We start from the raw sequence: 56,030 nt of genomic DNA, 5'->3' as shown, positions 1-56,030 counted from the left end.
TCACCCCGAAGGGGCAATCAGTCAAAGACAAAAGAGTCAAATCACTAGCATAAAAACTCAAACTAGCTCAAACACTGGACCACCGCAGACGGAAGAATGCGATGTCCAGCAACAACCACCGAACAAATTCGATGGTCGCACCAAATATTATTTGGCACTGACATTCATCGGCACACTGTTGAGTTCTCAAAGAACACGCGCACATCGTTACGTTACCGGACACCTGTCCGGCTCGCTCCGAGGCAACCGCTCCAAGCTATCACATCCGATTTCAGGGCCGCAAATCGCTGCTTTCCTGTTCTTTTCTGTGAGAGCCGATCGATGCGACATCGAACATGCCTGTTTCCGAACCTCTCGGTCCGGCGGGCTGTTCGGTGTCGCTCGAACGACGACTAAGTTACGCCGACGCTAACGCGCCGTCAAATCCGCTGGTCAGGGGCTCGCCAGCGTCGGCGAAGGCCTCAGTCGCGGACGACTCGCACGCCGGCGAAGTTCCGCTTACCTCGACGCAGGACGAGCCAGCGTCCGTGCAGCAGCTCTCCGTCGCGGGGGGTCCACTCCTCCGAGGAAATGCGGACGTTGTTGACCGACGCACCGCCTTCCTTGATGGTGCGACGCGCGGCTCCCTTGCTCTCGCACAGACCCGACGCGACGAGCAGGTCGATGATCGTGTCGGGCTCGCCGGCGCGGAGCTCCGTCACGGACGCCTCGGTCAGGGCGGCCGCGAGCGTTGGCTCGTCCAGCTCGCCCAGCTCGCCTCGCCCGAAGAGGGCGCGGCTGGCCAACTCGACCGCTGCGGTGTTGTGCGCTCCGTGCACGAGCGTGGTCATCTCGGCAGCGAGTCGCTTCTGGGCCTCCCGTGCGTGCGGACGCTCCGTGGTGGCGGTCTCGAGTTCGGCGAGTTCGTCCTTGTCGAGGAAGGTGAACCAGCGCAGGTACTTCATGACGTCGGCGTCGGCAGCGTTGACGAAGTACTGGTACCAGGCGTACGGGCTCGTCATCTCCGGGTCGAGCCACAAGCTGCCACCACCGGTGGACTTGCCGAACTTCTTGCCGTCGGACGAGGTCACGAGCGGGACGGTCAAGGCGTGCACACTCTCGCCGTCGGTACGGCGGTTGAGCTCGACGCCGGCGATGATGTTTCCCCACTGATCGGAACCGCCGACCTGCAGCGCACATCCGTACTCGCGGCGGAGCTGCACGTAGTCGTTGGCCTGCAGGAGCATGTAGCTGAACTCGGTGTACGAGATGCCGTCACCTTCGAGGCGGCGCTTGACGGTGTCGCGGGCGAGCATCACGTTGATCGAGAAGTGCTTCCCGATATCGCGCAGGAAGTCGATCGCGGACAGCTTGCCGGTCCAGTCGAGGTTGTTCACGACCACGGCTCCCGTCGGGGAGTTGTCGAAGTCGACGAACCGCTCGAGCTGCCCACGGATCCGCCCTGCCCAGCCGACGCTAACGCGCCGTCAAATCCGCTGGTCAGGGGCTCGCCAGCGTCGGCGAAGGCCTCAGTCGCGGACGACTCGCACGCCGGCGAAGTTCCGCTTACCTCGACGCAGGACGAGCCAGCGTCCGTGCAGCAGCTCTCCGTCGCGGGGGGTCCACTCCTCCGAGGAAATGCGGACGTTGTTGACCGACGCACCGCCTTCCTTGATGGTGCGACGCGCGGCTCCCTTGCTCTCGCACAGACCCGACGCGACGAGCAGGTCGATGATCGTGTCGGGCTCGCCGGCGCGGAGCTCCGTCACGGACGCCTCGGTCAGGGCGGCCGCGAGCGTTGGCTCGTCCAGCTCGCCCAGCTCGCCTCGCCCGAAGAGGGCGCGGCTGGCCAACTCGACCGCTGCGGTGTTGTGCGCTCCGTGCACGAGCGTGGTCATCTCGGCAGCGAGTCGCTTCTGGGCCTCCCGTGCGTGCGGACGCTCCGTGGTGGCGGTCTCGAGTTCGGCGAGTTCGTCCTTGTCGAGGAAGGTGAACCAGCGCAGGTACTTCATGACGTCGGCGTCGGCAGCGTTGACGAAGTACTGGTACCAGGCGTACGGGCTCGTCATCTCCGGGTCGAGCCACAAGCTGCCACCACCGGTGGACTTGCCGAACTTCTTGCCGTCGGACGAGGTCACGAGCGGGACGGTCAAGGCGTGCACACTCTCGCCGTCGGTACGGCGGTTGAGCTCGACGCCGGCGATGATGTTTCCCCACTGATCGGAACCGCCGACCTGCAGCGCACATCCGTACTCGCGGCGGAGCTGCACGTAGTCGTTGGCCTGCAGGAGCATGTAGCTGAACTCGGTGTACGAGATGCCGTCACCTTCGAGGCGGCGCTTGACGGTGTCGCGGGCGAGCATCACGTTGATCGAGAAGTGCTTCCCGATATCGCGCAGGAAGTCGATCGCGGACAGCTTGCCGGTCCAGTCGAGGTTGTTCACGACCACGGCTCCCGTCGGGGAGTTGTCGAAGTCGACGAACCGCTCGAGCTGCCCACGGATCCGCCCTGCCCATTCGGCGACGGTGTCGGCGGAGTTCATGGTGCGCTCCCCCACGTCCCGCGGGTCACCGATCATGCCGGTCGCGCCACCTGCGAGAACGATGGGTCGATGGCCGGCGCGCTGGAAACGCTTGAGTGCGAGGAGCGGAACGAGGTGACCGGCGTGCAGGCTCGGGCCGGTCGGATCGAAACCGGCATAGAGGGTGATCGGACCCTTGTCGAGTTCGCCTCGAAGTGCGTCGAGATCGGTCGATTGCGCGATGAGCCCGCGCCAGGTCAGTTCGTCGAGAATGTGCTCAGTCACCGTTCGATCATCCCATCACGCTCGAGGCGCAGCGGGCGCGCGTGGGCTGCGCCGGTACGCGGAGACCCCGATCGCCCCGCGAACCCACAACCGCCACGGCCTGTCGGCCGCCACGCTGATCCCCACCCGCGGCCCCCGCACGACCTCCCCGACCAGCGGTTCGGCCGGAAGTTCCACCCGCACCCGAGCGTCGGAAGCATCCACGTCGATTCCGTTGTCGGCCAGATCGAGGCCGAGCGCAGCAGCGAGATTGCCCGGACCGCGCGCAAGGTTCGCGAACGGCGTGCCGGACGTGCGTCGGGAACGGACGGCCTGCTCCCCCTCGATCACCTCACCACCGCGCAACAGCACTGCCGCGGCGGTGCCGTCGGGACCGAGGGAGATGTTCGCGCAGAAGTGCAGGCCGTAACTGCGGTAGACGTACAGGTGCCCCGCGGGCCCGAACATGACCGAATTGCGCGGGGTGGGTCCGCGGTACGAGTGCGCGGCCGGGTCCGGCCACGGTCCGTCCTCGGGGCCGCCGTAGGCCTCGACCTCCGTCAGCAGGACGGCGGTCTCCCCCACTCGGACGGTTGCTCCGAGCAGCGCTTCGGCAGCCTCGACCGGATCGAGTCCTTCGAGTTCGCCGCGGACGGATCGACGATTGCGGCTCAGTCGGTGCTCCATCCGGCGACACCGCGCGCGGTGAAGTCCTCGTGCTCGGCGTCGCTGACCTCGCGGGCCTCGTCGACGAGGAGGACGGGTATGCCGTTCTCGATCGGATACGCCCGCCGCAGTCGCGGGTTGTACAGGACGGCGTCGTCGACGAGAAGCAACGGCCCCTTGTCCTCCGGACAGGCCAGAATGCTCAGCAACGTGGGATCGACAGCCACGGATGTCCTTTCGAAGGGCGGAACCGAACCGGACCCAGGCTACCGCGCCCCGGCGGGCGAACCGGCCGTGCCCGCCTTCCACGCCGTGGCCACGGCCTTGGTGAACCGCTTGTACGTCCCGGTGTCGGGGTTCAGGTACCAGGTGCGGACGGTGGGCACGGGCAATCCCTGTGCGCGCAGACGATCGGCGGACGGGCGGTAGGACGGGCCCAACGGAATGTCGGGCACGACGTGCACGAGATCGGGTCGCTCGTCGGCCGGGACCGAGTCGAACGCCGCAGTGATCTCCGCGGCCGTCGGTGCACGGTTGCCCCGCAGCGAGCAGCCGGCCACTGCGATGTCGCGACCTCCCACCGAGATGCCATAGGCGACGGCGAGATCGACACGCGGGATCGCTTCGAGCACGTCCGCCACGCTCTGGGTGAAAACCGGGCCGTGGAAGGTGGGAATCACCGTCCCCCGACTGTCGAGCAACCAGTAGTCGCCGTCGTCGTCGCGTCGGAACAGGTTGTCGGTGGGCACCCACACGTCGCCCGGTTCGAACACGCCGCGCATCACACCGGTGATTGCCGAGGCTGCGGGACCGGGTCTGCCGAGCAGCAGTCCGACCTCGCCGACCTGCGCCTCCCGCACGAAGCCGCGTTCGTCCTCCACGAGTCGGCCGACGCCGGCGTCGTAGGCAGCGAGGCGCACATCGGCGCTACCGGGCAACGGCCGGCCCTTCGAGCCGATCTTCGAACCGGAGACGTTCGCAAGCACGACGTTGCCCTCGGTCGACGCGTAGAACTCGAGAACCCGGGCGGGCTCAAACCGGTCGAGGGTGCGGCGCCACAGGCCCGGTGGCATGCCGGAACCGATGAACAACCGGATGGGATGGATGGCGTCGATGTGCAGCGACGGGCTGTCGAGCACCTCACGCATCATCGACCAGGTATAGGTGACGACGGTGACGCCGTAGCGGTGCACTTCGTCGCTGAAGAGCGACGGATTCAACCCGCGCGACAGTGCGATACGCGCCCCGCCCGCGAGCGCCCCGCCGAAACTGACCAGCAGACCGGACGAATGATGCAGGGGCGCAAGGCAGTACATGGTGTCACCGCGGCCGAGCGAGGCGGCGGTGGCGGTACCGAAGGCCGACAGCGCCCACCGGTAGTTGGTGACCCGCCGCACCGCGAGCGTGTCGCCACCACCGGAGAACAGGATGAATGCGAGTTCGCGCGCGAGTCCGGGATCGGGGACGTACCAGCCCGGCAGTTGCACGGAGGAGATGTCGAGTCGTTCGAGATCGACGACGTCGGCGCCGGGCTCGACGTCGAGGTCGCGGACGTCGCCGCCGCCGAGGACCAGCACGGGAAGACCGGTCGCGACGGCCGCGTCGAGGTTCTCGGGATCGGCGACGATCTTTTCGACACCGCCCAGTCGCACGGCCTCGGCGATGTCCGGTCCCGGCGGGATGAGGGCGGAGACGGCGCCGAGGCGGGAGATCGCCGCGACCGCCGCCATTGCGCTGGGGCGCACGTCCATGAGGATGCCGACGTGCATCGCGGGACGGATGCCGTTGTCGGCGAGCCCGAGGACGACGTTGTCGATCCGCCGGTTGACGGCCTCGAAGGTGTAGACCCGGTCCTCGAAGATGAAGCACTCCCGCTTCGGCGACTTGCGGCCGATCTCGGCGAGCAGACCGCCGACGGAGATGCGGGTGCGCGGCTGGATCTGCCCGAGCCGCGCGAGGCGGGGAAGGGCGCGGGCGGCCTCCCCGGTGAGATCGCGTGCGCCGCGGACGGCACCGACCGCGATCCCCGCGAGCCCCTTGCCGAGATCGGTCCCGACGTCGGCGAGCGTTGCGGCCGTGTGCGTGATGCGGGATGCGACCGAGACGCCCGTGCCCTCGTCGGTGGGGTTCGGCACCGCCATCGGCGCGATGCCGACGGGCCGGTCCCCGACGCCCTCGCGCCACTGCACCCATTCCCCGACCGACGGCCACGTCTGCTGGCCGGCGACACTGCCCACGACGAGTCCGAAATGACCTGCGCGCAAGGTGTATTCGTAGACCTCCGCGCGGGGTGCGGCCTTGCGGATGCCGCGCACGGCGAGCGGTTGCCCGATGTCGTCGACCTCGCCGACGACTGCGAGGACGGGACAGGTGATCTCGGCGAGGCTCACGGCCCGGTCATTGATGACGAACCCACCGCTGACCATGCGGTTGTGGGCGATGAACTGGCGCAGTACCTCCGCGACGGCGGGACCGGACCACGCCACCCATCCCTCGGTGTCGAGGAATCGGCGCTGCGGCTCGCGCGGCAACAGCGCCTCCCGGTCGTGGAGCTGGAGCAGGAAGTCGATGCGCGATCGCAGCGTCTTGACCGGATCGAGCAGCTGGAAGCCGGTGCGCGCCATCCATCCGGTGATCGCGAGGCGGTTGAAGACGTGGTCGGCAAGGAAGTCGGCGGAGTGGGTCGCGACGATCTCCGGGATCCCGAACGGCAGGGCGGCGAGGGTGTCGACCGGGCTGCCGAAGGTGATCAGGCTCGCGATGCCGCGGCTGCGCCGATAGGCCGCGACCTGATAGCAGAACATGCCACCCTGCGAGTATCCGCCGAGATGCACGTCGCGACCGGTGTAGGCACGGACGCAGTCGACGACCTCGTCGAGGGCGAGGATGTGATCGGTGAGGGTGCGCTTCCAGCCGCCCTCCTCCTGGTCGGGCGATCCGAAGTCCACGACCCACGGATCGAGACCCGCTTCGTGGAGGCTGCCGACGGCGCCGGCGTCACGGGTGACGTCGTACACCTCGGCGGACACCATCATCGGTGGTACGAGAACGACGGGGATGCCCGTGGAGGCGGTGTCGGATTCGGGGAAGTACCGGCGGAGCCGGTACATGGAGGTGCGCTCGACGACCTGATAGGGCGACGACGACCGTCCGGGTTCGAGGCCACCGAAGCGCAGGACTTCGAGACCGTTCTGGGCAGTGGCGACGAGCCGTCGCACCGACTCGGTCACTACATCGGCGTCCAGTCCCACGGTCCGTTCCCCTTCTCGACGATGTATCCGCACCGGTCCCCGGCACCTGCGGTTCTACACCGGTACCCGCTGCATGCCGAGAGTATGTGCCAGCCTGCCACACGGCCCTCACCGTCCCGGGCAACTCGGGGTGTGCCCGGGACGGCAGGCGTGTCAGTCGCGAACCCGGTCGCGCAGTTGTGCCGCGGCGTCGCGCACGCGGCCGAGTTGCTCGGCCACCCGCACGCCCGCGGTGCCGCCGCGAGCGTCGCGCGAGGCGATGGAGCCTTCGACGGTGAGCACTTCCCGCACCTGCGGGGTCAGTGCCGGATCTACACCGGCCAACTCCTCGTCTGTGAGGTCCTCGAGGCCGGCTCCGCGGCCTTCGGCGACCCGCACGCACGCCCCGGCCGCCTCGTGGGCGACGCGGAACGGCACACCCTGGCGGACCATCCACTCGGCGATGTCGGTCGCGAGGGTGAATCCGGCGGGTGCGAGCTCGGCCATGCGCTCGGTGTGGAAGGTCAGCGTCGAGACGAGCCCTGCGATCGCCGGGAGCAGCAGCTCGAGCTGTGCGACGGAGTCGAAGACCGGCTCCTTGTCCTCCTGCAGGTCGCGGTTGTAGGCCAACGGCTGCGCTTTGAGCGTGGCCAGCAGACCGGTGAGGTTGCCGATGAGGCGACCGGCCTTACCGCGGGTGAGCTCGGAGACGTCCGGGTTCTTCTTCTGCGGCATGATCGACGACCCGGTCGACCATTCGTCCGCGAGGGTGACGTACCCGAACTCGGGGGTGCTCCACAGGATGATCTCCTCCGCCATGCGGGAGAGGTCGACGGCGATCTGCGCGAACACGAACGCCGCTTCTGCAGCGAAGTCGCGGGAGCTGGTGGCGTCGATCGAGTTGTCCGCCGCCGAGTCGAAGCCCAGGTCGGCCGCAATCGCGTCGGGGTCGAGACCGAGCGACGATCCGGCGAGCGCTCCCGACCCATACGGCGAGACCGCCGCGCGCTTGTCGAAGTCGCGTAACCGGTCGACGTCGCGCAGCAACGGATGCGCATGGGCGAGCAGGTGGTGCGCGAGCAGCACGGGCTGCGCCGCCTGCAGGTGCGTCTTGCCCGGCATGACGGCATCGGGGTGCGCCGCGGCCTGGTCGGCGATCGCATCGACCACATCGAGGACACCGTCGGCGATGCGCCGCGCGCTGTCGCGCAGCCACATGCGGAACAGCGTCGCGACCTGGTCGTTGCGGGAGCGGCCCGCGCGGAGCCGGCCGCCGACCTCGGGGCCGACCCGTTCGATGAGTCCCCGTTCGAGCGCGCCGTGCACGTCCTCGTCGGACTCGGCGGGGCCGAACGCACCGGAGGCCACATCGGCGGCGAGACGGTCGAGGCCGTCGAGCATCGTGGCGAGGTCGTCGTCGGTGAGGAGTCCGGCGCGGTGCAGGACCTTGGCGTGGGCCTGGGAGGCGCGCACGTCGTACGGGGCGAGCGCCCAGTCGAAGTGCGTGGACTTGCTCAGCGCCGCCATGGCGGCGGCCGGTCCGGATGCGAACCGGCCGCCCCACAGGGCACCTTCGTTGGTGCCGTGAGCCGTCATGACTACAGGCCCAGATCGCGCTTCGCGGCGACCTTCGACGACAGGCCGTGGATCTGCACGAAGCCCTTGGCGTTGGACTGGTCGAAGCTGTCGCCCTCGTCGTAGGTGGCGAGGTTGAAGTCGTACAGCGACTCGGGGCTGCGACGGCCGTTGACGGTGATGTGTCCGCCGTGGAGCACCATGCGGATGTCGCCGGTGACGCGCTCCTGAGTGTTCTTGATGAAGGCGTCGAGGGCGGTCTTCAGCGGCGAGTACCACAGGCCGTCGTACACCAGCTCGCTCCAGCGTTCCTCGACGCGACGCTTGTAGCGGCCGAGTTCGCGCTCGAGGGTGACGTGCTCGAGTTCCTGGTGCGCGGTGATGAGGGCGATGGCGCCGGGGGCCTCGTAGATCTCGCGGCTCTTGATGCCGACGAGGCGGTCCTCGACCATGTCGAGGCGGCCCACACCCTGAGCGCCGGCGCGACGGTTGAGTTCCTGGATGGCCTCGAGGACGGTGACGTGCTTGCCGTCGATCGCGACGGGGCGACCGGCCTCGAAGCTGATGATCAGCTCGTCGGGGGCCTGCCAGTGGGCGGTGGGGTCCTCGGTGTAGTCGTAGACGTCCTTGGTGGGGGCGTTCCACAGGTCCTCGAGGAAGCCGGTCTCGACGGCGCGGCCCCAGACGTTCTGGTCGATGGAGAACGGCGAACGCTTGGTGACGTTGATGGGCAGGCCGTTCTCCTCGGCGAAGGCGATGGCCTTCTCACGGGTCCAGGCGTAGTCGCGGACCGGTGCGATGACCTGGAGGTCGGGTGCGAGGGCGCCGAAGCCGACCTCGAAGCGGACCTGATCGTTGCCCTTGCCGGTGCAGCCGTGGGAGACGACGGTGCCACCGTGCTCGCGGGCGGCCTGCACGATGTGCTTGACGATCAGCGGGCGGCTGATGGCCGAGACGAGCGGGTAGCGATCCATGTAGAGCGCGTTGGCCTGGACGGTGGGCAGGCAGTACTCGTTGGCGAACTCGTCCTTGGCGTCGACGACGATCGATTCGACGGCACCGCAGTCGAGGGCGCGCTGACGCACGACCTCCATGTCCTCGCCACCCTGGCCGAGGTCGATGGCCACGGCGACGACCTCCTTGCCGGTCTCCTTGCCGATCCAGCTGATGGCGACGGAGGTGTCCAGCCCGCCCGAATAGGCGAGTACGACGCGTTCGGCCATTGTCTTTGTGCTCCTTCGTATTTCGACGTGCGTCTATGAGTGGTAGGTCAGGCGAGTGATTCGATTTTCGCGGCCAGTTCGGCTCCCGTCGTCGGTTCGCGGGCGATGACCGCGATGGTGTCGTCGCCGGCGATCGTTCCGACCACCTCGGGTAATGATGCCCGATCGAGTGCACTGGCCAGATAGTGCGCCGCCCCCGGCGGGGTGCGCAGCACGGCGATGTTGCCGCTGGAGTCGGTGGACACCAGCAGTTCGCCGAGCAACCGGGACAGGCGGTCGGTGCCTCCGGTCACGCCGCGCACAGGGCTGCCGTCCTCCGGGACGACGTACACCCCGGCGCCCCCATCGGCCGCGCGGAGCTTGACGGCGCCGAGTTCCTCGAGGTCGCGGGACAGGGTGGCGGTGGACACCTCGATGCCGTCCTCGGCGAGGAGTGCGGCGAGTTCGGTGTGGCTGCGCACCGGGTGCGCGGCGAGCAGTGCGACTATGCGGGCCTGCCGCGCCGCGCGCGTCGGCGCGGTCGCCGCACTGTCCGCATGGTTCGCCGCGGTGCTCACGGTCAGCTCCGGCTCTGCTCGAGCAGCCACACCAGCAGGGCCTTCTGTGCGTGGAGGCGGTTCTCGGCTTCGTCCCACACCACAGACCGCGGTCCGTCGATGACCTCGGCGGTGATCTCCTTGCCGCGGTAGGCCGGCAAGCAGTGCAGCACGATCGCGTCGGTGTCGGCAAGGGAGACGAGGTCGTCGTTCAGCTGGAACGGCCGGAAGGGTGCCTCGCGATCCTTGCCGTCGTCCTCCTGCCCCATCGACACCCAGGTGTCGGTGACGAGCACATCGGCGCCGCTGGCTCCGGTACGCGGGTCGTCGGTGACGGTGACGCTGCCGCCGGTCTCCTCTGCCCGTGCGCGGCTCGCGTCGACGACCTGCGAGTCGGGGGTGAACCCGGCCGGGGACGCGATGGTCACGTGCATGCCGGCGGTGACGCCGCCGAGCATCAGCGAGTGCGCCATGTTGTTGGCGCCGTCGCCGAAGTAGGTCATCCGCAGGCCCGCGGTGGCGCCCTTGTTCTCGCGGATGGTCTGCAGGTCGGCGAGGACCTGGCAGGGGTGGAAAGTGTCGGTGAGCGCGTTGAGGACGGGCACGGTCGAGTGCTCGGCGAGCGTCTCGATGCGGTCCTGGCCGTACGTGCGCCACACGACCGCTTCGGTGAACCGGGAGAACATCCGGGCGGTGTCCTCGAGGGTCTCACCCTTCCCGATCTGGGTGGAGCCGGTGTCGACGACGACGGCGTGCCCGCCGAGTTGGGCGATGCCGGCGTCGAAGGAGAAGCGGGTGCGGGTGGAGGTCTTGTCGAACAGCACGGCGACGCTGAGGGGCCCTTCGAGGGGGCGGCGGGACAGCGGCGCCTTCTTCAGTTCGGCGGCGAGTTCGAGCACCTCGGTCTGTTCGGCCGGGGTGAGGTCGTCGTCGCGCAGGAAATGGCGGAGCACGGGTCGTCAGTTCCCTTCCCGGTCGGCGGTGTCGAGGACGGCGGGCAGCGCCGTCACGAAGCTCTCGGCCTGCTGTTCGGTGAGGATCAGCGGGGGCGCGAGGCGGATCACGTCCGGTGCGGCGGCGTTGACGAGGAAACCGGCCTCGCGGGCGGCGGTCTCGACGGCCGGCGCCTTCACGGCGGTGAGGACGACACCGAGGAGCAGCCCGGAGCCGCGCACGTGCGAGACGAGCGGGTGCCCGAGTTCCTCGATGCCGGCGGCGAGGGTCTTCCCGACGGTGTTCACGTGGTCGAGCAGGTTCTGCTCGTCGATCGTGCGCAGCACCGCAAGGGCGGCCGCGGCGCACACCGGGTTGCCGCCGAAGGTGGTGCCGTGCTTGCCGGGCTGGAACAGCTCGGCGGCCGGGCCGGTGGCGAGGACGGCGCCGATGGGCAGTCCGCCGCCGAGACCCTTGGCGAGGGTCATCACGTCGGGGGTGATGCCCGCTGCCTGGTGGGCGAAGAAGCTGCCGGTGCGGGCGATGCCGGTCTGGACCTCGTCGAGCACGAGCAGCGCACCGCGTTCGGTGGTGATGCGACGCGCGCCGGCGAGATAACCCTCGGGCGGGACGACGACGCCGGACTCGCCCATGATCGGTTCGAGGAAGACGGCGGCGGTGTTCTCGTCCACGACGGCCTCGAGGGCGTCGAGGTCGCCGTAGGGCACGAACTCGACGCCGGCGGGCATCGGTTCGAAGGGGGCGCGCTTGTCGGGCTGGCCGGTCAGGGCGAGCGCGCCCATGGTGCGGCCGTGGAAGGCCTTCTCGCACGCGACGATCTTCGGCCGCCCGGTGAGCCGGGCGATCTTGAAGGCCGCCTCGTTGGCCTCGGTGCCGGAATTGCAGAAGAAGGCGCGGCCCTCGTGGCCGAAGCGATCGAGGAGTTTCTCGGCGAGTTCGAGCACCGGCGGCGAGGCGTACAGGTTCGACACGTGGCCGAGCTGGTTCAGCTGGGCGGTGACGGCCTCGATGATCGCCGGGTGGCGGTGGCCGAGGCTGTTGACGGCGATGCCGCCGAGCAGGTCGAGGTACTGCTTGCCGTCGGCGTCGGTGACTACGGCGCCGTCGCCCTCGACCAGCGCGACCTTGGGCACGCCGTAGTTGTTCATCAGCGAACCCGCCCAGCGCTGCTGGAGGTCGGACGTGCCGGTCATGCGGGGCCTTCCTTCTCGGAGGACGGCACCACCATGGTGCCGATGCCTTCTTCGGTGAACAGTTCGAGGAGCACGGAGTGCGGTTGGCGGCCGTCGATGACGTGCGCGGTGGGCACTCCGCCCTGCACGGCGCGCAGGCACGCCTCCATCTTCGGGACCATGCCGGAGTCGAGCGACGGCAGCAGCGCGGTGAGCGCGTCGGCGTCGATCCGCGAGGTGAGCGAGCTGCGGTCGGGCCAGTCGGTGTAGAGGCCTTCGACGTCGGTGAGCACGACCAGCTTCTCCGCGCCGAGCGCTTCGGCGAGGGCGGCCGCGGCGGTGTCGGCGTTGATGTTGTGCACCACGCCGTCGGCGTCGGGCGCGATCGTCGAGACGACCGGGATGCGGCCGGCGGCGATGAGGTCGAGCACCGCGCCGGGGTGGACGCTGGTGACGTCGCCGACGAGGCCGATGTCGGTGGCCTCGCCGTCGACGACGACCGTGCGGCGGGTTGCGGTGAACAGTCCGGCGTCCTCACCGGAGGTACCGACGGCGTAGGGCCCGTGGCTGTTGATCAGGCCGACGAGTTCGCGTCCGACCTGCCCGAAGAGCACCATCCGCACGACGTCCATGACCTCGGGGGTAGTGACGCGGAAACCGCCGCGGAACTCGCCTTCCAGGCCGAGTCGCTCGAGCATGGCGTTGATCTGCGGGCCGCCGCCGTGCACGACGACGGGGTGGATGCCGACGGTGCGCAGGAACGCCATGTCGGCGGCGAAGGCGGTCTTGAGGGTGTCGTCGATCATGGCGTTGCCGCCGTACTTGACGACGACGATCTTGTCGCGGAACTTCTGCAGCCACGGCAGGGCCTCGGCGAGGACGAACGCCTTCTGGTGCGAGGTGAGGTCGGCGATCAGTGCGTCGGTCACGTCGTCTCCTGTGTTCGTTCGGGTCACGACGAGTACGCCGAGTTCTCTTCGACGTAGGCGTGCGAGAGGTCGGTGGTGCGGATGGACACCTGCGCGTTGCCGAGGCCGAGGTCGATGTCGAGGGCGATGTCGGCGGCGGACAGGTCGACCTCGCGGGCGCCGGGGGCACCGACACCGTCGATGCACACCGGGTTGCCGTTGAACGACACGGAGATCTTGTCGGGGTCGAGTTCGATCGGGGCGATGCCGATGGCGGCGAGCACGCGGCCCCAGTTGGGGTCGGAGCCGAACAGTGCGGTCTTGACGAGGCTGTCGCGGGCGACGGTGCGGGCACCGATCAGGGCGTCGGCCTCGCTGGCGGCGCCGCGGACGGTGACGGTGACCCGCTTGGTGACGCCCTCGGCGTCGGCCATCATCTGCTCGGCGAGGTCGTCGCACACGGCGAGGACGGCGGCGTCGAGCTCGTCCTGGCTCGGGGTGATCCCGCTCGCGCCGGAGGCCAGCAGCAGCACGGTGTCGTTGGTGGAGGTCGCGCCGTCGACGTCGAGGCGGTCGAAGGTGAGCCGGGACGCGTGGCGCAGCGCGGTGTCGAGCTGTTCGGCGGTCGCGACGGCGTCGGTGGTGACCACGCACAGCATCGTCGCCAGGGCGGGGGCGAGCATGCCGGCGCCCTTGGCCATGCCGCCGACGTTCCATTTGTCGGCGTGGTGCAGGGCGGCCTGCTTGGGCACGGTGTCGGTGGTCATGATCGAGTAGGCGGCGTCGGTGCCGCCGGAGATGCCTCCGGCGAGTTCGTGGACGATCTCCTGCACCCCGGAGAGCACCTTGTCCATCGGCAGACGGTCGCCGATCAGGCCGGTCGAGCACACGGCGACCTCACCGGCACCGGTTTCGGTGCCCCAGTTGCTCAGGGCGTCGGCGACGGCCTCGGCGGTGGCGTGGGTGTCCTGGAAACCACCGGCGCCGGTGCACGCGTTGGCGCCGCCGGAGTTGAGGATCACCGCGCGCAGGCTGCCGGACTTCAGCACCTGCTGGGACCACAGGACGGGGGCGGCCTTGACCTTGTTGGTGGTGAACACACCGGCGGCGGTGAGTTCGGGGCCCTCGTTGACCACGAGCGCGAGGTCCTGCTTGCCGGAGACCTTGATGCCGGCGGGGATGCCGGCGGCCCGGAAGCCGGCGGGGCTGGTGACACCCTGGGTGCGGATCAGGCGTCCCCCGGCGATCTCGGTGGCGCCGGTGTAGACGTCGTCTGCGTACTTGTTCTCGGTCACGGAGCCACTCCCACGGTGGACAGGCCGGCGGTCTCGGGCAGGCCGAGTGCCAGGTTCATCGATTGCACGGCGGCACCGGCGGTGCCCTTGGTGAGATTGTCGAGCGCGGCGACGACGACGAGCAGTCCGGCGTCGGTGTCGACGGTGACGGCGATCTGGACGGCGTTCGAGCCGACCACCGCGCCGGTGGCGGGTAGTGCGCCTTCCGGCAGCAGCTGCACGAACGGTTCGTCGGCGTAGGCCTTCTCGTAGACGGCGCGGGCCTCGGCGGCGGTCACCGTGGTCGGTGCGGTGCAGGTCGCGAGGATGCCGCGTGGCATGGGCGCGAGGATCGGGGTGAATGAGACCTTCACGTCGGTGCCGGCGAGCGCGGAGAGGTTCTGCTTGATCTCCGGGGTGTGCCGGTGGGCGCCGCCGACGCCGTAGGCGCGGACCGAGCCCATGACCTCGGAGCCGAGCAGGTCGACCTTCGGGGACTTCCCGGCGCCGGAGGTGCCGGAGACGGCCACGACGTTCACGACGGGTTCGACGATGCCGGCGGCGACGGCCGGGGCGAGGGCGAGCGAGGCGGAGGTCGGGTAGCAACCGGGGACCGCGATGCGGGTGGCGCCGACGAGGGCGTCGCGCTTGCCGGGCAGCTCGGGCATGCCGTAGGGCCAGGTGCCGGCGTGGTCGCTGCCGTACCAGCGCTGCCAGTCGGCGGCGTTCTCGAGCCGGAAGTCGGCGCCGCAGTCGATGACGACGGTCGTCTCGGGCAGCTGCTCGGCGATCACGGCGGAGTGGCCGTGCGGCAGGCCGAGGAAGACGACGTCGTGCCCGAGCAGGGTGTCGATGTCGGTGGCGCAGAGCACGCGGTCGGTGAGCGGCAGCAGATGGGGATGGAACTCGCGCAGGGTGGCGCCCGCGTTACCCCCGGCGGTGAGCGCGCCGATGACGAGCGAGCCGTCCTGGTAGGCGGGGTGGCCGAGGAGCAGGCGCAGGATCTCGCCGCCCGCGTAGCCGCTGGCGCCGGCCACGGCGACCCGTAGCGGCGACTCGGAGGTGGCGGTGAAGTCCGGTGAAGTACCCATACGAATGATTATGCACCCTCATGCAAATCATTTCATAGGGGGTGTCCCTTTCGGAGGATTCACTCCGACCGCAACGACCGCCGGATCTCCGCGAGCCGGTCGGCAGCGGCCGCCTTGCGCTCCTCGTACTGCTCCTCGAGCGTGCGACCCGCACCCGTCGCGTGCGCGAGTTCCTCCGCGCCGAGCGCGGTCGCCGAACGCTGTTCGATCTTCTCACGCACCGATTCGAAGGTCGGCACCCCGTCCGCGGTGTATCCGGTGATCTCCTCGATCGTCGGTGCGCGGACCGGGCCGTCGACGGATCCGGTGTCGACGACGCCCGGTTCGACGATCTCGGCGTCGTGGACCTGAGCGTCGTGGACGTCTTCCTCGCGTGGGGTCACGTCGGGATCGGGGCTCGGCTCCGGGTCGATCGGCGGCACGTCCGGGATGTCCGGGGCCGGGGGAATATCCGGCACCGTCGGCGTCTCCGGCCCGGCCGGGGTCACGTCGGGGACGGGCTGCTCCGGCTTGTCGGGCTCCTCGGGAGACGGCACCCGGCCGGCTTCGTCCTTGCTCATGCCTCCAGGCTACGTCGCCCGGCTGCCACTGAGTCCTCTTCCGCGCGAGCCAGCAGATACGCCTCGAGGGCCTCCGGGCTCGTGTACCGCAGGGGCACACCGAGTTCCTCACGCAACCGCCGGTTGTCGAGCACCGGACGGTACTGCAGGAAGGCGACCCGCTCCGGGCCGTGCTCGGTCGATCCCCACGCGCGCCCGATCCTCAGGGCGAACTTCAGGACCGCGGCGGGCACCGTGAGGGATTTGCGGTTCGTCATCGCGGCGATCTCGGGCACGGTGACCGTCGAGGTGCCGTGGGCGGGCGCCGACCTGGGGAAGCTGCCCGGCGTCGCGTCGATCCGCACCCACGTGGTCTCGGAGTGGTTCACCGAGGGCGGGGCGTGGCGGCTGAACGCGCTCGGTCCGGGAGAGCGAGGGGAACTGACGTCGGGCTCCCGGCGGGTGGGTGAGCGGCGCGGACGCACGACGATCTCCGCCACCGATCGCGCGATCCTGTCGGCGCTCGCGGTCGACGGCCGCACCCCGATGCGCACCCTCGCGGAGATCGCCGGGCACATCCTCGACCGGGCGGTCCGCAAGGTCACCACGGTCCCGCCCGAGGTGTGGCTGCCGGGCGGGGACGCGGGCGGCTCAGGCGCGTAGTTCGGCACCGACCGCGGTGGCCGCGGCGGCCACCGCTGCCTCGCGGGCGGCGCTGGCCTCGTCCTCGGTGAGGGTGCGATCGAGGGCGCGGAAGCGCAGCGCGAACGCGAGGGACTTGCGGTTCTCCCCCAGCTGGGCGCCCTGATAGACGTCGAACAGACGGATGTCCTCGAGCAGCTCGCCGCCACCCGAGCGCAGGGCGCTCTCGACGTCGGCGGCCGGCACATTCGCGTCGACCACGACCGCGACGTCCTGCAGGACCGCCGGGAACGACGAGACCACCGGCGCCGGAAGCGATTCCACGATCGGTAACGCGTCGAGGTCGAGTTCGAAGGCGCACGTGCGTGCGGGCAGACCGGCCCGTTCGATCACCGCGGGATGCAGTTCACCGGCGTGGCCGACGACGACCCCGTCGACGAGCAGTTCGGCGCAGCGGCCGGGATGCCAGGGCAGGTACTGCGCGGCGCGGCGCTCGAGGCGCACCCCGGCGGCACGTGCCACGGTCTCCGCGGCGGCGAAGGCATCGAAGGCATCGGCGGCGCGTCCCGTGCCCCACGGCCCGGCCGGTTCGCGCAAACCGGCGAGCACACCACCGACGTGGACCGGCTGCTTCGGCAGCGACCCTTCGAGCAGGGCGATCTCGTCGTCGGTGGGACGACGGTCGACCGGGAGCGCGTCGACCGGCTTGGTCTCGGAAGTGGGATGCACGACCTGCGCGATTGCGTAGAGCGACAGGTCGCGCTGGCCGCGCGAGACGTTGCGGCCGAGGATCTCGAGCAGGCCCGGCAGCAGCGTGGTGGCCAGCTCCGGACGATCGGCTTCGAGGGGGTTGAGCACCTTGGTGGTCACCCGGCGCGGGTCGTCGGCGTCGAGCTTCCAGGTATCGAACACGCCGGCCGGCAGGAACACCGGAGCCAGGACCTCGACATAGCCGTCGTGGGCGAGCGCGCGGGAGACGGCGCGGCGGCGCTTCTGCGTGGCCGTGAGACCGCGGCCGGCGGGAGCGGTGGGCAGCACCGACGGGATCTGCTCGAGGCCTTCGAGGCGCAGCACCTCCTCGACCAGGTCGGCAGGCTGACGCAGGTCGGGGCGCCAGGTCGGCGGGGTGACGACGAGCTGGCCGTGGCCGTCCTCGCCGACACCGACCTCGACCGCGCATCCGATCTGCGTGAGACGGCGGGCAGCGGTGCCGTTCGGGTAGCTCACCCCGGCCATGCGGTCGGGCAGGTCGATGTCCATGCGGATCGTCGGACTCTCGGTGGGCACGACGATGTCGGTGAGGGTCGACTCCACGCGGCCGCCGGCGATCTCGACGAGCAGGCTCGCGGCCCGGTCGAGCGCGGCGCGGGCCAGGGCCGGATCGACGGTGCGCTCGAAACGCTTGCCGGCCTCGCTGCTGACCTTGTGCCGACGGTTGCCGCGGAAGACGGCGAGCGGATCCCAGGCGGCGGCCTCGAGCAGCACGTCGGTGGTGCTGTCGCCGACCTCGGTGGTCGCGCCGCCCATGATGCCGGCGAGGGAGATCACCCCGGAGTCGTCGGTGATGACGACGTCCTCCGGATCGAGATCGCGCTCGACACCGTCGAGGGTGGTGAGCTTCTCCCCTGCCCGGGCGCGTCGCACGACCAGCTCACCCTGCAGGGTGGCGGCGTCGAAGGCGTGCAGCGGCTGGCCGAGTTCGAGCATGACGTAGTTGGTCACGTCGACGGCCGGGGAGATCGGGCGGACACCGGCGGTGTGCAGGCGGCGCTGCATCCACCACGGGCTGACGGCCTTCGGGTCGATGCCGGTGACACGGCGTGCGGCAAACCGGGTGGCCTTCGTCTCGGACTCGAGCCGGATCGGGTAGGCCTCCCCGCCGTCGGACGGCAGTGCCGGCACGGCCGCGGGATCGGCGAATTCGAGGTCGAAGCCGCACGCGAGTTCGCGGGTGAGGCCGCGGACGGAGAAGCAGTATCCGCGGTCGGGGGTGATGTTCAGTTCGACGACGGTGTCGCCGAGACCGAGCAGATCGTTGGCGTCGGTGCCGGGTTCGGCCGTGCCGGGCTCGAGCACGAGGATGCCGGAGTGGTCCTTGCCGATGCCCAGCTCGGACAGCGAGCAGATCATGCCGTCGGAGATGTGCCCGTAGGTCTTGCGCGATGCGATGGCGAAGTCGCCGGGAAGCACGGCGCCGGGCAGGGCGGCGATGATGAGGTCGCCCTCGGCGAAGTTGCGGGCACCGCACACGATGCCGCGCGGTTCCTCCTCACCGACGTCAACCTTGCAGAAACGGATGGGCTTCTTGAATTCGGTGAGCTCGGTGATCTCCACGACCCGTCCGACGACGAGGTTGTCGATGCGGCCGAGGGTCTCGATGTCCTCGACCTCGAGTCCGACCCGGACGAATCCCGCGTCGAGTTCCTCGGCGGTGACGTTCCACTCCGGGGTGGCGCGCTGCAGGATCTCGGTCAGCCAGGACTGCGCTACTCGCACTTGTGCTCAGCTCTTTCGTTCGGTCGTCGGTCGGTGGAGTCGGTGTCGGGAGCGGGCTGTCAGCCCTGCACGCCGAACGGCAGGGTGAAGCGCACGTCGCCCTCGACGATGTCGCGCATGTCGGGGATGCCGTTGCGGAACTGCAGGGTGCGTTCGAGGCCCATTCCGAACGCGAACCCGGTGTACACGTCGGGGTCGATGCCCGAGGCCCGGAGCACATTGGGGTTGACCATGCCGCAGCCGCCCCACTCGACCCAGCCGGCGCCGCCCTTCTTGTTCGGGAACCACACGTCCACCTCGGCGGACGGTTCGGTGAACGGGAAGTAGTTCGGGCGCATCCGGGTGCGGGTCTCCGGCCCGAACAGCGCCCGCGCGAATGCGTCGAGGGTGCCGCGCAGGTGCGCCATGGTCAGGCCCTTGTCGACGGCGAGACCCTCGACCTGCGAGAAGACCGGGGTGTGGGTGGCGTCGAGTTCGTCGGTGCGGAAGGTGCGGCCGGGGCACACGACGTAGATCGGGATGTCGCGGTGCAGCATGGTGCGGACCTGCACGGGCGAGGTGTGGGTGCGCAGCACCTGCCGCGAACCCTCCGGGGCGATGTGGAAGGTGTCCTGCATCGTGCGCGCCGGATGGTCGGGCAGAAAGTTCAGGGCGTCGAAGTTGAAATGCTCGGTCTCGACCTCGGGGCCTTCGGCGACCTCCCAGCCCATCGCGACGAAGACGTCGGCGACCTCGTCGGAGATGATCGAGATCGGGTGGCGGGCGCCGAGCGCGCGGCGGGTCGCGGGAAGGGTGACGTCGACGGCTTCGGCGACGAGGACCGCGGCGTCGCGTTCGGCCTGCAGCACGGCCTTGCGGTCGTCGAAGGCGGCCTGCACGGTGGTGCGGTGGGCGTTGACCCGCTTGCCGGCGTCGGCGCGCTCGTTGCCGGGCAGCGAGCCGAGGGCGCGCTTGGCGAGGGAGATGGGCGCCTTGTCGCCGAGGTGGTCGATCTTCGCCTGGGCGAGTTCGTCGAGGTCGGTCGCAGCGGCGAACGCGTCGATCGCGGACTTCTCGGCGGCGGTGAGCGCGTCCTCGGTCAGGGCGCTCGGATCGACTGCCGGCGGGGTCCCGCCCTCTTTCTTGGCCACGACCGGTGCATCTCCTTCTTAGGACGAACGGGTGATCTCGGTGGGTGCGGTCCGGGCCGGAGGCCGCGGCGCACCCGGGAAATCCTATGTGATGGGCCGAGCGGCCCGATGTTGCACCCGCGCGCTCGCATACAGGCAGATCGAGGCGGCGGTGGCGAGGTTGAGCGATTCGGCGCGTCCGCGGATGGGGATGCGGACGCGGTGGTCGGCGCGGGCGGCGACCTGCGGATCGAGTCCGTGGGCCTCGTTGCCGAACAGCCACGCGGTGGGCGCGGCGAGCAACTCGTCGGCGTCGTCGAGGTCGATCTCCCCGTCGGCGGCCGTCGCGAGGATCTGCACGCCGGCCTCGGCGAGCGTGGCCAGTACCCGGTCGGTGTCGCGTTCGCGCGCGACCGGCAGGTGGAAGATGCTGCCGGCCGAGGAGCGCACGCACTTGCCGTTGTGCGGGTCGACGCTGTCGCCGGCGAGGACCACGGCGTCGGCGCCGACGGCGTCGGAGACGCGGATGAGGGTGCCGGCGTTGCCGGGTTCGGCGACCGCGACGGGCACGGCGAGCAGCCGCGACCGCGGGGTCACCGCTTCGGCGAGCGGCACGTCGAGGGTGTCGCACACGGCGACGAGGCCGGGCGGGGTGACGGTGTCGGACAGCCGGGCGGCGGCCCGCTCGGTGACGATCCCCACGCGCACACCCTTGTGGCGTGCTTCGTCGACGACCGTCGCGTACCGGCCGGCGGCCGCCTCGGTGACGAATAGCTCGTGCACGCGTGCAGCGGCGAGCGCCTCGGTGACGGAGTTCTCACCCTCGGCGAGGAACCGCCCGGTCTTGCGACGCTCGGCGGTCCGGAGCAGTTTCACAGCAGAAACGACCCGTGGTGTGCGCTCGGTGAGCGTGTCCACGGGTCGTTCCTGGATGTTGTCGTAGCTCAGGGCAGCACTCAGGCAGCCGGAGCGTTGACGTCGGCCGGAAGGGCAGCCTTGGCGACGGCCACGAGGCCGGCGAAGGCTTCGGCGTCGGAGACGGCGAGCTCGGCGAGGATCTTGCGGTCCACCTCGACACCGGCGGCCTTAAGGCCCTGGATGAAGCGGTTGTAGGTGATGTCGTTGGCGCGGGCAGCAGCGTTGATGCGGCTGATCCACAGCTTGCGGAAATCACCCTTGCGGGCGCGACGGTCGCGGTAGGCGTAGGTCAGCGAGTGAAGCTGCTGCTCCTTGGCCTTGCGGTACAGACGCGAGCGCTGTCCGCGGTAGCCCTTCGAGGCCTCGAGAATCGAACGACGCTTCTTCTGGGCGTTGACGGCCCTCTTCACGCGTGCCACTGGTTATGTGTCCTGTCAGAGTTCGGGGGACGAACGAGGTGTCCCCGGATGGATCGGTCGGAGAGGCTCAGAGCCCGAGCATGCGCTTGACGCGCGGAGCGTCGGCATCGGCGACGACGGCCTTGCCGTCGAGGCGACGCGTCACCCGCGAGGACTTGTGCTCGAGCAGGTGGCGGCGACCCGCCTTCTGGCGCAGGACCTTTCCGCTACCGGACACCTTGAATCGCTTCGCGGTGCCGCTGTGGGTCTTCGACTTGGGCATGGAGTCCTCAGTTCTTGTCGTGTGCGTACATCGGTGCTCACGGACAGCACCGGATGTGCTGCCTGAGCGGGCTAGTTGCTCGGGGCGTCGCCCGTCCCGGGAGCCGGCGCGGACGGCGCGGACTCCGTGGTCGGGGCAGCGGAGGCTGCCGGGCGCGGTGCGGCCTGCGCCGGTGCGGCCTGCGCGGCTTCCTGAGCCTTCGCGCGGGTCTTCGCACCCTTGTGCGGGGCCAGCACCATGGTCATGTTCCGGCCGTCCTGCTTCGGACTGGTCTCGATGAAGCCGAGGTCGGCGACATCGGCGCCGAGGCGCTGCAGCAACCGGTATCCGAGTTCGGGGCGCGACTGCTCGCGGCCGCGGAACATGATCGTGACCTTGACCTTCGAACCGGCCTCGAGGAAGCGCACGACGTTGCGCTTCTTGGTCTCGTAGTCGTGGTCGTCGATCTTCGGACGGAGCTTCTGCTCCTTGATCACGGTCTGCTGCTGGTTCTTGCGCGATTCGCGCGCCTTCTGCGCGGCTTCGTACTTGAACTTGCCGTAGTCCATGATTTTGCAGACCGGCGGCCGGGCGTCGGGCGCCACCTCGACAAGGTCGAGGTCGGCTTCGATTGCCAGGCGGAGGGCATCTTCAACACGCACGATTCCGACCTGTTCACCGCCGGGTCCGACGAGCCGGACTTCGGGAACTCGGATGCGTTCGTTGATGCGGGTCTCAGCGCTGATGGGGCCTCCTAGGTAGAGCGGTGTGGTCGGTTTGACCGCACCGCAGCACGTGGCCCTACTCCTCGACAAGAAGACCCCGCTGTGGTGCCGAGGCTCCACGCGGGGTCCGATACCGACCGGTCGACGGCACCCAGCTCACGCTGCGTGATCCGCACCGCCCGATGCAGGGCGGACATCCGGGCTTCTACACCCGGAGGACCGGACCTCTCAGCTGCATCGATGTGCCGCCAGAGGTGGGAGTCGGACTCCACTTTGCTGCCCACGGAGGATCACCGCGGGCGGTCGTGGGATCAAGTCTAACAAAAAGCCACGTCGACGACGAATCGGCGCGTCGGCGCCGCACCCGCACGGTCGGCGCCGAGCGGCGCGACCCTATGCTCGACGCTATGACGGATGCTCCCGAGACCCCCGATCAGGACGCTGCGGCGGAGGATGTGCGCGAACTCGCCGACATCCCGGCCGTCGAGGTGATCAGCCGCGCAGCCGTGATGCTCATGAGTTCGGCTGCCGAGAAGCTCGGTCTCGCCGACGAGGATCCCGACAGCAGCGCGCGACGTGACCTCGACGAGGCCCGCCGCGTGATTACCGCACTCGCCGGCCTGATCACCTCGTCGGTGGAATATCTCGGTCCGCACGCCGGCCCGCTGCGCGAAGGACTGCAGGCACTGCAGCGCGCCTTCCGCGAGGCGTCGGCGGTGCCCGACGAGCCCGGCAAGGGCCCGGGCGAGAAGTACACCGGCCCGGTCTACTGAGCCGAACCGGAGTCCCGCCCACTTCACGCTCCCCGGCTGCTTCACGAGCCACGAGATCGAGCCGCCCGCCTCTTCCGAGGCGGGCGGCTCGATTCGTCAGCTCGCGGCCGCCACCTTCTTCTTGGCGGTCTTCGCCTTCGTGGCCGACTTCGTAGCGGCAGTCTTGGTCGCGGTCGCCTTGGTCGCCTTCGTCGCGCGCTTGCGTACCGGCGCGGAAGCAGGTGCAGTGATCCGCCCGTCGAGGATCTCCGCAAGGAAGCGTCCGGTGTAGCTCTCCTCCACCGTGACCACCTCTTCCGGAGTGCCCTCCGCGACCACCGTGCCGCCACCGGAACCGCCCTCGGGACCCATGTCGATGATCCAGTCGGCGGTCTTGATGACATCGAGGTTGTGCTCGATGACGATCACGGTGTTGCCCTTGTCGACCAGACCGTTGATGACCCCGAGCAGCTTGCGGATGTCCTCGAAGTGCAGGCCCGTGGTGGGCTCGTCGAGGATGTACGCGGTGCGCCCGTTGGAACGCTTCTGCAGTTCGGCGGCGAGCTTGACGCGCTGCGCCTCACCGCCGGACAGGGTCGTCGCCGGCTGGCCCAGGCGCACGTAACCGAGACCGACCTCCGCCAGCGTGTTGAGGTAGCGGTGGATGGAGGTGACCGGCCGGAAGAACTCCGCCGCCTCCTCGATCGACATGTCGAGCACCTCGGCGATGGTCTTGCCCTTGTAATGCACCTCGAGCGTTTCGCGGTTGTAGCGGGCGCCGTGGCACACCTCGCACGGCACGTACACGTCGGGCAGGAAGTTCATCTCGATCTTCAACGTGCCGTCGCCCGAGCACGCCTCGCACCGCCCGCCCTTGACGTTGAACGAGAACCGACCCGGCTGGTAGCCTCGCACCTTCGCCTCGGTGGTGGAGGCGAACAGGCTGCGGATCTTGTCGAATACACCCGTGTAGGTCGCGGGGTTCGAGCGCGGGGTGCGGCCGATCGGCGACTGGTCGACCTGCACGAGCTTGTCGAGCTGGTCGAGTCCGTTGATGCGGGTGTGCCGTCCGGGAACCTGCCGCGCGCCGTTGAGCTTGTTGGCCATCACCGTCGCGAGGATGTCGTTGACGAGTGTCGACTTCCCGGAGCCGGAGACACCGGTGACGCAGGTGAGGACGCCGAGTGGGAACGCCACGTCGATCTCGCGCAGATTGTTCTCGCGGGCGCCGACGACGGTGACCTGCCGGTCCTTGTCGATCGGCCGCCGGAGCGCGGGGATCTCGATCTCCTCGCGTCCGGACAGATAGGCGCCGGTGAGCGATTCCGGGTTGTCGAGCAGCTCCTTGTAAGTGCCGCTGTGGACGACCGTCCCGCCGTGCTCGCCCGCGCGCGGTCCGATGTCGACGACCCAGTCGGAGGCACGGACGGTGTCCTCGTCGTGCTCGACGACGATGAGCGTGTTGCCCAGATCGCGCAGTCGCGTGAGGGTGTCGATGAGACGACGGTTGTCGCGCTGATGCAGACCGATCGACGGCTCGTCGAGCACGTACAGAACGCCGACGAGACCGGATCCGATCTGCGTGGCGAGACGGATGCGCTGTGCCTCACCACCGGAGAGGGTGCCCGCGGCGCGCGAGAGGGTGAGGTAGTCGAGTCCGACGTCGAGCAGGAAGCCGAGCCGGGCCTGGATCTCCTTGAGGACCTGCCCAGCGATGGCGGCCTCGCGGGCGCCGAGGACGAGACCGTCGAGGAAGCGTGCGCACTCGGCGATCGACAGGTCGCTCACCTCGGCAATGGACATCGCACCGAAGTCGCCCGCGCTGACCGTCACGGCCAGGATCTCGGGACGAAGGCGGGCACCGGCGCAGGCCGGGCACGGGATCTCCCGCATGTAGCCCTCGTAGCGTTCCTTGGCCTGCTCGGACTCGGACTGCTCGAGGCGGCGGTGCAGGAACGGCATGACGCCCTCGAACTCGGCGTAGTACGAGCGGACGCGGCCGTAGCGGTTCTTGTAGCGCACGTGCACCTGCTCGGTGCTGCCCTCCAGCACGGCCTTGCGCACCTTGGCGGGCAGTTTCCGCCACGGGGTGTCGATGTCGAATTCGAGGGCGTCGGCCAGGCCGGACAGCAGTCGGCCGAAGTATTCGGCGCTCTGACCCATCGACCACGGTGCGATCGCGCCATCGGCCAGGCTCAGATCCGGGTCGGGCACGACGAGATCGGGATCGACCTCCTTGCGCACGCCGAGACCCGCGCACTCGGGGCACGCGCCGTAGGGCGAGTTGAAGGAGAACGACCGAGGCTCGAGTTCGTCGATGGACAGCGGGTGCGCGTTCGGACACGCCAGGTTCTCCGAGAACCGGCGCTCGCGGTCGGGTGCGTCCTCCTCGCGATCGACGAAGTCGAGCACGACGACACCCTCGGCGAGCCGCAGCGCGGTCTCGATGGAGTCGGTGAGGCGCTGCTGAGCACTGGGCTTGACGGCGAGGCGGTCGACGACGACCTCGATGTCGTGCTTCTCCTGCTTCTTCAGCTTCGGCGGATCGGACAGGGGGTGGACGACCCCGTCGACGCGCACGCGGGAGTAGCCCTGGATGGTCAGCTGCTCGAAGAGGTCGACGAACTCGCCCTTGCGGGTGCGCACGACGGGTGCGAGGACCTGGAAACGGGCCCCGGCCTCCATCTCCAGCACCTGGTCGACGATCTGCTGCGGCGTCTGCCGGGAGATCTGCTCGCCACAGACCGGGCAGTGCGGAGTGCCGGCCCGGGCGTACAGCAGACGCAGGTAGTCGTAGACCTCGGTGATGGTGCCCACGGTGGACCGCGGGTTGCGGTTGGTGGATTTCTGGTCGATCGACACCGCAGGCGACAGGCCCTCGATGAAGTCGACGTCCGGCTTGTCCATCTGACCGAGGAACTGGCGGGCGTAGGCCGACAACGATTCGACGTAGCGCCGCTGCCCCTCGGCGAAGATGGTGTCGAACGCGAGGCTCGACTTGCCCGAACCCGACAGCCCGGTGAACACGATCAGACTGTCGCGCGGCAGGTCCAGGTCGACACCACGCAGGTTGTGTTCCCGGGCTCCACGCACAATCAGGCGGTCTGCCACGCCACATCCTTCCTGTAGACAAGGCCGGAATTCGGCCCTCAGCCATGGTAGGCGCGGGTACCGACACGTTTCCGTGACGAACAACCGCGCGCCTCAGGCTCACGCGCGCACCCGAAGGTAGGTTTGGCTGCATGACGCAGCAGCCCGTGATCATCGAAGACACCTACACCGGCGACGTCACTCCCGGCGGACCCGCGCAACGCCGAAGGATTCCCGGAGCGAGCATCGTCAAACTTGCCGTCGGCGAGATGAACAACAACACCTATCTCGTCACCGACGACGCCACCGGCAAGTCCGTCTTCATCGACGCCGCAAACGAACCCGACCGTCTCGTGCAGTTCCTCCGCGACAACGCGCCGGAGCTCGAGCTCATCGTCACCACCCATCAGCACTGGGATCACTGGCAGGGTCTCGAGCGGGTCGCCGCGGAGACCGGTGTGCCTACCGCCGCACACGAGCTCGACGCCGATCCCCTGCCGGTGACGCCCGACCGGATCCTGGCCGAGGGCGACACCGTGCAGATCGGTGAGCTGAATCTCGAGGTGATCCACCTCTCAGGACACACTCCGGGGTCGGTTGCGTTGGTCCTCACGGAACGGGGCACGGGTCGTACGCACATCTTCACCGGTGATTCACTGTTCCCCGGCGGCGTCGGCAAGACCCCGAACGACGACGCCTTCCGATCGCTCCTCGGCGACGTCGAGTCCAAGATCTTCGACCGCTTCGACGACGAGACGATCTTCTACCCCGGACACGGCAAGGACTCGACCCTCGGAGCCGAACGTCCGCATCTCGGCGAGTGGCGCGAGCGGGGCTGGTGACGGTCCGCCTCGGGCCGGACGGCACTCGGTACGAGGCCTAGCCTGCGACGGCCGGATCTGTGACACCCGAGCGTGCTCGCACGACGTCTAGTCGGGGGCACCGTCCCTGTCGGCCGACCCTTCGCCCTTGCCCGCTCCGGCGGGCTCGTCCCTCGAGCGCTCGCCCGCCATATCCGCGAAGGCCGTTCCCGAGACCATCCCGTTCGTGCCCGGCACGACCGTGGTCGGCCGCGCTCCCGGTTCGTACATGCGGTCGATCTCCTCGGCCTTCTCCCTCGCCTGCCGTTTCTCTTCGTCGTCGAGCCGATCCCAGCGGGTCGGATTCTCCGCGTCGGTCATGTCCGGGCCCCCTTCCAGCACGCGGCAACGACCCGAGCGGGCCGCTTGTGCTGCGTCCGTTCCAGCGTGCGCCCCGTCGCAGAGACGCGGAGGCCGAACGAGGATCGGAGTTCGCCGGAATCCTCCTGTGCTCCACTGCCGCGAGTACGCTCGAAAACCGGACGAGCTCGCACGAGCACGGAGGCCTGACACTGTGGCGGATCTCGTACTGGGGCCGGTGCTCAGGCACATCGGCGATACGGACGCCACGATCTGGGTGGAGACGTCCGAGCCGTGCACGGTGCATGTGCTCGGCAGTTCCGAACACACGTGGACCGTCGCGGGGCACCATTACGCGCTCGTCACCGTCCGAGACCTCGAACCCGGATCGGTGACGCCCTACGAGGTGGATCTCGACGGCCGGGTCGTGTGGCCACCCGTCGGTGTTGCATCGCCGCTGATCAGGACCGCGGAAGACGACCCCGAGGAGTTAGTGCTCGCCTTCGGGTCGTGCCGGGTGGCCTCGGAGAGCGCGGAACCGACAGCCGTCCTCGGAAAGGACGCTCTCGTCGCCTACGCGCAGCGCATGCGTTCCCTACCGGTCGACGAATGGCCCGACGCGCTGTTGCTGCTGGGAGATCAGGTCTACGCCGACGAGCTGTCGGAGGAGATGAAGCGACGGGTCGGCGAGCGTCACGATCTGTCGGAACCGCCCGGAGCCCAGGTACGCGACTTCGAGGAGTACACCTGGCTGTACAGCCGGTCGTGGTCCGAGGACAACGTCCGATGGCTGTTGTCGAACGTGCCGACCTCGATGATCTTCGACGATCACGACGTGCACGACGACTGGAACACCTCCTATTCGTGGCGCAGGGAGATGGAGGCCTCCGCGTGGTGGGAGGAACGCATCGTCGGGGCGTTGGCGTCGTACTGGATCTATCAGCATCTCGGTAACCTCGCTCCCTCGGAGCTGGACGAGGACCCGCTCTACGACCGGGTGCGGAACTGTGCCGGGGACGCCGAACCGATCTTGCGTGCGTTCGCGTCCGGCGCCGACGAGGAAGCCGACGGCAGTCCGGGAGTGCGATGGTCGTATCGCCGCGATTTCGGACCGGTGCGTCTGCTGGTGATCGATTCGCGGTGCGGGCGGGTGCTCGCGCCCGACCGGCGCGACATGGTGTCCGATCCAGAATTCGACTGGATCGAGGAGCAGACCGACGGCGACTACGACCACCTCCTGATCGGCACGTCGCTGCCGTGGCTCCTCCCCCGCACGATGCACGACCTCGAGGCGTGGGACGAGAAGCTCGCGTCCGGTGCGCGCGGTGACCGATGGGCGCGGTGGGCCGAGAAGCTCCGGCGCGCCGCCGATCTCGAACACTGGGCGGCCTTCCGCGATTCGTTCGAGCGACTCGCCCGTTTGTTGCTGGATGTCGCTGCCGGGCGTCGCGCCGAAACGTCCGGCTGCGCGCCCGCGACAATCTGTGTCCTTTCGGGCGACGTGCACCATGCCTACGCCGCCCGCGTCCGATTCGCGACGCCGACCGCCGGCACGGTGTACCAACTGACTTGTTCGCCCCTGCACAACCACGTCCCCGCAGCTGTCCGGGTCGCCTTCCGCGCCGCATGGGGACGCAAGGCGGAGCGCGTCGTGCGGTTGCTGCTCGGTCCGGTGACGGCCGTTCCCGAGACGTCGTTCTCGTGGTCGAAGATGGCAGGTCCGAGCTTCGGGAACCAGATCGCCACCCTGCGGACGCGAGGACGCGTCGCGCACCTGACCATCGAGCGCAGCGTCGACACCGCTTCGGGTCCGCACCTGTTCGAGACCGTCACGGATCTGCCGCTCACTACTGAGGAGCGGCCGCCCGAGATTCCGACGTCCCGCGCGGCGAGTCGGCCGTCGAGGTGATGACGGGGGCGCTCGTCGACGACCAAATTCCGGTTTTTTCGAGTTTCCGTACGGTCCGAAATATCGTTTCGTGCCCTTCGGCCCTGCTTCGTGCATATTCCCGTGACGCTTGGGGTACCTGTGTCAGGGTTTGGAAACACAGCCGACCACGGGAGGAACCACATGCTCGTCCGGAGAATTGCGCGGCCCATGCTCGCGTCCATCTTCATCGCCGGGGGTATCGACGCCCTGCGGAAGCCCGAGCCGAAAGCAGGTGCCGCGCAGCCCGGGCTCGATCAGGCTGTGAACGCCTTGCCGGCGTCGATCACCGACCGGCTTCCCAGCAATCCCGAGACTCTCGTCCAGATCAACGCCGCAGTGCAGATCGGCGCCGGGACCCTGTTCGCTCTCGGGAAAGCACCTCGTCTGTCCGCTCTCGCGCTGATCGGCAGCCTCGTGCCGACGACCGTCGCGGGCCATGACTTCTGGAACGTCGAGGACCCCGAGGCCCGCGCCCAGCAGCGCACCCAGCTCATCAAGAACGTGAGCCTGATCGGCGGTCTGCTCATCGCCGCCGTGGACACCGAGGGCAAGCCGTCGCTGGGCTGGCGGAGCCGTCGCGCCGCGCGTGCCGCGCAGAAGTCGGTGGCCGCTGCACTGCCGGGCCACTCCTCGGACGGTCACACGGCCGAAACGCTGCACACCGTCGCCGAGCGGGTCAAGACGCTGACGGAGGAAGCCGGCGAGCAGGGTGGACACATCCTCGAGATCGCCAAGGAACGTGCACCCGAACTCGCAGAGGCCGCACGCGAGCGGAGCAGCGGACTGCTCGAGGTCGCCCGCGACCGCGGCCCGGTGCTGACCGAACGGGCGCGCGATCGCAGCGCCGAGATCCTCGGTGTCGCGCGTGAGCGCGCCCCCGAACTCGCCGAGGGCGCCCGTGAACGCGGCACCGAACTGCTCGGGCTGGCGCGCGAGCGCACCCCTGAGCTCGCCGACGTCGCCCGCAAGCGTGGCTCGAAGCTGTGGGACACCACGGTCGATCGCAGCTCGGAATGGGCCAAGCTCGCCGAGGAGCAGTCCGCGATCCTGAACGCTCGGGCTCACGTCGCCGCGGAGAAGGCCCGTCTGCGTGCCGAGGCCGCGCGCAAGCAGGGCACGAAGGCGGAGAAGAAGCTCGCGAAGAACCTGAAGGCGCTCGAGAAGAGCATCGAGAAGAAGAAGTAGTCCGGTACGGCACCGTGGTGCGGGCGTGCGAGGGAATCGCACGCCCGCACTGCTGTGATCAGGCTTTCTGCCCGTTTTCCTCCTGCGGCGACTAGACTTCTCGGGCACTTTCGTCGACGCGTCACCCCTGCGGCGGCGAGCGATCTCGTCCTGTCTATCCCCGAGGAGTCCCTGTGCCGGTTGATGGCGCGTCCCATCCGGAGCTCGATCGCGAGCAGGCCTACGTGGCGATGCTCTACACGCATCTCGACGGTCTGCGCGACTACGCGAAGACCCGGCTGGCCCGCGTGCTGCGCGAGACCGGAGGCACCCCGCAGGCGCGCAGCGAACGCGAGTCGTACACCCACATGTACACCGAGGACATCGCGAAGTACGACGCCGCCGAGCACGGCTTGTGCTTCGGCCGCATCGATGTGCGGGACGACGGGACGGACACCTCCGGCCCCGTGACGGAGGACGGTGCGGAGACCCGCTACATCGGCCGCCTCGGCATCCTCGACGAGGACAACGACTACGAGTCGCTGCTGCTCGACTGGCGCGCACCCCAGGCCCGCCCGTTCTACCTCGCGACCCCCGCCGCTCCGGACGGTGTCGTGCTGCGCCGCCACCTCCGCAGCCGCGGCCGCACCGTCACCGCACTGCACGACGAGTACCTCGACCTCGACGCGGCGCTCGAGCACGCCGACACCCCACCGGCCGGTGGCGTGGCCGGAGAATCGGCGCTGCTCGCCGCGCTGAACGCCGCGCGCACCGGGCAGATGCACGACATCGTGGCGACGATCCAGGCCGAGCAGGACGCGGTCATCCGGTCCGAGCATCGCAGTGTGCTCGTCGTCCAGGGTGGTCCGGGCACCGGCAAGACCGCGGTCGCGCTGCACCGCGCGGCCTACCTGCTCTACACCTACCGCAAGCAACTGGCCAAGAGCGGCGTGCTGATCGTGGGCCCGAACAGCCGCTTCCTCGACTACATCGGTCAGGTGCTGCCCTCGCTCGGTGAGACCGGCGTGCTGCTGTCGACGGTGGGGGATCTGTATCCGGGGGTCACGCCGACGATCGAGGACGATCCGATGGCCGGCGAACTGAAGGGCTCCCTGGACATGGTGAAGGTGCTCGAGAAGGCGGTCCGCGACCGGCAGGAGGTGCCCCGATCCCCCGTGCAGCTGAGTTTCGACACCTACGCGCTCACCCTCGACCGCACGATCGTGACCCGTGCGCGGGGTCGCGCCCGGTCGTCCCGTCGGCCGCACAACCTGGCCCGGCCGATCTTCGTGAACGGTGTGATCGATGCCCTCGCCGACCAGTTGGCCGGGATCATCGGATCGAACCCGCTCGGTGGCGCGAACCTGTTGAGCCGGGAGGACATCCACGACATCCGGTCCGAGATGCGTTCGGATCCCGACATCGTCGGTGCGATCGACGCGCTGTGGCCGGAACTGTCCCCGCAGCAGGTGCTCTCGGATCTGCTGGCCTCCCGCGACCGGATCGCGTCGGCGGCTCCGGCCCTGACCGACGAGCAGATCGATGCGCTGCACCGTCCCGATGCATCGGGACACTTCAGCGCCGCCGACGCTCCACTGCTCGACGAGCTCGCCGAACTGCTCGGGGTGGACGACGCCGCCGAACGCGAACGCGCGAAGCGGCGCTGGCGTAAGCAGATCGCCGACGCGCAGGGCGCACTCGACATCCTCACCGGTTCGGCACCGCAGGATCTCGAGGACGACCTCGATCCTGAACTGCTCATGGCGTACGACCTGATCGACGCCACCCAGCTCGCCGAACGGCAGAACCACCGTCGTCACGAGACCACGGCGGAGCGGGCGGCCGGCGATCGCACCTGGACGTACGGTCATGTGATCGTCGACGAGGCGCAGGAGTTGTCGGCGATGGCGTGGCGAACGATCATGCGCCGCATCCCGAATCGCTGGATGACCCTGGTGGGCGACACCGCGCAGACCGGGGATCCGGCGGGAACCGAGTCGTGGCAGCAGATTCTCGAACCGTATGTCGCGAACCGGTGGAAGAAGACCGAACTGACGGTCAACTACCGCACGCCGGCGGAGATCATGCGGATCGCGCACGCGGTGCTCGCGGAGATCGATCCCGACCAAGTGCCGCCGCAGTCGGTGCGCGAGTCCGGTTTCGAGCCGTGGTCGCAGCACGTCGAGGCGGACGCGGTGCTCGCCACCGTGCAGGCAGCTCTCGAGGCGGAGACCGGCCCGGGTACGACTGCCGTGCTCGCCCCGGCGCGACTCGTGGGTGCGTGGGAGCACCTCGCGTCCGAGTCGGTCACGGTCGCGACCGTCAAGGAGGTCAAGGGACTCGAGTTCGACGCGGTGCTGCTCGTCGAACCTGCGGAGATTCTCACCGATTCCTCACGCGGGATGAACGACCTGTACGTGGCATTGACCCGCGCCACCCAGCGTCTCGGGGTGGTGCACTCGGAGGCGTTGCCGGAGGTGCTGGCCGGTATCGCCGGACCGACACGCTGCTGAACCGACACGGTTCGGCCGACACCGCCGAGCGGACCCCGGGACCGGCCACCGGACGGTACCGTCCTTCGGGGCAAGGAGATGGGACGGATCATCCGCGGAGGGAACGAACACGTGGCCTATCGGGCAGCGCACCACCGGATACGTCGAGCGGGGTGCGCTGCGATCGCGGCGCTGAGCGGGCTCTTCGTCTCCGCCGCGTGCGGATCGGTCACGCCGACGACCCAGGACGAGGCGCAGGCCGCGACGTCCACGACGTCGGTATCCCCTACCTCGTCGACGCCGCCCGACGCGCGTTTTCTGCGGGTGAAGGAGGCACTGGAGGCGTCCGGCCTGGTCGCCGACGTCACGGACGACACGGTGCTTGCGGTGGTGCGAGGGGTGTGCGACCAATTGCGCGCGGGCGTGCCGGAGCACGACGTCCTCGTCACGCTCCGGCCGATCGCCGCCTACGCCGCGGGCGCCTCGGGTTCGCGCATGTCGGCGGACGACGCCGCCGCGCGCTATCTCGAAACCGCCCGCGAGGAGTACTGCTGATCCGTCAGCGGACCGTGTGCACCACCAGTACGTCGCACAGGGCCTTGCGGGCGACGTCCGAGGGGACGGAGCCGAGCAGCCGCCCGGTCAGCGTGTTGAGGCCGCGATTGCCGATGACGATGAGATCGGCTTCGACCTCCTCGACGAGCGTGAGGAGCGATTCGACAGGTGCACCGACGATGGGCCGCTCGGTGATCTTGCGGGCGCCGGCGACGGTTGCCTTCTCCCGTGCGGTGCGCAGGATCTCGTAGGTCGGTGCCGAGCCGGTGACCTGGTACGCCTCGTCGCGCAGCGCGTCGGCGGCCTGTGCGGTGTCCTTGGGGTCGGCCGGGTAGTAGGCGCAGGCGATCACCAGTTGGGCGCCCGCGTCGCCGGCCAGAGCAGCTGCCTTCTCCACGGCCCGATACGACGATTCGGAACCATCGGTTCCGACGACTATGGTCCGGTAGGCGCTCATTCATCCTCCATCGAGTGTGTGGTCCATCGACGCGGGCCGCCGATGCCGTCGTCGACGGAGGACACGCACGCTCCCCCGCCATACGCTGCGTCGACAGTAGCGGGATGGGCGGCCCGGGTGGAACGTTTGGGTCTCATCCCACAATCAGGTTTGATGTTACCGCGCGTCACCGTAACGCGGGCCGAACAGGCCGGCAGGGAATACCTCGGCGTCGACGAAGGCGTCGCGCCACGGCAACGCGAGGTCGAGCAAACGTTCCACCCCCTCCTCACCGAGCGCAGTCCACGGCGCGACCGCCAGGTCGTCGGTGAGATCCTCGACGAGTTCGCGGACCTCGAAGCCCTCACCGGTGAGCTCGCCGCGCTTGTCGAGCAGGCCGCGCCCGCGCAGTCCCTTCTCGGCGTCCGCCCACTCGTCCCGCGACCAGCCCCGCAGCTTCCGGGCAGGATCGGTCGCGAACCCGATACCGGTCGCCGTATGGGTGACGAGCGCATCGAGCCCCGAAAGCCCTGCCGTCTGCAGCGCCGCGATATGACCGTCGCCGCGATACTCGCGCAACAGGGTCAGGGCGTGCCACAGGCGCAGGTGCGCCTCCTCGGGCCAGGGCAGGTCGGCGTAGGCGGCGTAGAGCGGGCGACCGTCCGGGCCGGGAATCGCCCGCGCCGCGGTGGCCGCGAGGTCCGCCGCCTCGTTCATCTCCGCGGAGCCGAGTACGTCCTGCCCGAGGACCCGTCGATGGAGTGCGTCCAAAGCCCGCAACCGCGCCGCGATGATCGTGGCCGGCTCGGCCGTCTCCCACACTGCCGGGACGGCCGATGCCACCAGGCGGGGCGAGAAGCTGCAGAACGTCGCGGTCACGACCCCGGGGCCGACGGCACCCAGGGGTGCCGCGCGTCCACCGAAGTACTGCGCAGCCGGTCCGTCGACACCGAGCGCGGCGAGTTCGCCCGCGATGTCCGGCGCGAAGTAGACGACCGCATGCAGCAGCTCGAGTGCGCGGGCAGCACGCCCGGCGGAAGAGGGATCCATGGGAGTGGACCCTACCGAGTCGCCGGCGCCGATCGGGCCGGGCGACTACTTCAGGCCCGCGGCGTCCATCCCGCGCAGTTCCTTCTTCAGATCGGAGATCTCGTCGCGAAGCCGCGCGGCCAGCTCGAACTGCAGGTCGCGGGCGGCCTGCATCATCTGGTCGGTGAGCTGCTGCACGAGATCGGCGAGCTCGGCGCGCGGCATCGTCGAGGTGTCGCGACCTTCCACGACACCGGAGCTGACGGCCCGTCCGGACTCGCCCTGGGCTCGGCGACCACGCGAAGCGTTGCGGCCGGAGCCGCCCACCTCGACGGCCTCGGTGTCCTCGGCCTCCTGATAGACCTGGTCGAGGATGTCGGCGATCTTCTTGCGCAGCGGTTTCGGATCGAGACCGTGTTCGGTGTTGTAGGCGATCTGCTTCTCGCGCCGCCGTTCGGTCTCCTCGATGGCCCGCGCCATCGAGTCGGTGATCTTGTCGGCGTACATGTGCACTTCGCCCGAGACGTTGCGGGCCGCGCGGCCGATGGTCTGGATCAGCGAGGTCGTCGACCGTAGGAAGCCTTCCTTGTCAGCGTCGAGGATCGCCACCAACGACACCTCGGGGAGGTCGAGACCCTCGCGGAGCAGGTTGATGCCGACGAGCACGTCGTATTCGCCCAGGCGCAGTTGTCGCAGCAGTTCGACGCGGCGCAGGGTGTCGATGTCGGAGTGCAGATAGCGCACCCGGATACCGAGTTCGAGCAGGTAGTCGGTGAGGTCCTCGGCCATCTTCTTGGTGAGGGTGGTGACGAGGACGCGTTCGTCGCGCTCGGCACGTTCGCGGATCTCGTGCACGAGATCGTCGATCTGTCCCTTGGTGGGCTTGACGACGACCTGCGGGTCGACGAGGCCCGTGGGCCGGATGACCTGCTCGACGAACTCGCCGCCGGTCTGTCCGAGCTCGTACGGGCCGGGGGTGGCCGACAGGTAGACCGTCTGCCCGATGCGGGCGGCGAACTCCTCCCAGGTCAGTGGCCGGTTGTCGACCGCCGACGGGAGACGGAAACCGAAGTCGACGAGGTTGCGCTTGCGCGACATGTCGCCCTCGTACATCGCGCCGATCTGCGGCACGGTGACGTGCGACTCGTCGATGACCAGGAGGAAGTCCTCCGGGAAGTAGTCGATGAGCGTCGCGGGCGCGGATCCGGCGGGGCGTCCGTCGATGTGGCGGGAGTAGTTCTCGATGCCGGAGCAGAAGCCGACCTGCCGGATCATCTCGATGTCGTACTGGGTGCGCATGCGCAGACGCTGCGCCTCGAGCAGCTTGCCGCGGTTCTCCAGATCGGCCAGGCGCTCCTCGAGCTCGGCCTCGATACTCGCGACGGCGCGTTCCATGCGCTCGGGACCGGCGACGTAGTGGGTGGCCGGGAAGATGCGCAGGGAGTCGACCTTGCGCACGACGTCGCCGGTGAGTGGGTGCAGGTAGTACAGCGCGTCGATCTCGTCGCCGAAGAACTCGATCCGCACGGCGAGTTCCTCGTAGGCGGGGATGATGTCGACGGTGTCGCCCTTGACGCGGAACGATCCGCGGGTGAACGCCATGTCGTTGCGGGCGTACTGGACGTCGACGAGCAGGCGCAGCAGCGCGTCGCGCGGCACCTCCACACCGACCTCGAGCTGGATGGACCGGTCGAGATAGGACTGCGGGGTACCGAGACCGTAGATGCACGAGACGGACGCGACCACCACGACGTCGCGGCGGGACAGCAGCGACGAGGTGGCGGAGTGCCGCAGCCGCTCGACGTCGTCGTTGATCGACGAGTCCTTCTCGATGTAGGTGTCGGTCTGCGCGATGTACGCCTCGGGCTGGTAGTAATCGTAGTACGAGACGAAGTACTCGACTGCGTTGTTGGGCAACATGTCTCGCAGCTCGTTGGCGAGCTGCGCGGCCAGGGTCTTGTTGGGCGCCATCACGAGGGTGGGTCGCTGGACGCGTTCGATGAGCCACGCGGTGGTGGCGGACTTGCCGGTACCGGTGGCACCGAGCAGGACGACGTCCTTCTCCCCCGCCCTCAGCCGGCGCTCGAGCTCGTCGATGGCGGCCGGCTGATCGCCGGCCGGTTCGTACTCGCTGACGACCTCGAAACGGGCCTCGGTGCGCTCGATCTCACCCACCGGCCGGAACTCGGAGTGTGCGACGACGGGATGCTCACTTGCGAACGCCATGGAATCCAGAGTAAGCGCTCCCACCGACACGCATCGCGGTCCTGCGTGCGGCGCGGTTCGCACGCTAGCGTGCATCCCGTGTCCGCGACCCCGCATCCCGTGAAGACCGAGATCTTCGACGTCGCCACGAAGACCAACATCGACCCCAAGGGCTTCGCGCGGGCGGTCGACGAGTACCGCGTAGAGGAGTGGGGGCTGTACATGGCGCGATCGTCCGACCACCCGCAGTTCCACTATCTCGAATCGTGGTTGCTGCCGGACCTGCGTCTGCGGGCCTCGATCTTCCATTTCACGCCGGGCAACGAACGCGACCAGGACCGCTACGTCGACGTCGGTGAGTTTCGGCGCGACGGCGACGTCTGGTACTCCCACGACCACTATCTCGACCTGATCGTCCGCACGGGCCGCGACACGACGGTCGAGGACATCGACGAACTGGTGGTCGCGGTCACCGCCGGGATGATCGACGCGGCCGTGGCCGAGACGGCGATCGACACGGCACTGCGGGCGGTGGACGGCATCGCCGCGCACGGCCACGACCTCGACGCGTGGCTGCGGGAGCGGGGCGCGCCCGTCTCCTGGCGCTGACGCGCACCACCGCTGCGCAGGTGCCGTCACCTGCGCAGACAGCGGGGGCGCAGGAGCGAAAAAGTTACTGCCGCAAAGGACATGGTAATCTGCCCCGGCCGGCGAAGCAGTGCACCGAGAAGGCGACCATCGGGGCCGGCCCGGATCGCCCCTCCGCGTGCACATCACCCGACCGAGGACACCCCTCGCGCCGGCGGCGCGCGCCCGTGCAGCCCACGAGCGCCGACGAGAACGCCGCCGATCACTTCGTCGGCACACGCCCGGATCCGGGCGTGCCCTGCTGGAGCGGTATGCCGCGCCCGCCGGCCCGTGGCCGATCGGGCGCCCGACGCATGCCCACCGTCCGGCGGTGGATCGGACCGACGCCGCAGCGGAACCGACAGACAGGACGCGTGCAGCGCGCCCTGCGTTCCACTGCGCTCCGACGACCGCGGACGTGACGCGAACACGAAGGAGGTCGCAGTGAACGGCACCGAGCTCGTTCAGTTCAGCGCCGCGACGATCGTTGCCCTGCTCGTAATCTTCTACGGCGGAACGCTTCTCGTCTCCGCCCGAATCGGGAAGAAGGACGAGAACGCCGACGGTTACATGACCGCCGGCAACAAGGTCGGTTTCGGGGTGTCGGCGGCCAGCATGACCGCCACCTGGATCTGGGCGTCCTCGCTGTACGCCTCGGCGACCTCCGGATACACCTACGGCATCTCCGGCCCGATCCACTACGGGCTGTGGGGCGCGTTGATGATCCTGTTCATCTACCCCTTCGGGAAGCGCATCCGCGCGGTCGCCCCGAAAGCACACACCCTCGCCGAGGTCATGTTCGCCCGGCACGGGCGGTCGAGCCAGCTCATGCTGGCCGGTTCGAATCTCGTCGGCAGCCTCATCAGCCTGATGTCCAACTTCATCGCCGGCGGTGTGCTCATCTCGCTGATCTCGCCGTTCGGCTTCGTCCAGGGTGTCGTCTTCATCGCCGCCGGTGTGCTGCTCTACACCCTGTGGTCCGGCTTCCGAGCGTCCGTGCTCACCGACTTCATGCAGGTCGTGGCGATGCTCGGTGCGGTCGTTGTCATCATCCCGGCGGTCTTCTTCATCACCGGCTTCCCCGACGCGTTCGACGGTGGTTCCGGGAACCTCACCGACCAGCAGAGCGACTTCTTCTCCAGCGATGCCTTCCTGAACCAGGGCGCGCCGTACATCGCCGCCGTGCTCGCGTACGCCATCGGCAACCAGACGATCGCGCAGCGCCTGTTCGCGGTGCGGGAGGATCTCATCAAGCCCACCTTCGTCACCGCGACGATCGGCTACGGCGCCACCGTCATCGGCGTCGGCATGTTCGGTGTGCTCGCGCTGTACCTGGGCATCGACCCGATGGACGGCGATGTCAACAACATCGTGCCGCAGATGGTGGCGTCCTTCCTGCCCACGGCTCTGGTCGTCGTGTTCTTCGTCATGATCATCGGTGCGCTGTCGTCCACGGCCGATTCCGACCTGTCGGCGCTGTCGTCGATCGTCATGGCCGACATCTACGGCCAGAACATCGCCGGCGGCACCCGCAATGCCGATCCCAAGCGGATGCTCTTCATCGGGCGCGCCACGATGGTCGTCGCGACCGCAGCCGCCGTGGCGTTCGCGAGCATGAGATTGAGCATCCTCGACCTGCTCGTGTTCGTCGGCGCGCTCTGGGGTGCGCTGGTCTTCCCCGTCATCGCGAGCTTCTACTGGCACAAGGTCACCAACAAGGCGTTCACGACGTCGGTGCTCGTCGCCCTGGCAGCGTTCCTGCCGGTGCGTTTCGGGTGGTTCCCGATGGACGGGGTGCTCGCCTGGACGGTGGACATCGCATCGGTCGTCGGTGTCGGCGTGATCGCGGGTCTGATGGCATTCGGCTTCTTCGGACTCCGGGCCGCACGCGTCATCGGTGTCGTCGCCGCGGGGGTCGTGGCGCCCTTCGCGCTCGGCTCGGTCCACGACTACGCCGTGCTCAGCGCCTCGCTCGTCGCCTACGCGGTCAGCACGGTCGTGTGCTGGGCGATGTCCGTGAACTCCGACGAGAACTTCGACTTCGAGGTCATCGCGCAGCGTGTCGGTGACTTCGACGTGGCTGCGGACGACGTGACACCCGAAACCGACCCTGACTCCCCGAACGCCCCTGCCTCGGCGAACGTCCCTGCCTCGGCGAACGTCCCTGCCTCGGCGAACGTCCCTGCCTCGGCGAAAACCCCTGGGTCCGAGACGGACGCCGCGGCGACCACTCCGGAGAAGGAGAACCGATGAGCACGCTCGCACTGACCGTCTACGTCCTGATCTGGCCCGTACTCGTCGCCGGTGTGCTGGCGGCGCTCTGCCGCGGGTTCTTCAAGGAGTGGCTGCAGGCCCGACGGGACGGCGAGGATCTGATCTGACCGTCACCGCAGGATTCCCTCCCGCACGGCTCGGAGGACCGCATTCGTGCGGTCCCGGGCGCCGAGCTCGAGCAGGATCGACGACACGTGGTTCTTCACGGTGCCCTCGGCCAGGAACAGCACGTCGGCGATCATGCGGTTGCCGAAGCCCTCGGCCATCAACCGCAGCACCTCGAGTTCACGTTCGGTCAACTCCTCCACGACCGGGGTGTCGTCAGGCTGTGGAGCGGAGCGGATCGCGCGCAGCAACCGGTCGGTGATCGAGGGGGCGACGAGCGTGCCACCCTCCTCGAGGGTCCGTACCGCACGGGCGAGTTGCTCGAGCGTGACGTCCTCGAGGAGATTTCCCCGGGCTCCGGCACGTAGGGCCGCGAGCACGAGTTCGTCGTCGTCGAAGGTCGTGAGCACGGGCACCGGGACTTCGAGGCTGCGCTCGCGGAGACGGTCGATGGTCCACGAGCGGTACGTGGCCGAACTCTCGGGCTGCGGCCGGTGGGGAACGAGGCTCCCGAGAACGACTCGCTTCGTACGATGTCACAGCGCTTGGCCACCCAGTACGTGAAATTCGTCCGCTCCGAGGAGATAGGCTTGGGCGAGAACTGATCTCGCGGTATTGTCGACGGGTGGTCGACGCTGCCCCCGACGGCGTCGACCACTTCGGGCCGCGAAACGTTCGTAACTCCGCCGCCCGTCGGGCCGAGTCTCGAATGCGCATGTGGGGCAATGTGACTGCTCGGGATGGCGAGGGGGCTCGATGGACGAAGCCGAGTTGATCGAGCGGTGCCGGGCAGGCGATCGGGCAGCGTTCGCCGAGCTCGTCGCACCGTCACGGGAAGGCGTGTGGCGGTCTGCGTCCGGATCACAGGAAACCGGCACGACGCCGAGGATGCGCTGCAGGATGCGCTGATCGCGGCGTGGCAGAATCTCGGCAGATTCCGTGGCACAGCAACATCCGGAACGTGGTTGTATCGCATCGCGAGCAATGCGGCGCTCGCTGTCGTGCGGACGCGACGTGGTGAGGTCCTCGACGAACGGCTCGGGGACGAATACGTCTCCGGGGAAACGCCTCTCGCCGAGAGCGTGGTCGACGGTGATGTGGTCCGGCGAGCTTTTCTCCTTCTCCCCGAACAGTTTCGGGTTGTCATCGTGTTGCGTGAGTATGCGCAGCTCGGTTACGCCGAGATCGCAACGCACCAGGGCGTGGGTGTGCAGACGGTGAAGAGCCGGATCAGGCGTGCCCGTATGCAACTCGCCGATCTACTGAGTCCGGCACTGCTCGGCGCCGAAGAGGTAGCCCTCCGACCGACGGTCGGGTCCGCCGACACGGAGGGCACCGAACCGCCGAGGACAACCCGGAAGGATGAGCAATGACGCAGAGCGAACCGATTTCGTTGCCCCCGTCAAGGGAATCGCTGGGACTCGATCCGATGGACCGGATTCCCGAACTACCCGAGGACGCCTGGCGTCGGGTGCTCCATATCGCCACCGATCCCTTCACCTCTCGCATCGGAACCGAACTGGTTCCCGTCGAGGGAATCGATGAGAACGATATCGAGCACCCCGCCATCGACGACCTGCCGATCGAACAACTCGATGATCACGGCAACGACGAGCTGCCGAAGCCGGAATTCGTCGTCGACGCAACCGATCCCGACTCGAGGTAGCCGGCCCTGCAGAGATCCGGCCCGCATCATCGCAGTCCCATCCCGGTCGATCCGAGATCGGCGACCACCTCGTGCAGTGGTCGCCCGACCGGACCGACCGCCAGTAGACCTCGGATCGTCGCCGTGAGGACCATCGTCGAGAATCCTTCGTGGTCGAATTCCGGAAGGTCGCGATGGGCCTGACCCAAGCGTTCGTCGGTGCTCAGCCGTTCGGCGACGTCGTCGCGTTGCTGTCGGAGCCCCGAGATACGCTCGAGCTGCGCTTCCTCGGCGACCGCGAAGTTGATCGCGGTGCTCGCCACCGCACTCGCCAGTGCGACCGCGACGTCGGGTGTGTACCCGCGGCGCACGAGAGCCTCGACCTCGCTCACCATCAGCCGCTGCCCCGCTTCCCCACGCGGGAAGAGGGTCTGCATGTAGGTTCCCAGGCCCGCATGGGCAAGGACGAACGCGCGTAGCTGCAGACCGAACGACAGCAGGTGCCGTTCGATGTCGTGCTCCGAATCGTCATGCAGAACGAGATCGCCGAGCAGACTCTCCCCCACGACGAGTTCGAGTCCCCAGCGACCGTCCACGTGGCGGTACAGCGCCGTTGTGGAGACGCCGAGTTCCGCGGCGACAGCGTTGAGGCTCAACTGTCGCAGCCCGATCGCTCGACCGACACGGATGATGTCCTCCATGTCGATCTTGCGTACACGTCTGCGGACGCCGGCCACCCCGCTCGATCCTCCGATCACCTTGAGTTAGACCCCATAACTTAAGGAACTATAGGTGTGGCTTCAGGGAACGGCAAGTCGCCGATTCGTTCTCGGCGGGCTGCACCGGGCGAACGGCCCGGCGGCCGAGCTTCGCTCTCGCCGCGAACCTGCTCAGCGCGCATCCGCCGGCGGACGACCGAACCGGTCCGCGACGTCGGGGCTCACCCCAGGTGACGTCCGAGCAGTTCCCGGAAGGACGGCCCGTCCGTGCGGACCGCGTTTCCCGACACGCGCGGCCGTCCGGCGGGCACGGCGTCCGAGAACCCGCGGGGTGATCCCGTGCTGCGGGTGATCTGCTCGGCGAGTTCGTCCGCCGCCCTGCCGATCCGCCCCTTCAGTGCCGTGGCGGCCTCGCCTGTTCCGAAGTCGTCGGTGGTGGCGAAGACGCCGGTGGGCACGACGAGCGCACGCAGATAGCTCAGCAGCGGCCGCATCGCATGGTCGAGGACCAGTGAGTGTCGGGCGCTACCCGCGGTCGCGGCGAGCAACGTGGGCACACCGGTGAGCGTGTCCGGATCGAGCGCGTCGAAGAACATCTTGAACAGACCCGAGTAACCGGCGGCGAAGACCGGGCTCACCGCGATCAGGCCGTCGGCAGTCGCGAGTTGTTCACGGGCTCGTGCGACCGCTGCGGTAGGGACACCGGCGGTGAAGGTGGTGGCCAGATCCATCGCGAGGCTGCGTAATTCGATGACCTCGGTTTCCGCGTCGTCTCCGCGCGTGCCGACCGCGACACGAGTGGCCTCGGCGATGCGGTCGGCGAGCAGACGGGTGGTGGACGGCTCGGCCAGGCCACCGCTGACGACGACGATACGGCGGGTCATCGGGCGTCCGCCTCTTCCGGCACGAGGTCGACGCCGGCCGGGATCACCTGACGGTGCGCCGAGTCGGCTCCCTGCGCGGCGAGCGTGCTGTGTGTGGGCGGGTCGGACGGCACGTGGGCAGGGCGGCGGCGTTCGAATTCCGCTCGCAGTACCGGCACGACCTCCCGGCCGAGGATCTCGATCTGCTCGAGCACGACGTCGAGCGGCAGGCCGGCGTGGTCCATGAGGAACAGCTGACGCTGATAGTCGCCGGCGTAGTCGGCGAAACCGAGTGTGCGTTCGACGACCTGCTCGGGTGTGCCGACGGTCAGCGGTGTCATCGTCGAGAAATCCTCGAGCGACGGGCCGTGGCCGTAGACGGGGGCGTTGTCGAAATAGGGACGGAAGATCCGTTTCGCCTCGGCCTCGGTCTCCGCCATGAACACCTGGCCACCGAGCCCGACGACGGCCTGGTCTGCGGCACCGTGGCCGTACTGCTCGAACCGCTGCCGGTAGAGAGCGATCATCTGCTGGATGTGTTCCTTGTTCCAGAAGATGTTGTTGTGGAAGAAGCCGTCGCCGTAGAAGGCGGCCTGTTCCGCGATCTCGGACGAACGGATGGAACCGTGCCAGACGAAGGGCGGGGTGTCGTCGAGCGGCCACGGGGTGGAGGTGTAGCCGTGCAGCGGTGTGCGGAACTTGCCCTCCCAGTCGACGACGCGTTCGCGCCAGAGCCGTCGCAGCAGGTGGTAGTTCTCGATGGCGAGCGGGATGCCCTGCCGGATGTCCTTGCCGAACCACGGGTAGACCGGTCCGGTGTTCCCGCGTCCCATCATGAGGTCGACGCGGCCGCCGGACAGGTGCTGGAGCATCGCGAAGTCCTCGGCGATCTTCACCGGGTCGTTGGTGGTGATGAGGGTGGTCGCGGTCGAGAGGATGAGCTTCTCGGTCCTCGCGGCGATCCAGCCGAGCATCGTCGTCGGCGAGGACGGGACGAAGGGGGGATTGTGGTGCTCGCCGGACGCGAAGACGTCCAGGCCCACCTCCTCGGCCTTCAGCGCGATCTTCGTCATCGCGACGATGCGCTCATGTTCGGTGGGGACCCGGCCCGTCGTGGGGTCGCGCGTGACGTCGCCGATGGTGAAGATGCCGAACTGCACGGTCGAACCTCCGTCAAGTAGTTGAACTGTCAACTATTCTAACGGGCGGGTCGCCCGGAAGATTCCCGGGCGGGTCTCCGCCCGGGATCCGGACCCCCTAGGCCGACCAGCCGGTGCTCTCGGCCCACTCCCACGCGCGGTGATGCGCCCGGTCGAACCACGGCGCCTTGAGCGCCGCGTAGGTGGCCGCCGCCTCTGCACGATCCGTCTTCTGCGACGCCCCGACTGCGGCATCGGCCTTGAGGTCGGCGTACTCGCGCTTCGCGGTGTCGACCGCGGACAGCCAGTCGCGCAGTAGCAACGCGAACTGCTGGGCGGGCCAGCCGTCCACCCGGACCGCCACCCGCGCCGGACGGCCGGGATCGGCGCTGCCGTGCAACCGCATCTCCCACACCGCCGGGTCGGTCTCTCCCCCGGCCCCGTAGGACGGTTTCGGATCGTCGGTCACCACATGGTCGATGCGCGGGAAGCCCGCAGCAGCCAAGGCGGGTGCGAGCGCATCGGCTGCCGCGAGATCACCGACGGTGATCTGCAGGTCGATGACGTCGACGGCGGCCAGACCGGGCACCGCGGTGGAGCCCACGTGGTCGATACGCTTCGCCGCGCCCCCGGCTGCGAGGGCGAGCCGGGCGACGAGCCGCTGCGCCTGCCGATGCCATTCCTCGCGCGCGGGCACGAGAACCGGATCCGCCTCGACCACCACACCGGTGCGCAGATTTTTCTCGAACGGCACCAGGCGATCGTTCCACAGCGTCCGGACCTGCTCGACCAGCACCTGCTGATCACCGGTGTTGTCGAGCCACACGTCGGCGACCTCGCGTCGCTGTTCCTCCGTCGCCTGCGCCGCGATCCGCGCGCGGGCGTCCGCCTCGGGCATGCCGCGCATTTCGACGAGACGCCGGATCCGCTCCGCCTCGTCGGCGTGCACGACGGCGACGAGGTGGAAGGCCGGCGCCATCCCGCCCTCGACGAGCAACGGGATGTCCTGCACGACCACCGCGTCGTCGGGCGCAGCGGCGACCAGCTCGGCGGTGCGGCGCCCGACCCGGGGATGGGTGATGGCGTTGAGAACCGCGCGCGCGTCCTCGCTGGCGAACGCCTTCGCGGCGAGGGCAGGACGGTCGAGGGTGCCGTCGGGCTGCAGGATGTCCTCACCGAAGGCGTCCACGAGCTCGGCGAGGCCCTCGGAGCCGGGAGCGACGATCTCCCGGGCGACGACATCGGAGTCGACGATCACCGCCCCGAGTTCGACGAGCTCCTTGGCGACGGTCGACTTGCCCGCGCCGATTCCTCCGGTCAACCCCATTCGCAGCACGTTGCCCAGTCTCGCATCACCACGTCGCCGAGGCACCTTCGCGGTCCCTACGAGGCCTCGCGCATCGTCAGCCCCGACAGCGCGACGACATACTCGCCCGCCTGTTCGTCGAAGTCGACGGTGTACACCGTCGGGTAGTAGCCGGTCCGCCGGTAGGACGACGGTTGTTTCACGATCTCCCGCAGGGACGGCTTCGTCGCCAACCACTCCCGCGTCATCATCGGCTCGATGAAGATGAACTCCCCGTCCCACGATCCGTTGAGCAGCACCTCGGTGAACTCGAAGGAGCCGGGGATCACGTCGTCCGCGGTGCCTGTCCAGTGCATGCCCATGAACGGCACGGTGTTCTCGACGGGTGGACCGGGTGGTGGGATGTATCCCTCCGGAACGTACTCGGGTTCGGGGAGCCGCGCCGCGCGCGCCGCGAAATCGGGTGCGGCCGGGTCCACCTCGTGGTCGGCGTCCGTCGTGTAGAAGTGCATGTCGAAATGGGGCGCGCCGTAGAGGATCTCCGGGTCGTGCCCGTTCGGGTTCCAGCCCAGCATCACGTGGTCTGAACCGGTGTCCGGAGCACCCGCGGGAAGAGCCGGCATGAGCATCGTCGTGCCGGCGCCCGGACCCTCGGGAAGGCCGGTGAGCACGGACTCCGACATCCGGATACCGACCTCGCGCGGTCTCCCGCCGTGATCGACGACGATATATGCGCGGGAGATTCCCTCCCCCAGTTCGTTTTCCGGCCCGTAGAGGGTGGTGACACCGTGGTCGTGCCCTGCCATCTCCGCACCCTCGGCGGTCGGGACGGATCCGTCGCTGCAACCCGCGAGGGTCAGAACGGTGCAGGTGGAGAAGGCGAGTGCGGTGATCGATCGAGAAGTGCGCATTGCCTGCCTTGCGTGAGTGGATGGGTTCGCGGTGGGAGGTGTCGGTCTCATCGGGGTCGGCGCACGACCTGCCCGACGCGCAGCACACCGTGGGTGTCGTGCTCGTCGGCGAGAGCGCCGAGCCAGTGCGCGGTGTCGTCGTCGTAGGTCCGCGCGATGCGGTCCGGATCCGAGGTGGCGGTGAAGTTGGGCAGCGACGTGCCCGTGGCCCACGGTGCCAGTGCCCGATCGATGACCTGGATGTGCGCGACGACGACGTCGGCCGAGGGTGGCGCGAGGACGCCGCTGACGAAGAGGGAGAAGGCGGCGTCGCGGTGACAGAAGGCGCTGCGATGCCGTGGTTCACGTGCCAGCGCTCCGCCGAGGAGCCGCATCTCGATGATGGTCTGCGGCGAGTGGGAACCAGGTCCCGCCACCGAGAGCAATACGTCGATCGCGTCGTGCGTCAGTTCGCGTGTCAGCGCACTGTGTTCGTGGACGGGCATCGGGTCGACCGGGTCGGCGTGCACTGCTCCCAGTGCCGTGTACGGCAGGGTGCCGATGCCGTCGAGGATCGGGGTCGCGACCGTACGCAGCGCGCCGAGGATCTCCTCGGACTCGGCTTCGCCGGCGACGCTCGCGAAACGGATGGCCACGGTGGCGCGACCGGCCAGCGGTTCCGGGACTCCCGGCAGCGGTGGCAGTTGAAGGAAGGCCAGCGAGGTCGAACTGTGCTCGGGCAGGCCCGCGCACAGGTCCAGCCAGGCGTGCGCCACCGCGTCCGCGTCGGCGCCGTCGAAATACAGCGCGCCACCGTAGAAGTGCGGCAGGGGCACGAGATCGATCTCCACCGCGGTGACGATCCCGAGGGTCGCCTTGCCGCCGCGCAGGCCCCAGAACAGTTCGGCGTGCTGTTCGGAAGTCACCCGGAGCAGGTCTCCGTCACCGGTGACGAGATCGAAGGCCCGCACGTGGTCGGAGGACAGTCCGTAGGTGCGGACCAATGGGCCGATGCCCCCGCCGGTGAGGAAACCGGCCACGCCGACGTGGGGTGCCGATCCGGCGAGCGGGGCCAGACCGTGGGGTGCGGCGGCGTCGATGACCTGCTGCCACACCAGGCCGGCTCCGAGACGGGCGGTGCGGGTGTCGGGGTCGATCAGGCATTCGGTGAGGCGGCCGGTGTGCACGAGCAGCACATCGTCGCCGAGCGGCACGGCGCCGTGACCGGTGCGCTGCACGGCCACCTTCAGGCCGTGTTCGCCCGCGAACCGGACGGTGGCGCTGACGTCGAGGGCGTTCTCGACCGCGATCACCGCGCGGGGACGGACCGGCACCGCCACGTTCCACGGGGTTGCGACGTCGTAGCCGGGTTCGCCCGGAAGGGAGATCGATCCGGTGACCGCGGTACGGAGAGCGTCGATGGGGTCGGTGCCGACGGTGGGCGTCCGCTGGTTCATGTGCACTTCCTTTCGTCGCACTGGATGGGGTGCGACGAAAGAGTGCCGGGACCGGCTTGGCGGCTTCTTGCGGTGGCGCGGGCCGCCGTCCAAGCGGTCGCCAAGAACCGGTCAGGTGGGGATCGAGCGGGCGTAGGCGGCGAGTCCGAGCATGCCGGTGTGGGCCGCTTCGTCGGCGATCGCGGCGATCTCCCGGCTGCGTTCGGGCGCGTCCGGCCGCAGTTGGGCGCGCAGTAACCGGCACCGCAGCAGCGTCGGGGGGCTCGATGTGCGGGTCGCGAGGTCCTCGGCCCGATCCAGCAGCGCCGCGGCGTCGTCGGTGCGCCCGAGCAGTGCCTGCAGGCGTGCGCAGACCTCCGCCACCGAACCGATCACCCCGACCTGTCCCACCGTCGCGATGCGATCGGTGAACGGATCGAGGAGCTCGAGGAACATCTCGGCGTAGTCGACGAGGGCGAGGTCGGCGACGACGCGCGCGATGAGTGTGCGATGCCCGAGGGTCGTCCAGGTGAAGGGTGCGCCTTTTGCCGCCCATTGTTCGATGTCGCGGATCACCGTCCCGGTGTCCCGACGGGCGCCGGCAATCGCGATGCTCCAGGAATCCGGTTCCACGGTGCCGGGATCCGCGTCGGCGAGGGTGCCGTACTCCCATTCGAGGGTGTTGGTGGCGAGGTCGGAGCTGCCCGCCGTGTACAGCTCGGTCTGCAGGTGGAACTGAGTGGCGGTGTCGTAGTGGCGCCGGGTCTCGGCGAAGTCGCCGTGCCATGCCGCAAGCGTCGCCTCCATCCATCGGAGCTGTACGCGCAGCACGGGCAGACGCAGCAGATCGCAACCGGCGATGCCCAGGCGGACGTGGGACGTCGCGGCGTCGACGTCGCCGAGGTTCATCAGTGTCATGCTCGCAACGGCGTGGGCGATCACCTCGTCGAACCGGGCCTGCTGGTGCGGCAGTGCGAGGAGTTCGTCGGTGAGCCGGGCGGACTCGCGGCTGTGTGTCGCGACCCCCGAGTAGAGGAGGATGCGGCCCAGCAAGGCGTCGGCGACGACGTCCGGGTCGGCGAGTTCGCGTGCGATCTCCAGCGCGGTGCGGCTCATCCCGTCGGGGACGGACGAATCGGGGTGATAGCAACTGCCCACGGCGAGCGCCGCGAGTACCCGTGCGTGCGCCGCGCGGTCGGCCGCGACGAACGGTTCGAGTGCGGCGAGGCGGTCGAGGACCGGTCCCGGATCCTTGCCGTAGGACACCCACGGCCATGCACCGGCTGCGCGCAGCAGCGCTGCGGCCAGGCGACCGGCCGTCGACGTTCGGCCGTCCCGGACCGCGTCGAGCAGGCCCGCGTCGACGACGTCGAGTACGGTCTGGCCGCGCCCCGCCCGGGCGAGTGCCTCGACACGCGCGACGAGCAGATCGTCGCGATCGCCCGGGGATCGTTCCGCGGCGGGCAGCAGGTCGAAGGCCCGGACGGCATCGTCCCACCAGCGTGCCGCCTCCTCCGAGTTCCATCTCTCGGTGGCCTCGCGGGCGGCGGTGACGCAGGCGTCGAGCACGACGCGAGCGTCGACGAGCGGCAGTGCCGCCATGAGATGCCGGGCTCGTCTCCCGGCACGATCCGGGTCGCAGGAGTCTGCCAGGACCTCCGCGACGCGTGCGTGCATGCGTTGGCGGCGGAGGGCGGGAATCGCCGCGAGGACCTCGTCGCGGAGCAATCCGTGGGCGAAGGCGTACCCCCGCAGTCCCGGATCGGCGACGATGATGCGCTCGTCGGCGGCGTCGTCGAGGTAGTCGGCGAGGGTGTCGGGATCGAGGCGCGTCGCACCGGTGAGGATGTCCATCTCGATGGTGTCGCCGACGACCGCGGCCACCCGGAGCACCTGCAGCACGGCCGGTTCCACCGCGGCGAGCCGCCGCGCGAGGACCGACCGGACCGCCATGGGGATCCCACCGTCGAGGCGTTCGTCCCGGGGAAGTCGCGCGTATTCGGACACGAACAGCGGGTTGCCGCCGGTGCGTTCGGCGAGCAGGCGCGCCTCGTCGGAATCGAGCGGCGCGCCGCTCACATGCCCGGCCAGGGCGGCGACCTCGGGTTCGGCGAGCGCCGGGACGTCGATGTGCCGGTTACCCTCGCCGTGCAGTACGGCGTCCACGAACCGCTGGACGCCGGGGGTCGTCTCCGAGTCACGGAGTGTGCACACGATCCAGACACCCCGCTTGTGCAGGACTCCCACGAGGTACAGCAGGCAACGTAGGGAGGTCGGGTCGGCCCATTGGATGTCGTCGAGCACGATCGTGAGCACGGGAGTGTGCGCCGCGGCCGTTTCGACGACGCCCAGAATCCGCTCGTAGACCGCGAAGCGCGCTTCGTCGGATTCCACTCCGGTGGGCGGGATCAGGGTGGTGTCGGCGTCGACGCCGAGTTCGCGCAGGATGCGCCGGATCGGCCACCAGGCGGGTGCTCCGTCGTCCTCGAGACATCGCGCCCACACGGTGTTCCCGCCGATGGCGGCGGTCCGGGCGTCGCATTCCTCGGCGAGGCGGGTCTTGCCGATACCGGCGGGCCCGGTGAGGACGACCCAGCGGGTGGCGCCGGAGCGGACCTCGTCGAGCATGCGGTCGAGGACGCCGGTCTCGGAGGTGCGTCCGACGAAGATGCGTCCGGGGCCCGGCGCCGGGGTGGGTGCGGGAATGGTGGGCGCGGCCGGTGTCGGAACCTCCTCCGCGCCCGTCCATCCCGGGGTTCGGGGCCACGCGGCGAGTCCCGGTTCGTGCCGGAGGATCGCGCCCTGCAAGTCGGTGAGTTCGGTGCCGGGCCGCAACCCCAGCTCGGTGTCCAGCCTCGTCTCGTGGACGCGGAACTGTTCGAGTGCTTCCGACGAACGCCCCGCTCGGTGCAGGGCGAGCATGCGCAGCCAGCAGGTGCGGTCGCGGAACGGGAACTCGCTGCACAGTTCGGTGGCGTCGACGAGAGCGGGCGCGAGGCGACCGAGGGCGAGCAGTGCGGTGATCCGGGTCTCGCGGCATTCGGTGCGCACCTCGTCGAAGGATGCCGCCGCGACCTCCACCCAGTGTTCGTCGCGCAGGTCCTCGAGGAGATGCCCCCGCACGGAGTCGAGGGCACGGTCGGCGGTGTCGAGTGCGAACTCCCATTCCCCGTTCTCGGCATGCCGACGGGCGGTCTCGGCGTCGTCGAGGAAGCGGGCCAGGTCGACCGACTCGGCCGGGATATCGAGGACGTAGCCGGGCGGCTGGCGCACGATCGGGGAGGCCGCACCGCTCTCCCCTCTCAGCACCCTGCGCAGATTGGAGATGTACGCCTGGATGCTCGCCATCGCACTGGCAGGCGCCTCGTCCTGCCACAGGGCATCGATCAGCCGGTCGGTGGAGATCACCCGCCCCCGGTTGAGCAGCAGGACGGCGAGGACCGCTCGCTGCTTGCGCGGCCCGAGATCGACCTGTGACTCCGACGGGGACACCGCCGGATCGGCCGTCGACGCGACCCGGACCACCTCCAGCGGTCCGAGCAGTCGGTACATCATGTGGTGCGCCCCCTCGACCCCGGCCGAACTACGCGATCGTTGCAGTGTAAGGACCGTTTTCGCCGGGTGCGCGGCGACTTCTCATCCCGTCACGGCCTGGAGTTCGACCGTGTCGCTCTCGGCGTCCCCGAACACCGGTGCGGTCTGCGGCCGGGGACGCAGGCAGACTGCACACACCACGGTTCCGAGAGCCGCAACGAACGCCGCCACCACGAGCGCCCCCTGCAGGCCCGACACGAAGTCCTGCGGTGATCCGCCGGGCAACAGCGACTCGGCCGGCAGGAACATCCCGAGCACCGCGACGCCGACGGCGATGCCGGTCTGACGGAACGCGTCGTTGATACCGGCCGCGAGACCGGAATGCGCCGCGGTGCTCTCCCCGAGGACGATCCCGCTCATCGCCGGGTTGAACACGCCGGCGGCCGCGCAGGCCACGACGAGTCCCGGCAGCAGTACGTACTTCGAACTGTCCGCCTCGGCGACCGTCATCATGAGCAACCCGACGGCGACGAGCGCCAGTGAGCACGACAACGAGACCCACGCAGGGACGACACGATCGAGTTTCGCCGTCGCACCGGCGACGACGAACATGGCGACGGTCGCGGGCAGGTACACCAACCCCGCCTGCACCGGCGACAGCAGCAGGACGTTCTGCAGATACAGCGTGGTGTAGACGAATACCGCGAACAGCGACGCCGAGATGGCGAAGGCCGCGACCTGCGCTCCGACGAAGGCCCGGTTGGCGAGCAGGTACGGGGGCAGCATCGGTTCGGCGGTGCGCATCTCGTGCGCGACGAAGGCGACGAGGGCACCGACAGCGAGCACGAAGGCGATGACGGCCTGCGCATCGGACCACCCGATCTCGTGGCCACGCAGCACGGCGAACACGAACGCCGCCAGCCCCACCGCGGCCAGGAGCTGCCCCGGCACGTCGGCGGCGCGCGGACGGGGATCTCGCGATTCGGGCACCCAGCGCAGGGTCAAGAGCAGGGTCACGAGACCGATCGGCACGTTGACGAAGAAGATCGCGCGCCAGTCCAGCAGTTCGGTGAGCAGACCTCCGACGAGCGGACCGACCGCGAAGGCGCCGCCGATGGTCGCGCCGTAGGCGGCCAGGGCCGACGCCCGCGCCCGCCCTCGGTCGAAGACGTCGGCGAGGAGGGCGAGCGAGCAGGCGAACAGGACCGCCCCACCGATGCCTTGCACTGCCCGGGCGAGATCGAGGACCCAGATCGTCGGTGCGAGGGCGCACAGGAGCGAGGCGCCCGTGAACCAGACGAGGCCGACGACGAACACTTGGCGGCGGCCGCGGCGATCGGCCCACGACCCGGCGCCGAGGACGGCTGTGGCCAGGGCGAGGGTGTAGGCGTCGATCACCCACTGCAGTGAACTGACGCCCGCGTCGAGGTCGACGGCGATCGACGGCAGTGCGGTGTTGACGACGGCGATGTCGAGCATGAGCATCGCCGTCGTCACGCACACCACCAGCAGCGTGATCCGTTTCGTCGCGGTACTTCTCGCAGGGGTCGATGTGGTCATCGAGAATCCTTCCGTGTCGAGGTGTGTGGACCTCGGACACGGTGCGCCGCGTCGCTTGGGACGAACCGGGCGTACTTCTTGGACGGCCGAGAGAACCGCCGACGTCTCCCCTCGGAGGGGCGCCGGGGATCACACATCGATCACGGCGGGGTCACGAGGCGGTCGCAACGCCGCTCGGAAACTGGACACACCCCCTTCTACCTGGGGTAAATGCGGAGAATTCGACCGACTGTCCGATATCGTCGTTGCGAAGCATCCGTCCCGGCTCGTCCGGAGCATTCGAGAAGGCAGGCCATGCGATCCTCCACCTCAACCACAGGTCGGCATCGCCTCGGCATGGAAAACGGTGTTCACTGCATCCTCATCCCCGAGGTCGCTGCCGCCCTCGCCGAGCACCGGCGGAACTGGTTCACCGCGCTGCTGACGAACGCGCGCCACAGCCACGCCGCGATGCGCAAGCGAGCGACGGCCCTACCTGCGCAGTGGGCCACTCCCGCCGTGGGATGAGCTCGCCGTGAGTTGAGCACCTGCTATCGACGACACACGAAGACCGGCCCCCTCCGATTCGGAGGGGGCCGGTCCCGTTGTGGCCCGGGAACCCTTGTGCCACAGCAACAATGACCCCCCGGAACGCGGACGACCCCGCACCGAACAGTGCGGGGTCGTCCGTCGAAGCGCTGTATCAGGCGTTACCCGACAGCTTCTCGCGCAGAGCGGCGAGCTGGGCGTCGCTCGCGAGCGATCCACCGGTGGTCTCCGGAGCCGCCTCGGCACCCGACTCGGAGGAGTAGTTGCTACCGGACACGCCGGCCGCAGCCTCGGCAGCCTCGTCGGCAGCCATCTTCTCGATCTGAGCGGTGTGCATCTTGTGGCGACGCTCGGCCTCCGCGTAGCGGGACTCCCACTCCTCACGCTGCTTCTCGTAGCCCTCGAGCCATTCGTTGGTCTCGGGATCGAAGCCCTCGGGGAAGATGTAGTTGCCCTGCTCGTCGTAGCTGTCGGCCATGCCGTACTTCGACGGGTCGAACTCGGCCGTGTAGTCCTCGTTCGCCTGCTTCAGCGACAGCGAGATACGACGACGCTCGAGGTCGATGTCGATGACCTTGACCATCGCGTCGTCGCCGACAGCAACGACCTGGTCCGGGACCTCGACGTGGCGCTCGGCCAGCTCGGAGATGTGGACGAGGCCCTCGATGCCCTCCTCGACGCGGACGAACGCGCCGAACGGAACGAGCTTGGTGACCTTACCCGGCACGATCTGACCGATCGCGTGGGTGCGGGCGAACTGACGCCACGGATCTTCCTGCGTCGCCTTGAGCGACAGGGAGACGCGCTCGCGGTCGAGATCGACGTCGAGAACCTCGACGGTGACCTCGGTGCCGACCTCGACGACCTCGGACGGGTGATCGATGTGCTTCCAGGACAGCTCGGAGACGTGCACGAGGCCGTCGACACCGCCGAGATCGACGAAGGCGCCGAAATTGACGATGGAGGACACGACGCCCTTGCGGACCTGGCCCTTCTGGAGCTGGTGCAGGAACTCGCTGCGAACCTCGGACTGGGTCTGCTCGAGCCATGCGCGGCGCGACAGGACCACGTTGTTGCGGTTCTTGTCGAGCTCGATGATCTTGGCCTCGATCTCCTTGCCGACGTAAGGCTGGAGGTCGCGGACGCGCCGCATCTCGACGAGCGACGCGGGCAGGAAGCCACGCAGGCCGATGTCGAGGATCAGGCCGCCCTTGACGACCTCGATGACGGTGCCCTTGACGGCCTCGTCCTTCTCCTTGAGCTCCTCGATCGTGCCCCAGGCGCGCTCGTACTGAGCACGCTTCTTGGACAGGATCAAACGGCCTTCCTTGTCCTCCTTGGTGAGAACAAGAGCCTCGACCTCATCGCCCACCGACACGACCTCGTTGGGGTCGACATCGTGCTTGATGGAGAGCTCGCGGGACGGGATGACGCCTTCGGTCTTGTAACCGATGTCGAGCAGCACCTCGTCGCGATCGACCTTGACGATGGTGCCCTCGACGATGTCGCCATCGTTGAAGTACTTGATCGTGGCGTCGATGGCGGCGAGGAAATCCTCGGCGGAGCCGATGTCGTTGACGGCTACCTGCGGCGAGGTGACGGTGGTGGAGGCCATGTGTTGAGTTGCTCCGGACGGGTTGATAGTCGGTTGGTCAAATTCGGTCGGGCACGTGAAACACCCACTGCGATACGGCGATGTGCGAGTCACGGCGAGTTCCTCGTTCGAGCCTGGGGCCGAACTGCGGACACTCGCGATCACCAGGCTACGCGCTTCGAGGGGACCCGGGCAAACCGATATCGGGACCGCTCCCCCGCACCCGATAGGCTCACACCCATGCCGGGCTCCGCGAACCCCCCTTTTCCAGACCTTTCGGGCGTCCCGGAGGGAACCGACGACGAGGCCGCGCGGCACGCGGACGCCGAGACGATCCTCGGCGAGACCCGACCCACCCGGACCCGCCTCGGCTCCCTCGAGAGCGAACGCGCGAACCGGGTCTGGTGGGACGCCGACACCGACGACTACCACCGCACGCACGGCGAGTTCCTGGGCGTGGACTCGGCCGCCGGGGAGTTCGTGTGGTGCCCGGAGGGCCTGCACGAGGGCGATG

The 56,030-nt window shown here is 68.9% G+C and carries 49 protein-coding genes and 1 pseudogene (1 of these 50 running past the window's edge); 14 read left to right on the top strand and 36 right to left on the bottom strand.

Features of this window, described 5'->3' with window-relative positions; all coding sequences use genetic code 11:
* Window positions 1–461: 461 nt before the first annotated feature.
* The 15 genes and pseudogenes from tyrS (NVV99_RS15005) to NVV99_RS14935 form a co-directional block, all read right to left on the bottom strand.
* Window positions 462–1,448 (bottom strand): annotated as a pseudogene (tyrS, locus tag NVV99_RS15005) (tyrosine--tRNA ligase); the annotation flags it as partial.
* 60 nt (window positions 1,449–1,508) lie between these two features.
* Window positions 1,509–2,786 carry a tyrosine--tRNA ligase gene (gene tyrS / locus NVV99_RS15000; RefSeq protein WP_024101118.1) on the bottom strand — a complete coding sequence of 426 codons (1,278 nt, stop codon included), beginning with the start codon at window positions 2,784–2,786 and terminating at the stop codon, window positions 1,509–1,511.
* Window positions 2,787–2,801: 15 nt separating this feature from the next.
* The gene (locus NVV99_RS14995) at window positions 2,802–3,452 is read right to left on the bottom strand and encodes a DNA-3-methyladenine glycosylase (protein WP_024101119.1); all 651 of its coding nucleotides are present in this window, start codon (window positions 3,450–3,452) and stop codon (window positions 2,802–2,804) included.
* Window positions 3,437–3,658, bottom strand: a complete 222-nt coding sequence (locus NVV99_RS14990; RefSeq protein WP_024101120.1) for a Trm112 family protein — start codon at window positions 3,656–3,658, stop codon at window positions 3,437–3,439. The genes NVV99_RS14995 and NVV99_RS14990 overlap by 16 nt, the downstream gene beginning before the upstream one ends.
* A gap of 39 nt (window positions 3,659–3,697) precedes the next feature.
* On the bottom strand, window positions 3,698–6,682 hold the full coding sequence (locus NVV99_RS14985) for an AMP-binding protein (RefSeq protein WP_024101121.1): 2,985 nt from the start codon (window positions 6,680–6,682) through the stop codon (window positions 3,698–3,700).
* Between the two features lie 153 nt (window positions 6,683–6,835).
* On the bottom strand, window positions 6,836–8,257 hold the full coding sequence (argH, locus tag NVV99_RS14980; RefSeq protein WP_006554816.1) for an argininosuccinate lyase: 1,422 nt from the start codon (window positions 8,255–8,257) through the stop codon (window positions 6,836–6,838).
* A 2-nt stretch (window positions 8,258–8,259) separates the two neighbouring features.
* Window positions 8,260–9,459, bottom strand: a complete 1,200-nt coding sequence (locus NVV99_RS14975) for an argininosuccinate synthase (protein WP_006554815.1) — start codon at window positions 9,457–9,459, stop codon at window positions 8,260–8,262.
* A gap of 47 nt (window positions 9,460–9,506) precedes the next feature.
* Window positions 9,507–10,016: an arginine repressor gene (locus NVV99_RS14970; protein WP_016692767.1), complete on the bottom strand. Its 510-nt coding sequence runs from the start codon at window positions 10,014–10,016 to the stop codon at window positions 9,507–9,509.
* Between the two features lie 2 nt (window positions 10,017–10,018).
* On the bottom strand, window positions 10,019–10,948 hold the full coding sequence (gene argF / locus NVV99_RS14965) for an ornithine carbamoyltransferase (protein WP_024101123.1): 930 nt from the start codon (window positions 10,946–10,948) through the stop codon (window positions 10,019–10,021).
* Between the two features lie 6 nt (window positions 10,949–10,954).
* Window positions 10,955–12,142 carry an acetylornithine transaminase gene (locus NVV99_RS14960; RefSeq protein WP_024101124.1) on the bottom strand — a complete coding sequence of 396 codons (1,188 nt, stop codon included), beginning with the start codon at window positions 12,140–12,142 and terminating at the stop codon, window positions 10,955–10,957.
* Entirely contained in the window at window positions 12,139–13,077 is a 939-nt protein-coding gene (gene argB / locus NVV99_RS14955) for an acetylglutamate kinase (RefSeq protein WP_041803377.1), read from the bottom strand. Before argB ends, NVV99_RS14960 begins: the two co-directional genes overlap by 4 nt.
* Window positions 13,074–14,324, bottom strand: a complete 1,251-nt coding sequence (argJ, locus tag NVV99_RS14950) for a bifunctional glutamate N-acetyltransferase/amino-acid acetyltransferase ArgJ (RefSeq protein WP_024101126.1) — start codon at window positions 14,322–14,324, stop codon at window positions 13,074–13,076. Before argJ ends, argB begins: the two co-directional genes overlap by 4 nt.
* A complete protein-coding gene (argC, locus tag NVV99_RS14945) occupies window positions 14,321–15,394 on the bottom strand; it encodes an N-acetyl-gamma-glutamyl-phosphate reductase (RefSeq protein ID WP_024101127.1) in 1,074 nt (357 codons plus the stop codon). Before argC ends, argJ begins: the two co-directional genes overlap by 4 nt.
* 59 nt (window positions 15,395–15,453) lie before the next feature.
* The gene (locus tag NVV99_RS14940; protein WP_006553971.1) at window positions 15,454–15,954 is read right to left on the bottom strand and encodes a PspA/IM30 family protein; all 501 of its coding nucleotides are present in this window, start codon (window positions 15,952–15,954) and stop codon (window positions 15,454–15,456) included.
* Entirely contained in the window at window positions 15,951–16,211 is a 261-nt protein-coding gene (locus NVV99_RS14935; protein WP_024101128.1) for a hypothetical protein, read from the bottom strand. Before NVV99_RS14935 ends, NVV99_RS14940 begins: the two co-directional genes overlap by 4 nt.
* Between NVV99_RS14935 and NVV99_RS14930 the strand changes: the two genes are divergently transcribed.
* Entirely contained in the window at window positions 16,198–16,596 is a 399-nt protein-coding gene (locus NVV99_RS14930; RefSeq protein ID WP_019289638.1) for an AsnC family protein, read from the top strand. The two genes, NVV99_RS14935 and NVV99_RS14930, sit on opposite strands and share 14 nt — an antisense overlap.
* Here NVV99_RS14930 and pheT read toward each other — a convergent pair.
* From pheT to infC, 6 genes are all read right to left on the bottom strand, one after another.
* Window positions 16,585–19,071: a phenylalanine--tRNA ligase subunit beta gene (pheT, locus tag NVV99_RS14925; protein WP_024101129.1), complete on the bottom strand. Its 2,487-nt coding sequence runs from the start codon at window positions 19,069–19,071 to the stop codon at window positions 16,585–16,587. The genes NVV99_RS14930 and pheT overlap by 12 nt on opposite strands.
* Window positions 19,072–19,130: 59 nt before the next feature.
* Window positions 19,131–20,201: a phenylalanine--tRNA ligase subunit alpha gene (gene pheS / locus NVV99_RS14920; RefSeq protein WP_024101130.1), complete on the bottom strand. Its 1,071-nt coding sequence runs from the start codon at window positions 20,199–20,201 to the stop codon at window positions 19,131–19,133.
* 84 nt (window positions 20,202–20,285) lie between these two features.
* Window positions 20,286–21,098: an RNA methyltransferase gene (locus NVV99_RS14915; protein WP_006553976.1), complete on the bottom strand. Its 813-nt coding sequence runs from the start codon at window positions 21,096–21,098 to the stop codon at window positions 20,286–20,288.
* 38 nt (window positions 21,099–21,136) lie between these two features.
* Entirely contained in the window at window positions 21,137–21,517 is a 381-nt protein-coding gene (gene rplT / locus NVV99_RS14910; protein ID WP_006553977.1) for a 50S ribosomal protein L20, read from the bottom strand.
* A 67-nt stretch (window positions 21,518–21,584) separates the two neighbouring features.
* Window positions 21,585–21,779 (bottom strand): 50S ribosomal protein L35, encoded by a 195-nt coding sequence (gene rpmI / locus NVV99_RS14905; protein ID WP_006553978.1) that lies wholly within the window; start codon window positions 21,777–21,779, stop codon window positions 21,585–21,587.
* A gap of 71 nt (window positions 21,780–21,850) precedes the next feature.
* Window positions 21,851–22,573: a translation initiation factor IF-3 gene (gene infC / locus NVV99_RS14900; protein WP_033097706.1), complete on the bottom strand. Its 723-nt coding sequence runs from the start codon at window positions 22,571–22,573 to the stop codon at window positions 21,851–21,853.
* Window positions 22,574–22,890: 317 nt separating this feature from the next.
* Here infC and NVV99_RS14895 point away from each other — a divergent pair, with 317 nt between their 5' ends.
* Complete coding sequence (locus tag NVV99_RS14895) at window positions 22,891–23,256, top strand: DUF1844 domain-containing protein (RefSeq protein ID WP_016692782.1); 366 nt, start codon at window positions 22,891–22,893, stop codon at window positions 23,254–23,256.
* Between the two features lie 96 nt (window positions 23,257–23,352).
* Here NVV99_RS14895 and uvrA read toward each other — a convergent pair whose 3' ends face one another.
* Window positions 23,353–26,346, bottom strand: a complete 2,994-nt coding sequence (uvrA, locus tag NVV99_RS14890; protein WP_024101132.1) for an excinuclease ABC subunit UvrA — start codon at window positions 26,344–26,346, stop codon at window positions 23,353–23,355.
* Window positions 26,347–26,477: 131 nt separating this feature from the next.
* Here uvrA and NVV99_RS14885 point away from each other — a divergent pair, with 131 nt between their 5' ends.
* Window positions 26,478–27,167: an MBL fold metallo-hydrolase gene (locus tag NVV99_RS14885; protein ID WP_064060169.1), complete on the top strand. Its 690-nt coding sequence runs from the start codon at window positions 26,478–26,480 to the stop codon at window positions 27,165–27,167.
* Window positions 27,168–27,254: 87 nt separating this feature from the next.
* On the opposite strand, the gene NVV99_RS14880 is transcribed toward NVV99_RS14885, so the two are convergent.
* Window positions 27,255–27,506: a hypothetical protein gene (locus tag NVV99_RS14880; RefSeq protein WP_024101154.1), complete on the bottom strand. Its 252-nt coding sequence runs from the start codon at window positions 27,504–27,506 to the stop codon at window positions 27,255–27,257.
* A 193-nt stretch (window positions 27,507–27,699) separates the two neighbouring features.
* Between NVV99_RS14880 and NVV99_RS14875 the strand changes: the two genes are divergently transcribed.
* The 4 genes from NVV99_RS14875 to NVV99_RS14860 all read left to right on the top strand — a co-directional run bounded on the left by NVV99_RS14875 (window position 27,700) and on the right by NVV99_RS14860 (window position 33,626).
* Entirely contained in the window at window positions 27,700–29,394 is a 1,695-nt protein-coding gene (locus NVV99_RS14875; protein ID WP_252172784.1) for an alkaline phosphatase D family protein, read from the top strand.
* Window positions 29,395–29,556: 162 nt separating this feature from the next.
* Window positions 29,557–30,600, top strand: coding sequence for a DoxX family protein (locus NVV99_RS14870; protein ID WP_024101156.1), 1,044 nt, complete (start codon window positions 29,557–29,559; stop codon window positions 30,598–30,600).
* A gap of 230 nt (window positions 30,601–30,830) precedes the next feature.
* Window positions 30,831–33,092, top strand: coding sequence for an ATP-binding domain-containing protein (locus NVV99_RS14865; RefSeq protein WP_252174302.1), 2,262 nt, complete (start codon window positions 30,831–30,833; stop codon window positions 33,090–33,092).
* A gap of 111 nt (window positions 33,093–33,203) precedes the next feature.
* Window positions 33,204–33,626, top strand: a complete 423-nt coding sequence (locus NVV99_RS14860) for a DUF732 domain-containing protein (RefSeq protein ID WP_260782922.1) — start codon at window positions 33,204–33,206, stop codon at window positions 33,624–33,626.
* Between the two features lie 4 nt (window positions 33,627–33,630).
* Here the strand turns inward: NVV99_RS14860 and NVV99_RS14855 are convergent, their stop codons facing one another.
* The 3 genes from NVV99_RS14855 to uvrB all read right to left on the bottom strand — a co-directional run bounded on the left by NVV99_RS14855 (window position 33,631) and on the right by uvrB (window position 37,317).
* A complete protein-coding gene (locus NVV99_RS14855; RefSeq protein WP_006553987.1) occupies window positions 33,631–34,083 on the bottom strand; it encodes a universal stress protein in 453 nt (150 codons plus the stop codon).
* Window positions 34,084–34,239: 156 nt separating this feature from the next.
* Window positions 34,240–35,112 carry a hypothetical protein gene (locus NVV99_RS14850; protein ID WP_024101159.1) on the bottom strand — a complete coding sequence of 291 codons (873 nt, stop codon included), beginning with the start codon at window positions 35,110–35,112 and terminating at the stop codon, window positions 34,240–34,242.
* A gap of 45 nt (window positions 35,113–35,157) precedes the next feature.
* Window positions 35,158–37,317, bottom strand: a complete 2,160-nt coding sequence (gene uvrB, locus NVV99_RS14845) for an excinuclease ABC subunit UvrB (RefSeq protein WP_019289647.1) — start codon at window positions 37,315–37,317, stop codon at window positions 35,158–35,160.
* A 69-nt stretch (window positions 37,318–37,386) separates the two neighbouring features.
* On the opposite strand from uvrB, the gene NVV99_RS14840 reads away from it, so the two are divergent.
* The 3 genes from NVV99_RS14840 (at window position 37,387) to NVV99_RS14830 (ending at window position 40,304) form a co-directional block, all read left to right on the top strand.
* Window positions 37,387–37,905, top strand: a complete 519-nt coding sequence (locus tag NVV99_RS14840) for a DUF402 domain-containing protein (RefSeq protein ID WP_041803380.1) — start codon at window positions 37,387–37,389, stop codon at window positions 37,903–37,905.
* Window positions 37,906–38,367: 462 nt separating this feature from the next.
* On the top strand, window positions 38,368–40,176 hold the full coding sequence (locus tag NVV99_RS14835) for a sodium:solute symporter family protein (RefSeq protein WP_024101161.1): 1,809 nt from the start codon (window positions 38,368–38,370) through the stop codon (window positions 40,174–40,176).
* A complete protein-coding gene (locus tag NVV99_RS14830; RefSeq protein WP_006553992.1) occupies window positions 40,173–40,304 on the top strand; it encodes a putative transporter small subunit in 132 nt (43 codons plus the stop codon). Before NVV99_RS14835 ends, NVV99_RS14830 begins: the two co-directional genes overlap by 4 nt.
* Before the next feature lie 3 nt (window positions 40,305–40,307).
* Here the strand turns inward: NVV99_RS14830 and NVV99_RS14825 are convergent, their stop codons facing one another.
* The gene (locus NVV99_RS14825; protein WP_242411727.1) at window positions 40,308–40,718 is read right to left on the bottom strand and encodes a response regulator transcription factor; all 411 of its coding nucleotides are present in this window, start codon (window positions 40,716–40,718) and stop codon (window positions 40,308–40,310) included.
* Between the two features lie 426 nt (window positions 40,719–41,144).
* Between NVV99_RS14825 and NVV99_RS14820 the strand changes: the two genes are divergently transcribed.
* Both NVV99_RS14820 and NVV99_RS14815 read left to right on the top strand, forming a co-directional pair.
* The gene (locus NVV99_RS14820; protein WP_313906248.1) at window positions 41,145–41,675 is read left to right on the top strand and encodes a sigma-70 family RNA polymerase sigma factor; all 531 of its coding nucleotides are present in this window, start codon (window positions 41,145–41,147) and stop codon (window positions 41,673–41,675) included.
* On the top strand, window positions 41,672–41,968 hold the full coding sequence (locus NVV99_RS14815; RefSeq protein WP_041803381.1) for a hypothetical protein: 297 nt from the start codon (window positions 41,672–41,674) through the stop codon (window positions 41,966–41,968). Before NVV99_RS14820 ends, NVV99_RS14815 begins: the two co-directional genes overlap by 4 nt.
* A 26-nt stretch (window positions 41,969–41,994) precedes the next feature.
* Here NVV99_RS14815 and NVV99_RS14810 read toward each other — a convergent pair whose 3' ends face one another.
* The 8 genes from NVV99_RS14810 to NVV99_RS14775 form a co-directional block, all read right to left on the bottom strand.
* Complete coding sequence (locus NVV99_RS14810; protein ID WP_041803382.1) at window positions 41,995–42,684, bottom strand: TetR family transcriptional regulator; 690 nt, start codon at window positions 42,682–42,684, stop codon at window positions 41,995–41,997.
* 203 nt (window positions 42,685–42,887) lie between these two features.
* Window positions 42,888–43,550, bottom strand: coding sequence for an FMN reductase (locus tag NVV99_RS14805; protein ID WP_024101166.1), 663 nt, complete (start codon window positions 43,548–43,550; stop codon window positions 42,888–42,890).
* Entirely contained in the window at window positions 43,547–44,689 is a 1,143-nt protein-coding gene (locus tag NVV99_RS14800; protein ID WP_024101167.1) for an LLM class flavin-dependent oxidoreductase, read from the bottom strand. The genes NVV99_RS14805 and NVV99_RS14800 overlap by 4 nt, the downstream gene beginning before the upstream one ends.
* A gap of 97 nt (window positions 44,690–44,786) precedes the next feature.
* Entirely contained in the window at window positions 44,787–46,004 is a 1,218-nt protein-coding gene (gene coaE / locus NVV99_RS14795) for a dephospho-CoA kinase (RefSeq protein WP_024101168.1), read from the bottom strand.
* A 47-nt stretch (window positions 46,005–46,051) separates the two neighbouring features.
* Window positions 46,052–46,885: a DUF5602 domain-containing protein gene (locus NVV99_RS14790; protein WP_024101169.1), complete on the bottom strand. Its 834-nt coding sequence runs from the start codon at window positions 46,883–46,885 to the stop codon at window positions 46,052–46,054.
* 47 nt (window positions 46,886–46,932) lie between these two features.
* Window positions 46,933–48,321, bottom strand: a complete 1,389-nt coding sequence (locus tag NVV99_RS14785) for an FAD-binding oxidoreductase (protein ID WP_024101170.1) — start codon at window positions 48,319–48,321, stop codon at window positions 46,933–46,935.
* A 111-nt stretch (window positions 48,322–48,432) separates the two neighbouring features.
* On the bottom strand, window positions 48,433–51,855 hold the full coding sequence (locus NVV99_RS14780; RefSeq protein ID WP_024101171.1) for a BTAD domain-containing putative transcriptional regulator: 3,423 nt from the start codon (window positions 51,853–51,855) through the stop codon (window positions 48,433–48,435).
* 81 nt (window positions 51,856–51,936) lie between these two features.
* Window positions 51,937–53,394, bottom strand: a complete 1,458-nt coding sequence (locus tag NVV99_RS14775; RefSeq protein ID WP_024101172.1) for an MFS transporter — start codon at window positions 53,392–53,394, stop codon at window positions 51,937–51,939.
* Window positions 53,395–53,688: 294 nt separating this feature from the next.
* On the opposite strand from NVV99_RS14775, the gene NVV99_RS14770 reads away from it, so the two are divergent.
* On the top strand, window positions 53,689–53,901 hold the full coding sequence (locus NVV99_RS14770) for a hypothetical protein (RefSeq protein WP_016934979.1): 213 nt from the start codon (window positions 53,689–53,691) through the stop codon (window positions 53,899–53,901).
* 175 nt (window positions 53,902–54,076) lie between these two features.
* Here NVV99_RS14770 and rpsA read toward each other — a convergent pair whose 3' ends face one another.
* On the bottom strand, window positions 54,077–55,537 hold the full coding sequence (gene rpsA / locus NVV99_RS14765; RefSeq protein WP_006554003.1) for a 30S ribosomal protein S1: 1,461 nt from the start codon (window positions 55,535–55,537) through the stop codon (window positions 54,077–54,079).
* 219 nt (window positions 55,538–55,756) lie between these two features.
* Between rpsA and NVV99_RS14760 the strand changes: the two genes are divergently transcribed.
* Window positions 55,757–56,030 carry the start of a class I SAM-dependent methyltransferase gene (locus NVV99_RS14760; RefSeq protein WP_006554004.1) on the top strand. It continues 635 nt past the right edge of the window, so the window shows 274 of its 909 coding nt (coding positions 1–274); it begins with the start codon at window positions 55,757–55,759; the stop codon falls past the right edge of the window.

This window comes from Rhodococcus sp. PAE-6 (genome assembly GCF_025290685.1).
Lineage (GTDB): Bacteria > Actinomycetota > Actinomycetes > Mycobacteriales > Mycobacteriaceae > Rhodococcus > Rhodococcus pyridinivorans.
The sequence above is the reverse complement of the archived record's forward strand: the minus strand, read 5'-3'. Positions and strand labels throughout refer to the sequence as shown.

Excerpts from the sequence above, each read along its gene's own strand:
- rpmI (WP_006553978.1), bottom strand. The coding sequence starts at position 21,779 with ATGCCCAAGTCGAAGACCCACAGCGGCACCGCGAAGCGATTCAAGGTG.
- argC (WP_024101127.1), bottom strand. The coding sequence starts at position 15,394 with ATGGGTACTTCACCGGACTTCACCGCCACCTCCGAGTCGCCGCTACGG.
- NVV99_RS14880 (WP_024101154.1), bottom strand. The coding sequence starts at position 27,506 with ATGACCGACGCGGAGAATCCGACCCGCTGGGATCGGCTCGACGACGAA.
- NVV99_RS14790 (WP_024101169.1), bottom strand. The coding sequence starts at position 46,885 with ATGCGCACTTCTCGATCGATCACCGCACTCGCCTTCTCCACCTGCACC.
- NVV99_RS14780 (WP_024101171.1), bottom strand. The coding sequence starts at position 51,855 with ATGATGTACCGACTGCTCGGACCGCTGGAGGTGGTCCGGGTCGCGTCG.
- NVV99_RS14995 (WP_024101119.1), bottom strand. The coding sequence starts at position 3,452 with ATGGAGCACCGACTGAGCCGCAATCGTCGATCCGTCCGCGGCGAACTC.
- NVV99_RS14850 (WP_024101159.1), bottom strand. The coding sequence starts at position 35,112 with ATGGATCCCTCTTCCGCCGGGCGTGCTGCCCGCGCACTCGAGCTGCTG.
- NVV99_RS14830 (WP_006553992.1), top strand. The coding sequence starts at position 40,173 with ATGAGCACGCTCGCACTGACCGTCTACGTCCTGATCTGGCCCGTACTC.
- NVV99_RS14815 (WP_041803381.1), top strand. The coding sequence starts at position 41,672 with ATGACGCAGAGCGAACCGATTTCGTTGCCCCCGTCAAGGGAATCGCTG.
- NVV99_RS14940 (WP_006553971.1), bottom strand. The coding sequence starts at position 15,954 with ATGAGCAAGGACGAAGCCGGCCGGGTGCCGTCTCCCGAGGAGCCCGAC.
- NVV99_RS14865 (WP_252174302.1), top strand. The coding sequence starts at position 30,831 with ATGCTCTACACGCATCTCGACGGTCTGCGCGACTACGCGAAGACCCGG.
- argH (WP_006554816.1), bottom strand. The coding sequence starts at position 8,257 with ATGACGGCTCACGGCACCAACGAAGGTGCCCTGTGGGGCGGCCGGTTC.
- rpsA (WP_006554003.1), bottom strand. The coding sequence starts at position 55,537 with ATGGCCTCCACCACCGTCACCTCGCCGCAGGTAGCCGTCAACGACATC.
- uvrB (WP_019289647.1), bottom strand. The coding sequence starts at position 37,317 with ATGGCGTTCGCAAGTGAGCATCCCGTCGTCGCACACTCCGAGTTCCGG.
- NVV99_RS14770 (WP_016934979.1), top strand. The coding sequence starts at position 53,689 with ATGCGATCCTCCACCTCAACCACAGGTCGGCATCGCCTCGGCATGGAA.
- NVV99_RS14935 (WP_024101128.1), bottom strand. The coding sequence starts at position 16,211 with ATGACGAACCGCAAATCCCTCACGGTGCCCGCCGCGGTCCTGAAGTTC.
- NVV99_RS14975 (WP_006554815.1), bottom strand. The coding sequence starts at position 9,459 with ATGGCCGAACGCGTCGTACTCGCCTATTCGGGCGGGCTGGACACCTCC.
- NVV99_RS14785 (WP_024101170.1), bottom strand. The coding sequence starts at position 48,321 with ATGAACCAGCGGACGCCCACCGTCGGCACCGACCCCATCGACGCTCTC.
- NVV99_RS14805 (WP_024101166.1), bottom strand. The coding sequence starts at position 43,550 with ATGACCCGCCGTATCGTCGTCGTCAGCGGTGGCCTGGCCGAGCCGTCC.
- NVV99_RS14960 (WP_024101124.1), bottom strand. The coding sequence starts at position 12,142 with ATGACCGGCACGTCCGACCTCCAGCAGCGCTGGGCGGGTTCGCTGATG.
- NVV99_RS14855 (WP_006553987.1), bottom strand. The coding sequence starts at position 34,083 with ATGAGCGCCTACCGGACCATAGTCGTCGGAACCGATGGTTCCGAATCG.
- NVV99_RS14885 (WP_064060169.1), top strand. The coding sequence starts at position 26,478 with ATGACGCAGCAGCCCGTGATCATCGAAGACACCTACACCGGCGACGTC.
- NVV99_RS14895 (WP_016692782.1), top strand. The coding sequence starts at position 22,891 with ATGACGGATGCTCCCGAGACCCCCGATCAGGACGCTGCGGCGGAGGAT.
- NVV99_RS14870 (WP_024101156.1), top strand. The coding sequence starts at position 29,557 with ATGCTCGTCCGGAGAATTGCGCGGCCCATGCTCGCGTCCATCTTCATC.
- NVV99_RS14775 (WP_024101172.1), bottom strand. The coding sequence starts at position 53,394 with ATGACCACATCGACCCCTGCGAGAAGTACCGCGACGAAACGGATCACG.